Consider the following 47,053-nt stretch of genomic DNA (forward strand, 5'->3'; position numbering starts at 1 on the left):
TGTTCTGTTCAAACGTCGAAGGGTTCCACCATCCTGATACACCACCTTCTAAACCATCGGCATATCTCAATTGAGATAGTGCGAGTGAGTCTTCAATTAACGTGTCGTAGTTCATCACTAGATAATCGATAGTGCTCGGAATGTTGTCTTTGCCTGGTCGCATTGGTCGATGAATAGCCTGAACAAAACGCTCATGCACAGCAGAATCTACTTCAACATTAATTACGTCAAAAATAGCGAGTTTTATCTCGTTTATCGCTTGCAATAGTTGATCGTTGCTGTATTCAGTATCGCCAATCAATACACTGCTAGCGGTTACACTGCGATTTTCTCGACGAGCTGTAATAGCAAGCCAATCGACTAGCTCGCTTAGGTAGTCTTCAATGTGTGAAGCTGGTTTTGCGCCAGTAAAAGAAGTTTGTATGGCTGTCAATATCTGCTTGGAATCAACGGAAAGCTTGTCACTTTTTAGTGCTCTTTCTGTTAGCTGGTTTGTTAATGGAAGGCCAGCACAAAAACTCGCCCCTGCACCTAACAGAACCGCTTTTGAGTGTGAGAGCAATTCTTCGAGTTTATTTATTGATTCTCTGAACTCCTTTTGTTCAAAAACCGTAGTATCGAATGCCATACTCACTCCTTATAGCTCGCCTTTAAAGGCAGAATCAAGAATTGATGCTTTTAATCTTTTCAAGTCTTCTATTTTCTCTAGAAGGACTTCTTCTGCATCGTGAATTTTACTTTTCAGCGCTTCAATCGTTGATACCAATGACTTCTGCTCTTCCAATGAACACATTGGGATTTCAATTTTGCTTAAACGAGTAAGCGCCAACTTAGGCTGTGCAACTGTCTTGGTCGCTAACCCTGCCTGTGCAGAGAAATCAGAGGTTAATGTAAACAGATACAGGTAGCTTAAATCTAGTTGTTGTTTATCTTTGATAACCAATTTAGCTGCGTTTTCTGTCAAGTTTGCACCATCCAATTCAGGGGGAACAAAACCTGTTTTGCCGATAGTTCCGGCAATACTGATATAAAGGTCGTCCTTGGAAATCACATAGCGTTTGATTTGCTCATGGATTTCTTTCGATATGTACTTGATGCCAGATAAATATATCGTTCCTCTATCGGTAAAATCTGCCACTCGGATATATGGGTGCTCAGTCTCTTCATCACTTAGCTTTTCACCTTTTGGTAAGCGCTTGCCGCCTTTTACCTCAGCTAGCGATTCGATAGTCACTCGGTCAGTGACAGCTGTAAACAGGCCATCAAGCGCTGATTGAAGAAGGCTACTCTTCAATATGACGCTTCCTTGCAAATGCTCGATGGCGGTGTCGATGCGGGTGAGCAATGCATCGAGTTTTTCGACGATGCGCTTTTGTTCTTCTATGCTGTCTGGCGTACAGACCAACTCCGCGCTAAGAGAGTTTCTGTTTAGAGTTGGTACAGCAGCACCAGATGCAAATCGAGTTAAATCAAAGCTCTCAAGAAAATACTTTATAAAACGGGGGTAATTTCCATTGAATTTCTGCACATAAAGTGCCGTATTGAGCGGCCAGTAAACACCCTCAACGAAATGAACTTTCCCTATTGTGCCACTTCGGCCGGTTACAACGCCCGGTCCATCAACTTTATATTGATCAATGTAATCGGTTATACCATTGGCACTATATAAAGGGATATTACCTGCTGACCTCGCATGTGTTGGAAGGTCATACCCCCTCTTGAGTACACAAACATCTTTAAATTTTTTCCAGCTCCACCCCTTTGGAGCACTAAATTCAATCTGCCCCATGCTTATTTCTCCGCCAGCAGGTCTTCAATTTCATCTAATAGACCTGATACCAGTTTTTCTTTAGTGCGGATCTGCTTAAGGATATCGCTGGGCGCTAAATGCTCTGCATCTTTCTGCTTGGCTGGGTTTTTGGCGGAAAGATCATAGTCTTCTGTCAGCTTGCTGGCTGCTACTGTCCAGGAGCGGTCTGTGGTTGCCCGGCTGCTGTACAACTCCACAAACTCTTTCAGGTGGTCATCGGTAATGGGTTTGTTTTTGGTGAGTTTTTGTTCTGGTTCACACTCGTAGTACCACACATCACTGGTGCCGCCGCTGCGTTCAAAAAACAGTACGTTGGTTTTAACGCCGGAATAGGGCAAGAACACCCCGGCTGGCAGGCTTAAGATGGTGTGCAGGTTCAAGTTTTCCAGCAGCTCCTGTTTCACCTGTTTAAAGGCGCTGTTGGTTTGGAACAGCACACCTTCTGGCACAACGATGGCTGCTTTGCCACCCGTTTTCAGGGTTTTCATAAAATGCTGTAAAAACAGCAACTCGGTAGCGTTGGCTTTAATCGGAAAATTCTGCTGAATCTGATCCTTCTCTTTCCCGCCAAAGGGTGGATTCGCCAGAATAATGTCGTAACGGTCTTTTTCCTGAATATCACGGATATTCTGGGTCAGAGTATTACCACGGAACAAGTTGGGCGATTCGATGCCATGCAGGATCAGGTTCATCATTCCCATCACATAGGCCAGCGAGGTTTTCTCAAAGCCAAAAAAGGTATCACGCTGAATAAAATTCCACTGTTCGGTGGTCAGTTCGCTTTTTTTCGATTTCAGGTGTTCAAAGGCTTCCACCAGAAAACCACAGGAACCCGCTGCGGCATCATAAATGGTCTGTCCTGCCTGCGGGTCGATGGCTTTGATCATGGCACGCACTACTGGGCGCGGAGTGTAAAATTCACCGGCATAACCACCGGCATCGCCCATGCTCTGCAATAAGCCTTCATAAACCAGCGAGAGTTCAAACATTTCATCACTGGATTGGAAGTTCAGGGTGTCGATAATATCCAGCACTTCGCGCAGGGTATGACCAGAAGCAACCTTGTTATCCAGATACTGGAAAATTGCCCCAATCTTGTAGGTGAAAGATTTAGGATCTGCACCCGTGGCAGCCGCATTGGCAAAGCTTTTCAGATAAGGGAAAAGCTGGTTGTTCACATAGTCGGTTAAATCATCGCCTGTTCTGGCACGGGCAAGATCCAGCTTGCCATCAGCCGTTTTCGGGCAAGCCCAATTTACCCAGCGGTGTTCATCATCCAGTACCGGCTGATAACTTTTACCGGACAACTCCGCTTCATCTTCTTTTTCAGATTCGTAGTCATCCAGAAACTTCAGAAACAACATCCAGGAGGTTTGCTCGGTGTAGTGCATGGCACCACTGATGCCATCGTCGCGGCGCAGAATATCGGTAATGCGGTCAATTTTTTGCTGTAATGACATAATTAGTTTTCGTTTTTTAACTGGTTGATCAACGGTACTTTCAACTTAAGGCCAGCTTAATTCGGAACGCAACGCGTTACGAATCATATAGATTTGCAGTTTGATCATAAGCACGGCTTCCTTGGATTCAGCAATACAGCTGCTGCTGAAGTTGTTTGAAGGCAGTCAGCAGGTGAACTGGCTTACCACCGAAGGCCATGGAGGCATCTTTGGTAGTGCCAAGACCGGATAGCTCAATCAACGCTGGCAGGCGCTCACGCGCCAGCTCAGTCACACCGGTTTGCTCATATCGCTTGAGTACAAAGTGCAGGAATTGCTGGGCTTTTTCCTGCTGGTACTGATCGAAAAAGGCAGCATTTGCGCGTACCTGATCCGCACGGCTTTTGCGGGTTGCCATGGGCTGTTCAAACGCCAGAAACGCCAGCAGGTCAAACAGATCACAGTCTTCCGCCTCAAACATGTGGCGCAATGCGGCAAGCTGCTCTTTGTCAAAACCTGCTTGCATCAATTTGTTCAGCAAGGCTTCGCGCTCGTCAGGGTCTGACCAGATCTGGCGCAGCTCATCAACTGACTTAAACAAGCCGGGTAACTGCGTGATCAAGCGTTCAATAAACTCTTGTACGGTCAGGGGTCTGCCCTTCTCATCAATGTAACGGGTTTCTACATCAATGACTTTTAGCTCACGGTTTTTACCCAGCCTGACTCTTAACCGAGGTTTTGGTGGTTCTACAGATGGATCTGTGAGTGGTGATGATTCTTCCGATTCAAAAGCTGGAGGTTCAGGTTCACCTGTGTTGCCCGGTTCACCCAGTTCGCCGAGGTTATCTGTGACAGGTTCAGGCGCTTCCGGCTCGCCATCCCAGTCTTTGTCATAAAATTTGTTAGTGGCACCACGAAAATCAATGATTGTGAAGTAGTCCTTACCATCAAAAACCCGTGTACCGCGCCCCACAATTTGTTTGAACTCCACCATGGAGCCAACGGTTCGATCCAGTACCACGTTACGCACGTTGCGAGCATCAACACCTGTCGTCAGCATCTGGGAAGAAGTGATGATGGTCGGAATGTCCTTATCGTTATCCTGAAATTTTTCAAGCAGTTCACGCCCCACCTTGCCTTCATCACTGGTAACACGCACACAATAGTGAGGATCTTGCACTTTTTTGTGCTTGTTAATCATGTCGCGCATGGTCAGGGCGTGATTCTGGTTTTCACAGAAGACGATGGTTTTATCCAGCGGGTTGATATGATCAAGCAGGGTTCTGGCAACCAGCTCCGTGCGCTGATCCACAATGATTTTTTTGTCGTAATCTTCAACCTTGTAGATGTCCTGTGCTGACTCCCCTTCGATCACCAGATCATCACTGGTCAGCACCAGTTCATCCAGATTGGTACGTACTCGCTTCACCCTGTAAGGGGTTAAGAAACCATCGTTAATGCCGTCCTTCAGTGAATACTCATAGGCAGGCTGACCAAAATACTCATAGGTATCCACGTTATCCGTGCGCTTGGGTGTGGCGGTTAAACCCAGATGCACTGCATTGCTGAAGTGATCGAGAATGGCACGCCAGGAGCCTGCTTCATTGGCTGCGCCCCGATGACATTCATCAATCAAAACCAGATCAAAAAAATCGCTGGGGTAGGCTTTGTAATAACCATCGATATTTTCCCGCTCGGCAATGGCCTGGTAGATGGCGAAGAAAATATGGGCATTAGTGGGCACTAGGCCGTTGCGCTTACGGACTTCTTTACCATTGATTTTGATCAGATCTTTTTCATAGGGATTGAAGGTATTGATGGCCTGATCCGCCAGAATGTTACGGTCGGCCAGAAATAGAATACGCGGCCTGCGTGATCCGGGTTTATCGAGGTTCCAGCGAGCCTGAAAGACTTTGTGGACGATCTGAAATGCGATAAAGGTTTTACCGGTGCCGGTCGCCAGTGTCAGCAGAATTCTGGATTTGCCTTGACCAATGGCATCGGTGGCAGCATGGACTGCCAATTCCTGGTAATAACGCGGTTGCATCGCCCCTTCCAGATGGAAGGGGATGTTTCTTAGCTCCTGACTAAGATCTGTGATCTCACCGGCATAGCGTTTTTCCAGCTCAGCAGGTGTTGGGTAGAACTCAATGTAATCGCCCTTGCCTGTTTCCAGATCAAACTCATAGGTTTGTTTGCCGTTGCTGGAATAAACAAATCGCACGCGAAGTTTCTTCGCATAGTCGATGGCTTGTTGCAGACCTTTGGTGGGGTGCTCTGATTCTTTTTTGGCTTCAACAACCGCCAGATAGCGGTTGTCTTTATGGAGCAGGTAATCAACAAAACAGCGGCGACCGCGAACACCTGCCGCCATTTTTCGACCATCAGTAAAGTAATGCTCGCGAATGATGTTGCATGATTGCCAATAAGCTGCTTTAAGAGCTGGATCTATGTAATTAGCGCGGGTATCAGCTTCTGAGGTCACTGGCCTGATTCCTTGTTCTGTTCCTTGCATCCTGAATATGCATCTTTACTGCAAGGAAGCTTACCATACCTGGCCAGCCTGTGAACCTCAGTGCTTTTCTCTGTCACTCACACCGTCAGATGCTGTTTGATCAAGCCATCACTCAGCTCTGCAATTTCCCCTTCTGCCAGGTTCTGGCCGCGGTCCATGATGACAAAGCGGTCTGCAAATTTCCGGGCGAAGGGGAGTTTCTGTTCCACCAGCAGGACGGTGAGTTGTTCTTCGCTGATGAGTTTGCGGATAACTTCTCCGATCTGTTGCACGATGTTGGGCTGGATGCCTTCACCGGGTTCATCAAGGATCAGCAAACGCGGTTCCAGCACCAGCGCACGGCCAATGGCCAGCTGTTGTTGCTGACCACCGGAGAGGTCACCACCGCGGCGGTGACGCATGTCCTTGAGCACCGGAAAGAGTTCGTAGATTTTTTCAGGGATCTTTTTCAGGCCATCACCACGGGCAGCCAGGCCGGTGCGCAGGTTTTCTTCCACGGTCAAAAGCGGAAAGATCTGGCGGCCCTGGGGCACAAATCCAATCCCCAGACGGGAGCGATCTTCCAGGCGTTTGCGGGTCAGGTCGATGCCATCATCATAACTCAGGCTGCCATCACGGATCGGCACTTCACCCATGATGGTTTTCATCAGGGTGGTTTTTCCGACACCATTGCGCCCCATCACGCAGGTGCACTGGCCTTTGGGTGCAGTCAGTGACAGGTTGCGCAGGGTGTGGCTCTGGCCGTAATACTGGTTGAGTCCGTTGATGGTCAACATCAGGCTTCTTCTCCAAGATAAACTTCAATCACTCGCGGATCAGACGACACCTGATCCATGCTGCCTTCGGCCAGTACACTGCCCTGATGCAAGACCGTCACCTTGCGGGCAATCGAGCGTACAAACCCCATGTCGTGTTCCACCACCACCACTGATTGCTGACCGGCCAATCCGGTGAGCAGTTCGGCAGTGCGTTCCATTTCCTGTTCTGTCATGCCGGCCACCGGTTCATCCACCAGCAGCAGGCGTGGTTTCTGCATCAGCAGCATGCCGATTTCCAGCCACTGTTTCTGCCCGTGAGACAGAATGCCAGCCGGTTGCCGGTGCAGGTTTTTCAGACCGATCAGTAGCAGCACTTCATCAATGCGATCCTGAATCTCACCGGTCATGCGTTCAGTCAGGGTCGGCAGGATGCTTTTGTTGGTGGCACGCGCCAGTTCCAGGTTCTGAAACACCGTCAGGGCTTCAAACACCGTGGGTTTCTGGAACTTGCGTCCGATGCCCAGACTGGCAATGTCCGGTTCATTCATCTGCAACAGGTTGTGGCGGCTGCCGAACCAGACCGAGCCTTCATCCGGGCGGGTCTTGCCGGTGATGATGTCCATCATGGTGGTTTTGCCTGCTCCGTTGGGGCCGATGATGCAGCGCAGTTCACCGTCATCAATGGTCAGGTTCAGCTTGTTGATGGCCCGGAAGCCATCAAAGCTGACACTCACATCTTCCAGATACAGGATCGGGCCGTGGCGCACGTCCACCGGGGACTGCTGCGGCACCATGAAATCAAACACCCGCTCCCGGTCTACCAGTTGTTTGAAGAAGTTCATACCGGCAGCTCCTGTTGATCATCCTGCGGTTTGTCCTTCACCCTGCGGCGGCGCTCATTCAAGTTGTGCATCAGTCCGGCAATGCCTCTGGGCAGCAGCACGGTGACCAGAACAAACATCGCACCCAGTGCAAACAGCCAGGCATCGGGCATCACCCCGGTGAACCAGGTCTTGGCATAGTTGACCAGCAGCGCGCCGATCACCGCACCGTAGAGGGTGGCACGTCCACCCAGGGCTACCCAGATCACGATTTCGATGGAAAACAGTGGTGAGAACTCGCCGGGATTGATGATGCCCACCTGCGGCACATACAGGGCACCGGCCACACCGGCCAGCATGGCGGAAACCACAAACACCGATAACTGCACCCGCTCAACCCGATAACCCAGAAAGCGGGTACGGGCTTCGGCGTCACGGCAGGCCACACACACCCGCCCCAGCTTGCTGGTGACAATGGCGCGACAGATCAGATAGCCGATGGCCAGCGCCAGCCCGGTGACCAGGAACAACACCAGACGCGTGGTGTCGGTGCGCAGATCAAAACCCAGCATATCGCGGAAATCGGTCAGGCCGTTGTTGCCACCAAAACCCATTTCATTGCGGAAGAAGGCCAGCATCAGGGCAAAGGTCAGCGCCTGGGTCATGATCGACAGGTACACCCCGGTGACCCGTGAACGAAAGGCCAGGTAACCGAAGGCAAAAGCCAGCAGGCCAGGCACCAGCAACACCATCAGTGCCGCAAACCAGAAGGAGTCAAAACCCAGCCAGTACCAGGGCAAGGCATCCCAGTTCAGGAACACCATAAAATCCGGCAATTCCGGGTGTCCATACACCCCCCGATCACCGATCTGACGCATCAGGTACATACCCATGGCATAACCACCCAGCGCAAAAAAGGCACCGTGCCCGAGGCTGAGGATACCGAGATACCCCCAGACCAAATCCACTGCCACCGCCAACAGGGCGTAACTGAGGTATTTGCCCAGCAGGTTAACGGTATAGGCCGAAACATGCAGCGGATGATCGGCAGGCACCACCAGGTGCAGCAGGGTGACCAGGCTCATGGCCAGCAGCAGCACACCCAGAAAGATGCGTGTTGAACGTTCATACAGAGGTTGGGTCAGCCACATAAATCAGTCTCCGGCAGCACGGCCCTTCTGCGGGAAGAGTCCACGCGGGCGTTTCTGGATGAACAGGATGATGAATACCAGCACCAGGATCTTGGCCAGCACAGCCCCGGCCCAGGGTTCCAGAATCTGGTTGATGACGCCCAGCGACATGCCGGCCACCAGGGTGCCCCAGAGGTTACCGACACCACCAAACACCACCACCATGAAGGAATCAATGATGTAGGCCTGGCCCAGGTTGGGGCCCACGTTGGTCAGTTGTGACAGCGCCACACCGGCCAGTCCGGCCACACCGGAACCCAGACCGAAGGTGAGCATGTCGACACGAGTGGCACGAATGCCCATGGAGCGCGCCATGTTGCGGTTCTGGGTGACTGCACGCACTTCCAGCCCCAGCCGGGTGCGGCGCAGAATATAGATCAGTGCAGCAAACACCAGCAGTGCAAAGGCCATGATGTAAAGACGGTTGAGGGTCAATGACAGAGCATCATTGATGGCAATGGAGCCACTCATCCATTCCGGTGTCACCACGGTGCGGTTGAGGGGAGAAATCACCGTGCGCACCAGTTGTTGCAGAATCAGGCTGATACCAAAGGTTGCCAGCAGGGTTTCCAGCGGGCGGCCTTTCAGGAACTGGATCACACCACGTTCGATGGCAATGCCGGTGAGTCCGGCCACCATGAATCCAGCCGGAATCGACAGCAGCAGCGCCAGCCCCGGTTGTCCCGGCAGCAGTTGTTGCATGGCCCAGGTGGTGTAGGCACCCAGCATGATCAGTTCACCATGTGCCATGTTGATCACCCCCATCACCCCGAAGGTGATGGCCAGGCCGATGGCAGCCAGTACCAGCACACTGCCCATCGACAACCCGAAATACAGGGTTTCCGCTGCGCGGTTGAGTTTGAGTTTCTGTTCAATGCCCAGCAGTGCCTGACGAGCCGCTTCACTCAGTTGGGCATCGTCACTGCTCTGCGCTCGTGTTAATGCCACGCGGGCACGACTGTGCAGGCTGCCAGACAGCTGTTCCACTGCTGCCAGTTCACCCTGCTCAACACGATAAATGGCCAGTGCCAATGACAGGCGCTGGTGAACCCGGCGATCAGTTTCTTCGTCCAGAAAATCCGGCAGCACTGCCGCCAGGGTGGCATCCACCTCACCAATCAGGCGCTCGGCAGAAGCACGGCGCAGGTTGAGATCGGATGAATAGAGGTCAATCAATGCCAGTGCGCTGCGCAGTTGATTGCGCAGCGGGTTGTTGATGCTGATGCGGCTCAGATCACGACGATTGATGGCTCCAAGTGCTTCACCACTCAGGGCATCACTGACCAGCAGATCGCGTCCACTGGTGCCTTCCACCAGTACAAAACGGCCGCTGCGCTCACGCTGCAGGTTACCTTCCAGCAAGGCCGACAGCCAGTTGCGGGCACGCGGATCGTCACTGGTCACGATCAGGCGAATGGCTTCAGCCTTGTCCTGAAAAGAGGCCACATCCAGTGTCTGCAACAGGTACAGGCCGGTGTCATCTGATTCAGCAGTGGCTGATGGCAGGTCTTCGGCCTGGGCCAGCGGTAGCCAGAGCAGCAACAGCAGCATGAGCAGCAGGGGCATGGTTATTCCTTTGTCATGGATATGACGGTTCAGGCCGGAGCGGTCAGTCCGCAAGCTGCGCGGACCACCACTCCTGCTGTGTTGATTGATTACTGACCCAGTGCCGCGCGGGCTTCAGCCGCAGCATTACTGCCACCACAACGCTTGGTTTTGGTGTTGAAGTTGCCGCAGTTGACCGGGGCACGCCAGTCAGAAATCAGGTCACGGGAACCCGGCAGGTAGTCGGACCAGGCATCACCCGGTACAGTACTGGGCGTCTGCCAGACCACTTCAAACTGACCATCAGCCTGAATTTCACCGATCAGTACCGGTTTGGTGATGTGGTGATTGGGCAGCATTTCCGCCACACCACCGGTCAAGTTGGGCACCTGCAGGCCATGAATGGCAGTGCGCACCGCATCAACGTTGGTGGTACCGGCTTTTTCAACGGCTTTCACCCAGAGGTTGAAGCCAATGAAGTGGGCTTCCATCGGGTCGTTGGTAACCGCATTGGCATCACCTTTAAACGCCTGCCAGGCATCAATGAAGGCATGGTTGGCATCGTTATCCACGCTCATGAAGTAGTTCCATGCCGCCAGGTGGCCGACCAGGGGGGCAGTATCCAGACCGGAGAGCTCCTGCTCACCCACGGAGAAGGCGATGACCGGGATGTCACCGGCATCAATGCCCTGGTTACCCAGTTCACGGTAGAAGGGTACGTTGGCATCACCGTTGATGGTGGAAACCACTGCAGTCTTCTTGCCCTGGCTGCCGAAGCGACGGATTTCAGCCACAATGTTCTGCCAGTCGGAATGACCAAAGGGGGTGTAGTTGATCATGATGTCGCTGGCGGCCACACCGTGTACGTCCTTCAGGTAGGCTTCCAGAATGCGGTTGGTGGTACGCGGATACACATAGTCGGTTCCGGCCAGTACCCAGCGCTCCACACCCAGTTCATTCTTCAGGTAATCCACCGCGGGAATGGCTTGCTGGTTCGGCGCTGCACCGGTGTAGAAGACGTTTTTAGAGGACTCTTCACCTTCGTACTGCACCGGGTAAAACAGCAGGCCGTTCAGCTCTTCAAACACCGGCAACACCGCCTTGCGGGACACTGAAGTCCAGTTGCCGAACACCACATCCACACGGTGTTGCGCCAGCAGCTCACGAGCGCGCTCGGCAAATAACGGCCAGTTGGAAGCAGGGTCAACCACCACAGCTTCCAGCGGACGACCCAGCAGGCCACCTTTGGCGTTCTGTTCGGCCACCAGCATTTCAATGGTGTCTTTTAAAACGGATTCACTGATGGCCATGGTGCCAGACAGGGAATGCAGTACACCTACCTTGATCGGTTGCTGGGCGGTGGCACTGAGACTGGTCATGCCCAGCAGCACACCGACACCGGCGGCCAGGGCGAAGCTTTTGCTGCCTGACTTGATTTTTTTAAGAATCTGCATCGTTTTAACTCCAAATTCAGCTGTTTTTGAGAGGTTCCGGCGATTCACTGTCACTGGCTTCCTGGTGCCTGGCTCTTGCTTCCTGCAACATGTGTATTGTTATTTTTCTGACTTCATCCCGGCTGACGGCAATGTGAGCTGTCATCAACCTCTGGGCATGATCGATACGGCGATGCTCGATGGCTTCGAGAATCGCACCGTGTTCTTCGTAGGTGGCGGCAATGCGGTATCCCTTGGTGAAATCCAGCCGCCGGATGATGTGGATGCGTTCACTGATGTCACGATGGATACGTGCCATCTCGCGGTTGCCTGCGGCCTCCACAATGCAGGAATGAAACTCCCGGTCCTGCTCGCTGAGGGTGATGTCACCAACCCGCTGTGCTTCCGGCACCAACCAGAAATCCCGCAGCTCCTGCAACAGCGGCGGTGTTTCCGTCATGTTGCAAAGGCGTTCAATGGCAGCGGTTTCCAGCAGGATACGAACATCGTAAAGTTCCTCAAACACTTTGAAATCAAAGGGTTTGATCTGCCAGCCACTGCGAAAATGCACCTCCACATAGTGTTCCCGCCGCAAGCGGTATAGGGCTTCACGCACCGGTGTGCGACTGGCCTCAAAGCGCTCGGCAATCTCCGCTTCACTGAAATAATCCCCCGGCAGCAACTGAAAGTTGAAAATCATTTCCTTGATCTGGCCATAGATGCGATCAGCCAGATTTTCACGTCGCTGGTTTTTCGGGTTCTTGTTCAGGAAGTTGGCCGGACTCATGCGCTGACCTCTTCGGTGGCATCTTCCTTCGCAATGATCGCCAGCAGCTCACCGGCTCGCACTGCCTTGCCGGGTGTGCAGCTGAAGCCTTCCAGCAGACCCGCCACCGGTGCCTTGATCGCCACTTCCATTTTCATGGCTTCCAGCACCAGCAGGGTGTCACCGGCTTCCACTTCAGTGCCGGGTTCCACCAGCAGCTTCCAGACGTTACCGGCAATTTCCGCCGTCACCGGGGTTTTACTGGCATCCAGCCCTTCACCTGTATCCGGTGTTTCCGCCTGAGTGATGGCCGGAGGTGCTATGTCCTCGGCACTCCAGCGGCTGATTTCTTCACTGAAAGCCTGCTGCTGTCGGCTCTGGAAGGCACTGATGCTGTCGGCCTGATCTTCGAGGAATTGCTGGTACTGCTCGACATCAAACACTTCCTGCTCAATGCGGCACTGGAAACGTCCGTGGCGAAAATCTTCCCGCAGGACGTCCAGCTCCTCCTCGGTGACCGGGTAAAAACACACCTGATCAAAGAAGCGCAACAGCCAGGGAGCATCAGGCGCAAACTGACGGTTTTTCAACCAGGTATTCCAGATCGGCAGGGTGCGCCCCACCAGCTGATAACCACCGGGGGAGTCCATGCCGTAGATGCACATGTACATGCCACCGATGCCCACGGTACCTTCAGCGGTATGGGTACGGGCCGGGTTGTACTTGGAGCTGAGCAGGCGATGGCGCGGGTCCACCGGCACTGCACAGGGCGCACCCAGATATACATCCCCCAGCCCCAGCACCAGATAACGGGCGCTGTAGAGGGTTTCCTGCACCTGCTCACGGCTGACACCATTGATGCGGCTGATGAAATCCACGTTGTTCGGCAACCAGGGTGCCTGATCCCGCACGGTTTCACGGTAGCGCTGCACGGCATCCAGGGTGGCTGAGTCTTCAAAGGCCATCGGCAGGTGCAAAACACGGGTGGGCATTTTCACTTGGGACGGGTCGACCAGGGTGTCTTCCAGTTGCAGCAAGCGCTGCAGCAGTTCTTGCTGGTGCAGTTGCTGGCCGTCATAACGAATCTGCAGGGAACGCACACCCGGTGCCAGTTCCAGCACACCGGGAATGGCACGGTCTTTCAGGGCATTCATCAGCAGGTGCACACGAATGCGCGTGGTCAGATCCAGCAGGTTCTCGCCGTATTCCATCAGGATGTAACCATCACCGGCCTGACGATAAACCACCTGCGGACGCTCGTCAGTGGCGGGCAGCGTGGCCAGCACACAGGGTGAAGCCGCAGCAGCACTGGCATTAAAAGTGGCTGCATCCGTTTTTTCGGCAATCAGGCTGGCATCCAGAGGCGGTAATGCACGCAAGGCGGATGGCAGGGGTTGCAGGATGTTGATGGCCTGATCCCAGGCTTGTTCCAGCGCCACTGCCGCATCAAAGGTCATCGGCACAAAACGGATGGTGTCACCGGGTTTCACCTGCCCCACCTTCCAGAGTTCGGCACGGGCAATGGTGACCGGACAGACAAAACCACCCAGACTGGGGCCATCCTTCATCAGAATCACCGGGCTGTCGCCGGTGAAGTTCACCGCACCGATGGCGTATTCACAATCGTGGACATTGGAAGGGTGCAGACCGGCTTCCCCGCCATCGGTTCTGGCCCATTCCAGCACCGGACCCACCAGACGCACACCCAGTCGGTTGGCGTTGTAATGCACTTCCCAGTCGGTGGCAAAAAAGGTTTCAAAAGAGGCCTGAGTGAAAAAGTCCGGTGCACCGTGCGGGCCGACCAGCACACCAATCTGCCACTGCTGACCGTAAGCAGGAACCAACTCTGCCGGTGCCTGTGCCGGGGCGGCAAGATCGGTGGTTTCCGGCAGCAGTTCCAGCAGGTCACCGGCACGCAAGGTGCGGCCGCAGAAACCACCGAACTGACCCAGTGCAAAGGTGGAACGACTGCCCAGATACACCGGTACATCCAGACCACCCCGAATCGCCAGATAGGCCCGGCAGCCGCTTTTAGCCTGCCCCAGATTCAGCACCTGACCGGCTTTCACGGCCACCGCCTGCCAGCCCGGCAAGGGCTGATCATCCAGGGTGGCGGACTCACAGGCACCGGTGACAGCGATCACCGTATCAATATTGAATTTCAGGGTCGGGCCGATCAGGGTGGCTTCAATGCCAGCTGCATCTGCGAGGTTACCCACCAGGCGGTTGGCCAGTGCAAATGCCTTGTCATCCATCGGACCGGACGGTGGCACACCGATGTCCCAGTAACCCAGACGACCCGGCAGATCCTGCACACTGGTGTAGGTGCCGGGCACCAGCACTTCCACACTGCGACTGGTGTAACTGAAATGATCCAGCGCTCGGGTAGACACCTGCCCTGCTGCAAAGCCCTGATCCGCCAGCACCGCCCGCAGATATTCCAGATTGGTGGGAATACCATAAAAGCGGGTTGCTGCCAGTGCAGCCCGCAGGCGACTGAGGGCTTCCGCACGATCCTCACCATAAGCAATGATCTTGGCAATCATCGGGTCAAAACCGGAGGAGACTTCACTGCCGTTTTCAACACAACCATCCACCCGGATGCCCGGCAAGTCATCAGGTAAAATGACTTCACTCAGGCTACCGGGGCTGGGCTGAAAGTTTTTCAAGGGGTTTTCGGCATACACCCGCACTTCCATGGCAGCACCCTGCGGGGTGATGTTGCGCAACGGCGCCAGGTCTGCCTGACCGGCTGCCACCGCCAACATCTGTTCGATCAGATCCAGCCCGGTGACACATTCAGTGACCGGGTGTTCCACCTGCAGACGGGTGTTCACTTCCAGAAAATAAAAAGCATCCTTGTCGGCATCGTAGATGAACTCCACGGTACCGGCACTGCGATAATTCACGCTGCGACCCAGGCTTTCGGCAGCTTCAATCAGCGCCTTGCGGGTGGCTGCAGGCAGATGCGGTGCCGGGGTTTCTTCCACCACCTTCTGATGACGGCGCTGCAGGGAGCAGTCCCGTTCACCCAGCGCCACCACTTCACCCAGGCCATCCCCCAGCAGTTGCACTTCCACATGGCGGGCATGGTCAATGCAGTGCTCCAGAAACACACTGCCATCATTAAAATACTGCTGCCCAAGGCGAACCACCCGGTCATAGGCTTCACGCAGTTCATCGGCCGTGTTGCAGCGGGTCATGCCGATGCCACCACCGCCTGCAGTGCTTTTTAACATCACCGGGTAACTGATGCGCTCGGCCTCTTCCAGTGCCTGCTCCAGGCTCTGCAGCAGGTCACTGCCCGGTGTCAGCGGCACACCAGCGGCTTCAGCCAGGGCACGTGCACGGTGCTTCAGGCCAAAGTCCCGGATCTGGCTGGCTGTGGGACCAATGAAGGTGATGCCTTCGATGTCACAGCGCTCGGCAAACTCGGCACTTTCCGACAGAAAACCATAACCGGGGTAAATGGCCTCGGCACCGGTGTTTTTTGCTGCCGCCAGAATCTTGTCCATGTCCAGATAGGTTTCATCGGCCCGATGACCGGCCAGTGAAACCGCCACATCGGCTTCCCGCACATGCACGGCATTGCGATCATCCTCGGCATACACAGCCACACTGCGAATACCCAGACGCTTGAGGGTACGGATCGCGCGGCAGGCAATTTCGCCACGATTGGCAATCAGCACGGTGGAGAAATAGCGGTGGCTTGTTGCATTCATGCGGGAGTCTCCTGAGATTTTTTCAGATCGGCGATGTAAGCGCGCCAGCCGCCGAAGTGAGTGATGTCTTTTGCACTGCCCAGTGCCAGGGGCTCACAGATGAATCCCTTGACGCTGCGTCCGTCTTGCAGCAACAGATTGCCAATGCCCAGGGGTTCAGGAATTTCCGCCACAAAGGCACCAAAGTTCGCCAGCGGCACATCCCAGAGTTCCACCAGAATGGATGCCCCCTTCTCAGCCACCCGCGCCAATCCCGGTTTCGGCGGTGTGGTGTTGGCCAGGGCATAAAGGCGGTATTCAGGCGCGGTCTCGGTGGCTTCCACAAAGGCGGCATGGCGGGTGGTGAGCTGAAAATTCAATGGCATGCCACGCAGGTGGGCACCCACCACGGCAACCCTGACAGCACCGGGAGCCACAGGTTTGCTGGTCACGTCTGAAGGCTTGAAGGCCTGATCGGTGGCACCCAGCGGCAGCGCCAGATGCTGCTGCCAGCGACGACCGAAATCAGCCAACGCAAAATCCTGCCAGGCATTGGCAATCAAGGTGATGCCGGATGGCAGACCATCACTGCGAAAAGGTGCTGGCAGCGCCAGCGCGGAAAGATCGGCCAGATTGGTGAAGTTGGTGTAGGTGCCAAACTGAGAGTTGTAAAGAATCGGCTCCTGCTGCATTTCCGCCAGGGTGCGAATGGTCGGTGAGGTCGGCACCACCAACGCATCCACCTGCTGCAATTGCTGCTGAATGCAGCGGGCCAGCTCCTGCCTGCGGTATTCAGCGGCAAAGGCATCCAGTGCCGTGTATTCACCACCCTTGCTGACAATGGCATGAACTGTCGGGTCCATGGCTTCTGGCTGCTGCACCAACGCCCCAACTGCGTGAGTTCGCTCGGCCACCCAGGGCCCCTGATACAACAAGGCTGCCAATTCACTGAAAGGCGTAAAATCGATTTCCACCAGCTCGGCCAGTTGTGCCAGTTCACTGCGTGCCTGCTCAAAAGCGGCCTGCATGGCGGTATCACCAAAAAACTCCAGTTGCGCCGGAATCGCCAGACGCGGACGCTCCGGCATGCCCACGGCGGCAGACTGAGGGCTGCGGCGGGAAAAGGCGTCATCCAGATCCTGCTCGGCACCAAGGATTTGCGATACCTGCACGGCATCATCCACCGTCAGGGCAAACACCGAAACACAGTCCAGCGAGCGGCAGGCAGGCACCACACCCTTGTTGGAAAACCAGCCCCGCGTGGGCTTTAATCCAACAAGGTTATTAAAACCGGCAGGTACCCGACCGGAACCGGCAGTATCGGTACCCAGTGCAAAAGGCACCAATCCTCGCGCCACCACTGAAGCAGAACCCGAACTGGAGCCACCGGAGACATAACTCGAATCAAAGGAGTTGGGCACGGCGCCATAGGGTGAACGAGTGCCCACCAGACCGGTGGCAAACTGATCCAGGTTGGTCTTGCCGATCAACACCGCACCGGCAGCCTTCAGGCAAGCCACCACCCTGGCATCCTCGGCAGCGGTATAGCTGAACGCCGGACAGGCTGCGGTAGTTGGCCAGCCTGCGGCATCAATATTGTCCTTGATGGCAAAGGGCACACCCAGCAAAGGCAGGTTTTCACCAGCCGCCTTGCGCGCTTCAAGCGCCTGCCACTGGCTTTTCAGGCCAGCCGCATCAACACGAAAAATCCAGGCCACATCAGCCGACTGACTTGCTGCTGCATCCAGTGCAGCCAGCAGCGCCAGCAAACGCTCCAGTCCCTGCCCCTGCTGCTGGGCAAGCTGCCAGTCGGCCAGTGTCCAGCCAGTTGTTTCGGGTTTGATCTGCATCGGTCATCACCTTGTGCGCTAACTTGTATACAAGAAAGAGCACAAGCGATGCCATCCAGACATTAGTTGTTTTAATTCAACTGGATAAGATAAAATAGGGTGTTTCAATCTGGACAAAAGCCTGACAGAGTGCACCAACAAGGCACAACAAGTGCTTGCATGCACCAGAGAAGAAAAAAAAGAACAGAGAAGAGAAGAAAAAAAGAGATCGCAGATCAGTTGGAAGGTTTGGCAGCAGCCAGATAATCCTGTGCTTCAAAAACCTCGGCCAGGATTGACTGTTCGATGTAGCTGCGCTGGGCCGCTTTTGCCGGCACCCTGACCACCAGATGCACTTCATCCGGCTCCGGAAACTGCAGGCTGACGCGAGGTTCCACCGTAGGAACTTCCAACCCGCGCTGGCTGGCAACCCGGTTCATGTGACGACGCACGTTTTCCAGGTAGGGGGCACAGTGTTTCTGTGCCGATTCCAGCAGCTGCTGCTGGGCTTCCCGCCAATGGTCCTTGCGCATGAAGGGCACGGTGAACACGTGCAGCACATAGTCATGAGTGAAACTTTCATTGATGACCGGTTCGGAAACAAACAGTGCGTTGGGCAACACAATCATGCGCCCGGTACGCTGATGAGTGAGTTTGCCCGGCCCAACCTCCAGAATGGTGGTGACCAACAAATTCTGGTCAATCACATCACCCCGAAAATCCTTGATCTGGATGCGGTCACCAATGTCAAAAGAGCGGGCACCGGTTTTCAGCAGGCCACCGGTGACACACAGGATCAGCTCCTTGGTGGCCACCACAAAAGCTACTGCAATAGCCACCACTGACAAGGCCAGGGTGCGCAGCTCTTCACCCCAGATCATGAACAGCCCCAGCAGGGTCAGCAACAGCAAACCATTGCGGGACTGCACCAGCCATTTGCGCCGCAGCTCCGTGGACTCCACACTGCGCCGGATCAGGCGAGCGCCAATTGCTCGCAATACCAGCATCGCCACCAGCAACACCAGGGTACTGAGCAACAGGCGAATCAGTTCTGATGAAATGGAGAACTGACCGATGAATTCCAGCAGGGGTTCAGGCATGGTGATCAGGCCCCTCTGTTTATCTATTCGTTGAATAAAACATTATAGCCCAGTCTCCGGCACCCCTTGCGGCAACAAACACCTTGCCCCCATCAACCCGCCAGACTGTAAAACAAGGGCAGCAGGATGGCCGTCACTGCTCCGGTCAGACTCATGGCCAGTGCTGCAAAAGCAGCGGTTTCTTCACCTTCTTCCAGCGCCACGGCCGTTCCGGCGGCATGGGCATTTAACCCCAGGGTGAAACCGCGTGCCGCTGGCAGGTCAATGCCTGCCAGTTTCAGCAGGCCGGGAGCCATCACCGCACCAGCCACACCCGTGATCATTACAAACACGGCTGCCAGCGCCGGTGAACCACCCAGATCTTCAGCCAGCAGAATGGCAATCGGCGAAGTGACCGACTTGGGTGCCAGGGATGCCAGCAGGGCTTCATCCGCCCCCAGCAACCAGGCCAGACCCAGTGTCAGCAGAACGGTGGTGAAACCACCTATCAACAAGGCTGCCAGCAACGGCCAGAAATAGTCGCGGATGCGGCGCAAGTGGGTATACAGCGGCACCGCCAAAGCCACGGTGGCCGGTCCCAGAAACAACCAGACCAGTGCGGCTGATTCATTGTAGGTGGCATAGTCCACTTCCAGCAGCAGCAACACCCCCACCACCAGCAGTGTGCCAATCAATACCGGCTGAGCCAGCATTGAGCGGGTACGCCGGTTCAACTCCATGGCCAGTTGATAACTGGCCAGTGTCACCAGCAGACCGAACAATGGGTGCTGGATACTGGTCTGAATCATCGTGCTGATCATTCACTGACCCTCCTGCGACGCACCAGCCCTTGCAGCACCCAGGCTGTCAGCGGAATGCTGATCAGCAGTGCACCAATCAGTGACACACTGATCGCCAACAGATGAGAGGTCACCACTTGCCACTGCGACAGAATACCCACCGCCGGCGGAATCAGCATCAGCGGCAGGTATTTCAGCAACTGGGTGCTGGTCACCTTCAAAGGCTCCGGCACACGGCGCAGCAGCAACAGGGTCATCAATAACAACAGCATACCTATCACCGGGCCGGGCAACTTGACCCCGGCAACGGCAATCAGTGTTCCCAGTAACTGGAACACCACCAGTATCAAAAGTCCGAGCATTACTTTTCCTGTTCAGGCAGATGGGGATGACAAGCGTGATATAAAGGTTGTCCGCTTGATCAACACACTGGAATCAGTGGTGAATTGTACCAGCAATGAACGTGGGGCTGCGGCTGAATCCTCACCACAGATCCGGTAGGCCACCCAATCCCCGCGATTGTCCAGTTGCAACTGCTGCGGGCCATACAAAGACAACTCAGATGGCTCCAACAACACAACAGCCACTTGCTGCTGTGCCGGATTAAAACTTTCAACCTTGATGTGGTAAAAGTTGCACAACCGGCCATCTGACAGAACACGGAACAACTCACCCCGGTCCCGCCTGATCTCAGCCGTCAGTTCTTTCTTGCCGTAAAAACCATAACTGGCCGCTGAAACAGCCACCAGGCAGATCAGCAGGTAACCCATCAGGCGGGGACGCCAGAAATGATCAGCTTCACCTTGCAATTGCAGCTCCGAAGCAAAACGGATCAGGCCAGTGGGCTGTCCAGTTTTGTGCATCACCTGATCACAGGCATCAATGCAGGCACCACAGTCAATGCAGGCGGCCTGCATGCCGTTGCGAATATCAATGCCTGTCGGACAGACCTGCACACACAGCGTGCAATCAATGCAGGCATCAGCCGCAGGGTTTGGATGTTCACTGCTGCGCCGTGGTTCGCCACGAAACCGGTCATAACTGACCTTGCGGGTGGCATCATCCATCATCACCCCCTGAAAACGGGAGTAAGGACAAGCATGCAGACAGATCTGCTCACGCACCAGACCGGCATTCAGATAGGTCAACAGAGTCATGCAAAGCAGCCAGATCAACAGTGCCGGCGTCGCCTGCATGCTGATCAGTTGTGGCAACATTTCACGGATGGGAATGAAATAACCGGTGAAGGTCAGCCCGGTGACAGCAGCCAGCAACAACCACAACAGGTGTTTGCTGACCCTGCGGAATAAACGTGAACCCTGCAATGGCTGCCCTTCACTTCTGGCACGCTGGGCGGCCCGCCCTTCAGTCCAGTGTTCAATGCGCAGAAACAGCCAGGTCCAGATACTCTGCGGACAGGCAAAACCACACCAGACCCGTCCCCAGGCCATTGCCAGGGTGAATAGCAAAGCTGCCCCGGCAATCATCAGCGCCGTCATGATGTGGAAATCCTGCCAGGCAAAGTGGCTGCCGAACAGTATCAGTCGCCGTTGCTCGAAATCGAACAGCAACCAGGGCAAACCATCCACCTGCACCCACACCATCCCGAAAAAAGCCAGCAACAAAGGCCAGCTGATCAGTCGCCGCAAGTTCTGGAAATGCCCTTCAGTCAGACGGACGTGGATTTTTGTGGCTCCGCTTTGCGCCTTATTTCTCATGCTGAACACCTGTAACAATGAACTTACAGGCAGCTTAGAGACTGGCCCTCGATAGAGACAGGCACAAAAAAATAAATAACAATAGGCACAGATGAGACCATAAGGCTTAACCATGTCAACTGATCATGCCTATCAGCGTTTACAATACCTGCTACTGCAAGAACTGGATCAGCAACGCTGGAAGCCGGGGCAACGTCTGCCTTCCATCCGCCAGTTGTGCCAGCAGCACGGCCTGTCAAAGGCCACCGTACTCCATGCCCTGCAGCGTCTTGAAGCCAGCGGCAGAATCGAGGCCAGATCACGCTCCGGTTATTTTGTTCGCCAAAACACTCCGGCAGAGCTCACCCCTCTGCCACTGCGTCAGGCTCAGCCACCCACTCCGGCACCGGTTAATGTCAGCGAACTGCTGGCCGATATCATGCAGCGGGGAGCAGCCTTTGACCTGCTGCCCCGTGAACTTCAACAGCAACAATCAATCCCCGGCATCCAGATCCTGAATCGTTCCATTGGTCGCGCACTGCGCCAGCAACAGGGTGTGACTCACCTGCACTATGATGAACCCGCCGGTTACTGGCCACTGCGCCAGCAACTGGCACTGAGGTATCAGAATGACGGATGTGCACTGACCGCCGAAGACCTCTGCATCACCTCCGGCTGCCAGCATGCCTTGTTTCTGGCCCTGAAAGCCTGTTGCAACAAGGGTGATCTGGTGGCGGTGGAGTCACCCGGCTTTTATGGTGTGCTGCAGCTGCTGGAACAGCTGGAGCTGCGCGTACTGGAAATTCCGGCTTCACCCGTCACTGGCATGGATCTGGAGTGGTTGGAAAAAGCAGCCAGGCAATGGCCAATTCGTGCCTGTGTGGTGACACCTGCTTTTGCCACCCCGACCGGTTCGCTGATGCCGGTTGAACAGCAGAAAAAACTGCTGCAACTGGCAGAACAGATGGATTTCACACTGATAGAGGATGACATCTACCGGGAGCTGGGGTTTTACAGCCGACCTTCCCCACTGAAAGCACTGGATCAGCAGGGTCGAGTCATTCTCTGTGGTTCCTTCTCAAAAACCCTGTCCAGAGACCTGCGACTGGGCTGGATTCATGCCGGGCGCTGGCAATCCCAGGTGGTTCGGCTCAAACTGGTGACACAACTGGCCAGCAGCCGTTTTGTTCAGCAAGGCCTGGCGGCTTATCTGGAAGATGGCCACTATGACCGACACCTGCGCCAACGCTGCATTACTCTGCAACAGCAAAGCGAACAACTGATGCAGGAGCTGGAAACACTATGGCCACAAGGCCTTCATTTCAGTAGGCCACAGGGTGGCTTATGCCTCTGGGCAGAATGGCAGCAACCACTGGATAGCTTGCAGCTCTATCACCAGGCCTTGCAAGCAAGCTTGGTGATTACACCGGGACCACTGTTTTCTGCCAGCGGCCAATTTGGGCAGGCACTGCGCCTGAGCTTCACTCAACCCTGCACCGGCAAGCGTTATCAGGCATTGCAAGACCTCAGGAAACTGATCAATGAATTATCTGGCACACCTGCATCTGGGCGGTTCGCGTCCACAACAACTGCTCGGCAGTCTGTACGGGGATTTTGTGAAGGGTCCGCTGAAAGGAGATTATCCGGCGGAGCTGGAAGCAGCCATCCAACTGCACCGCAGGATTGATGCCTGGACGGATCAACACCCTCAACCCGGCAAGGCACGCGGTCGCTTTCAGCCGGAGCTGCGCCGTTATTCAGGCATCGTGCTGGATGTGTTTTTTGATCACTGCCTGGCGGCGCACTGGCAGGATTATGCCGACGAGCCTCTGATGCAGTTCACGCAACGGGTTTATCAGGTGTTGCAGGATCAGGCAGACCTGCCGGGGCGGTTGCAGCAGATGGCCCCTTATCTGATTGAAGATGACTGGCTGGGCAGTTACCGGGAGTTTGCCGTACTGCGCCAGGTGTTGCATGGCATGTCCCGGCGGATGCGCTGTCCGCAACTGGAGGCCGTTTTCTGGCCCCAGTTACAACAGCATTATGGTGAACTGCTGCAGGACTTTCGGACCTTTTACCCGCAGTTGCAGCAGTTTGTCCGGCAGCAAATTTGATTACAGCACTTTTTCCAGACGTTCACACAGGAGTTGCAGTGCTCGCACCCGGGCATAACGCTTGTCATTGCCCTCAATGATGTCCCAGGGGGCATGCCGGGTGCTGGTGCGCTCCACCATGTCTGCAATGGCCATGGCATAGTCATCCCAGCGCTCACGGTTGCGGTAATCCTCATCGGTGATCTTGTGTTGCTTGTAGCTGATCTGCTCCCTGGCCTTGAAACGGGCCAGCTGTTCATCCTTGTCGATGTGCAGCCAGTATTTCATCAACACAATGCCATGCTCGGTGAGCTCTTCCTCAAACTCATTGATTTCCTGATAAGCACGAATCCACTCATCCTCGCGGGCATAACCTTCAATGCGCTCCACCAGCACCCGGCCATACCAGGTCCTGTCAAAGATGGTGAAATGCCCACCCCGCTGCAAATGACGCCAGAAGCGCCAGAGGTAATGACGGGCTTTTTCTTCATCGGTGGGTGCCGCCACCGGAATGACCCGGTAATGGCGTGCATCCAGGGCATGGATAATCCGGCGAATCATGCCGCCTTTACCGGCCGCATCCCAACCTTCCAGCGCCATCACGGTGCTGATTTTGTTCTTGTGGGCCTTGCGGGCCAGTTCACTCAGGTGGGCCTGATAATGAGTCAGTTGCTCCAGGTATTCTTTTTTCCCCAGGGACTTTTCCAGATCAACAAAGTCCAGCAGGGTGGTTTTGTCGACTGCCTTGCTGCTCCAGTCCATTCCCGGTGATACCAGTACCCTGGGGTCTGTGTCCATGCGCTTGCGGATCATGTCACGCAACAGGCGCCCGACGGTCAGGCTGCGGTAGTTGGCGTCATAACCTTCAACAATGATCCAGGGAGCCTGGCCGGTACTGGTCTGGGTCAGGGTGATTTCAGCCACTTCTCGGAAGCTGTCATAGACCTTGATGTTATCAATGTTTTTCTGCGTGACTCGCCAGGCTGTTTTGGGATCGGCTGCCAGGGATTTAATGCGCTCTTTGTAGTGTTTTTTGCCCAGATGCAGCCACAACTTGATCAGCAGCACACCATCATCCACCAGCATTTTTTCGAGGATATTGATGCGAGATAAATAGGCTTCCAGATCGTGGTCAGCAATCTTGCCTTCCACCTTTTGAGTAATGGGGTCGCTGTACCAGGAACTGAAATGGATACCAATCTTGCCTTTGGGTGGCAGTGCCCGCCAGTAGCGCCAGAAGTGTGGACGCTCTTTTTCTTCATCAGTGGGTGCATCAAAAGCGGTGGTTTCCAAGTGGCGAGGGTCCATCCATTCATGCAACTGGTTGACCATTTCACCCTTGCCAGCCCCATCCACGCCAGAAATCAGCACCAGTACCGGGAAATTGCACCCCAGCAGCTCCTGCTGAATCTGCAGTAACTCAGCACGCAAGTCTGGCAACTCTTTCTTGTAAATGTCTTTATCGAGTGTTCTGCCCAGTTCTGCTGCTTCAAACATCATTCTTCTCCCTGCTGTTTTTCACTCAAGACTAACAGGAAAAGGACAAAAAAAAACAGCCCGCAAGAGACTGTTTCAATAAAGCCTGTCGAAAATCAAAGGTTATTCAGGCATCAACTGACCAGATGCAAATGCAGCAGGTCCACTCCTTCTTGTGCTGGACCACCCAGCAACTGCTCAGGATAAGCGTTTAATGTACCGAGTGTACCCACCACCCGCTCCTTGCCTTCACCCCAGCTTTCAATTTCAAAGCCGAACCGCCGCCAGAAGTTACGACGCGCCGCCAGAGGCTCAAAAGTCACGGATTGAGGTGCCTTCAGGCGACCGGATAAAACGGCGTATTCAGGTAATACATTGCCCAGCGTTTCCAGCAGGGTATTAACCAGAAAGGTTGAAACACCCTGCCCGGAAAAAGGATTGGGAGTCTGGCTATCCAGTAATGGCTGAGTACCGGTCAGATCTTCTATACGTATCTGCTCATCGCCACTCAAACGGGTGCTTAAACGAGCACGGTGCACCTGACCCTCCACCTTGGCCGCAAATACCAGATGCAGTTGATCTCTGACAATTTCGGTATAAAGCCCGGCACTGCCGGTGGGAACAGCAACTGGCTGGCGAATGCCTTCCAGCAATTGCAGCATGCGCAGATAATTATCTTTCAAGGAAGCGGCCTCCCTGCTGTGGTTAATGGGCAGAAGTTACTCCATCAGGCCATCGCTTACTGTAATAAATGTTGGCGCTATGTAAAAAAACCATAAAGTTGCAATGCCATGAACTGCACCAGCAGCAGCAACAACACATAACCTGCATTCCAGCGGGTGAAGGCATAAGAGGGCAAACCATATCGCCCTTGCATGGCCAGATGAGTACCTGACAAGGGTGACAGGGTAACCCCCAGCGCCCAGGTCATTAAAAATACCAGGGCCAGAAGGTTGGGATCACTCACCCAGGGCGCAAACAAGCCACCGGCAATGGCAATACTGATGACCGGATGCACACCCAGCCCGGAAACCCCCACCAGCACCAGTAACAACAACCAGGCTTGCCAGGGACCAAAATGCGCCAGCTGCAGCGAAAAGTCAGCAGCCTGAAGTGCTGATCCCACTCCGGCAGCCAGCACCCCGGCTGCCAGAAACAGCAGCGTTTCACCAGACATGGTCGGCAAGGTGTGTTCAATGTGCTGCTGTAAACGCAGCCAACCCTTACGCCGATAACGCCAGGCAAGTAACACCAGGGTGAATACCAGAGATAACAGCGAGACCAGCGTTAAAACCGGTACTGCCTCCCAGAGGCTGTGAGCTGTCAGTACACTGATCGCCAGTAACAGTGGTAACAGCAGGGCTTTCCAGTGCATCGGGTAGGCCGGTGTCTGTGCGGCTTCAGGCTGCTGCAATAACCACCAGCCCGCCAGCAGCAGACCTACAGCAGCCAATGCCAGGCCCACAGGCATCAAGGTCCAGAGACTGGCTCCGGGCGCGCTGATCAACACCACCCCCATGGCTGCAAAAAAGGGTGACCAGTGGGCAGCCAAAGTAAAACCACGGGAAATCACCAACGCCTGCAAGGGTGTCAGTTGCTGGCGAGCGGACAGACGATCAGCCATGATGATCATCGCCGAGAAGTTAATCACCGCACCAAAAGCATGCACACCCAGCAGGGTTTTCCACAGCGCCTTACGTCCCACCGGCAAGGCTTCTTTTGCCGCCAGATCAGTCACTGCCACCAGGCGCAGAAAACTGACCGACACCAGCATGCTCAACAGCCCCTGATTAGCCTCCAGAGCCTGCCACCACCAACGCACACCGGTGGCATGCCACTGCCCCCAGAGCAAACCCGCCAGCCCGATCAGCAACATCACCAGCACCTGAATCTTTTGCAGCCGCGTCAGACGCCAGAACAAACGTGTTGCTGCCAGCCAGGCAAAACAACCGGCAAGTGCGGCCAGGGCCGTCAAACCAAAACTGGCTGTCAGCGCCAGGATGACCATCAACAGCAGGCTGTAACCCGTCAGCCGATCAGCAGGTTTCATGACTGGCCATCACCTGCCGAGGATGCCCTTGCAGGTGGACGCCACAACAGCAGCACACTTAACACCAGCGCCAACAAAGCAGCCACCTGAAATGCACCGGTTAATCCAACACGCAGCTCCACCGGTGCCACCAGCAGGGGAGAAAGAAACTGTCCGGTGAAAAACACCGAAGCAAAACCACCCATCACCCGACCCCGAAATGCTTCCGGTGCCAGTTGCAATAACCAGTGATTACCAGCCGGAAACGTCATGCCCGCACCAAAACCACTGACCATCACTGCCAAGAGCATCAGGCTGTACCAGGGCACCAGTGACGCCAACAGGTAACCTGTCGCAAATAACAAAAATGCCAGGGCATAAATACGGGCATGAGAAAGGTGATTCTTGAAGCCACCAAACAGGTAACCGGCCAGAGCCCCGGCCAGGGTGCTGGATGAAATCACCCAGGCGGTCTGCAGGCTACTGGCATCAAATCGTTGCACCAATAAAAAAGGCATTTGTGCCGGCAGCATGTAAAACAGGCTCATGGCCGCAAAACCCAGGGCATAAACCGGCAACACCTGCCGCCAGGGAAAAGCGGGAGGATTCATTGAGTCAGTCAAAGGGTCAGACAAGGTCTTGCGCGCCGGTTCACGCAAATAGAGCCAGGCCAGCAACCACACCAGCAGCCCAGCCAGATAAACCATAAAAGCTGCTCGCCAGCTGATCAGTGCCAGGCCACCGCCCAGATTGATGTAAATCACGCCACCCAGCGCCATGAAGCTGCCTTGCAAGCCCATAAAACGTTGCCGTGCCTGACCGGTGAAATAATCACCGATCAGCGTAGTGGCAATCCCCATGATGCCAGCCACACCAATACCCAGCAGTGCACGAGTCAGCAACATCCAGCCCAGCGTATCCACCAGACCACCGGCAGCACCGGCCAGGGCATAAATCAGCAGGCAGGTTTTTAATACCGGCAAACGCCCGTAACGATCCGCCAGCCAACCCATCAAAGGAGAGAAGAGTGCAATGAACAGGGCTGGCAGCGTGATGATGAGTTTGACCCAGACATCCGGCCAGTCCGAAAAGTGACGACCGATATCGGGTAACACAGGAGTGATCAAGGCACCAGCCATCACCGTCATGCTGCTGGCTGATAACAGTACCACCTTGATCTGTATTGAAGTGCCGGACACAATGCGGCTCCATTGAAAGGCTCTGGTTCAGCAGCCTCTTAGCCTGATGGCAGCTCCTGCTGCTGCAATTGCCTGAGCAGGTGAGCAGACAAACCCTGACGGGCTTCAGTGGCAGCACGCATGATGGCAAAGGAAAAGCCTGCTGCATCCGCATTGCCATGACTTTTCACCAGGCAGCCCCGTAACCCGAGAAAACTGCCGCCATTATAACGCACCGGGTCCATCTGCTGTTTTAACTGCTTCAGCACCGGGCGAGCCATCAAGCCCACCAGGCGACTGTAAATGCTTTTTTCAAACAACCCCTGAATCTGGCCGGATAAAAAACGCGCCAGGCCTTCACTGGTTTTCAGGGCAATGTTGCCAACAAATCCGTCACACACCACCAGATCCAGATCACCGGCAAAAATCTCGTCGCCTTCCACATAACCGGCATAGTTCACTGCCGGATGTTCATCGATCAGGTGTGCAGCCAGTTTGACCAGGGTATTACCCTTGATCGCTTCATGCCCCACATTCAGCAAACCCACTCTGGGGCTGGCCTGACCTTCCACCACCCGGATCATTTCCGAGCCCATCAGGGCAAACTGCAACAGGTGTTCAGCGTTGCATTCAACATTGGCACCCAGATCCATCAGGTAACTGCGTCCCTTGCGGGTAGGGATGGCAGTACAAATTGCAGGGCGCTCAATGCCCGGCAACATGCCTAAATAGTGGCGACCAATCAGCATCAAGGCACCGGTATTACCCCCGCTGACACCTGCCTGACACTGGCCATCAGCAACCAGTTGCACAGTGCGATGCATGGAGGAATGTTTGCGATTGCGTAATGCTGAAGCCGGTGACTCATCCATACCAATCACCTCGTCACTGCCCAGCAAGGCAATACGAGAGGCAAAAACACTGCTGAGATGATGCTGGGAAAGAAGGGTTTGAAGCAGGGATTTGTCGCCAACCAGAGTGACGGTCAGGAGAGGGTCCTGCGTCAGGGCCAGAAGGGTTCCAGCCACATTAGTGCGGGGACCGGAGTCCCCGCCCATGGCGTCAATGGCCAGGTTGATCTGCACAGTGATACCCGGTGCAGATCAGCTGTTATTCTTCGCCTTTGTCGATCACTTTGCGGCCACGGTAAAAACCTTCCGCGGTCACGTGGTGACGACGATGCACTTCACCAGTGGTGGCATCAACGGACAGTGCCGGCGCGCTCAGGGCATCGTGGGAACGACGCATGTCACGCTTGGAGCGGGTTTTACGATTCTGTTGAACAGCCATGATTTACTCCCAGGTTTACAAAGCCAAACTTAAAACATTCACTGCCCGGATTTCAGCGATTTCTTCAAATCAGCCAGAGCACTGAACGGGTTGTGTTTCTCGACCGGCGCCTGTGTCTCTTCAGGTGCCTGCCCGGTGATCTGCTCCGGCATGCTGCATGCTTCGGGTGGATGGTAGGCCACCAGCGGCAAAGCCAGGATCAGTTCATCTTCTATGGCAGGCAGAAGATCAAGCGCCTCGTTTTCTATGAACACCGGTTCATGGGTACGCGGCAGGTTGCTGGCAGCTTCTTCAGTGGTGACCAGTCCCCACATGAATTCACTGTCCAGACTTTCCTGAACCGGCCCCAGACAACGCTGGCATTCCAGGGTGACGTCACCCTTCAGGCGTCCCTCGACCTGCAACAGGCGCTGGGGACCGTAGCTGAAACGCAGTTCAAAATGAATGCTGCCTTCCGCATCGACCAGCATTTCCTGTGCCCGTTTCATGTCCTGCAGGGAGAGATCAAAAACCGCTTCCCGTTCAGCTGCACAAAACTTGTAGGGGTCCAGAGGGTAACGCAGGTATTCGTTTGCCATAAAATTCAAGCGCGCAATAATAGAGGGACAAGCGCTGACTGTCAAAGGCACAATGCGGTTTCCATGCAAAATGCACAATAAAAAGTCAGCAAAGGTGGGTATTCTATGCCTTCATCCTACACAAGTCATCCACAGCATCATCCACAGGCACCACAAAACAGCAAAAAAGGAGTGTGCATGCAGACCCTGGTACTGGCCTCAGGCTCAAAATACCGTCGTGAACTACTACAAAAACTGGGTCTGGCATTTGTCACCGCCAGCCCTGACGTGGATGAAACCCCGTTAGCCGGTGAGCAACCGGAAGCCCTGGCCGCACGCTTGGCCGAAAGCAAGGCCCGGGCACTGACAGCAGCCTTTCCAGACAGCCTGATCATCGGCTCAGACCAGGTTTGTTGTTATAACAACCAGATTCTTGGCAAAAGCGGCAACCGGGAGATGGCGATTAAACAACTGACCCTGCTGAACGGTCATCAGGTTGATTTCATGACCGGCCTTTGCCTGCTGAACACCCGCAGTGGTCAGGCACAGATTCTGGTTGATCGCTTCCGGGTGCATTTTCGCGAACTGACTCCAGATCAGATCCACTACTATGTGGATACTGAACAACCTTTTGACTGCGCAGGCAGCTTTAAATCAGAAGGACTGGGGATCACCCTGTTCAAAAAACTGGAAGGTGATGACCCCAACAGCCTGATTGGCCTGCCATTGATTCGCTTGAGCGAACTGTTGCGGGCAGAAGGCCTGGACGTTCTGGCCCCGCAACAGCACAGCTGATCAGTATAAGGCGCGGCCGGTGATCAGAAACGCGGCGCGGCCAGCTCCATTGCTGCAGCCTTGATGGCTGTGCCCAGTCGGCGCTCCAATCGCTCCCAGGGGCTGGGTTCAGGAGTGTAGTTGATACTGCGCTCCACACCCAGTCGGGCTTGCAGGGTAAACAGTGAGCCAAGCTCATCCACCAACCCCTGTTCCAGCGCCAGCTCGCCATTCCAGACCAGCCCGGAAAAAATCTGCGGATTGTTGGCCAGGCGCTCTCCCCGCCCCTCTTTTACCCGTGCAATGAACTGCTGATGCGTGGAGTCCAGCACCTGCTGCCAGAAAGCACGCTGCTGGGCATCCATATCAGAAAAAGGATCCATGAATGCCTTGTTGTCACCGGCAGTGAACACACGGCGCTCAATACCCAGCCGCTCAATGGCCTCTTTGAACCCAAAACCACCGGAAACCACACCGATTGAACCCACCAGACTGGAGCGATCAGCCACAATGGTATCTGCAGCCACCGCCACATAATAACCACCAGACGCACCCAGCTCCTCAATCACTGCATAAACCGGCAATTGTGGATGCCGTTCACGCAGCTCACGAATGCCCTCATAAATCTGCCCGGCCTGCACCGGACTGCCACCAGGACTGTTGATACGCAATACCACCGCCCTGGCACCATCGGCATTAAAAGCACGACGAGCACCCTGCAATACCCGCTCAGCACTGGCGCGCCCTTCACTATCCAGCGCACCGCGAACATCCACTACAGCCAGATGAGGAGCACCAGGCGCCTCATCCTTGCTTAAAGACATCAGTTCACGACCGGAGCCAAACACCACCAATACAATCACCAGGGTGATCAGGCCGCGCAGCACACCACCAATCATGCGACCACGCCGGGCACGTCGCTGTTCCAGCAATACCTCTTTTGCCCAGGCTTGCATCCACTGCTCAGGTGCACCTGTCTTGTCCTTGTTTGTGATCGCTTTATCAGCAACCACTCCGGCCTCTTCAGAAAGCGGCTCAGCCTTGCTGGTCCAGGGGTCTTTATCACTCATGTAAGCGCTACCTTAATTAAAATAGGTTCTATCTACCTGCCTGCTGCTCAATCTGCCTTACGTTCAACCTGCCTGCTGCTCAACCTGTTTCCAACTGGTATCTGCATTTGCTTCAACCTGCACCGGTTCACCAGTCATCGGATCATTAAAAACCAATCGACGGGCATGCAAAAACATGCGTGAGATGCCTGTTTTGCGAAAACGTTCATTGGTGGCTTCATCACCATATTTAGGGTCGCCCAATAACGGAAAACCGGCAAAACGGGCATGCACACGAATCTGATGAGTGCGTCCGGTCACCGGCTCAGCTTCAATCAGAGTCAGATTACCCGCTCGCTTCAACACCCGAAAACGAGTCAGTGAACGCTTCCCCTCACCCTCTGCGGCTATCCGCATCAAACGTTCACCGGAAGGTGATGAAGCGCGGTCAATCGGGGCATTCACCTCACGCAGCTCCACCGGCCACTGGCCTATAACCCAGGCCTGGTAGAACTTGCCCATTTTCTTGCCACGCAACTGGTCCTGCAGAATGTTCAGTGCCTTACGGGATTTGGCCAGCAAAATGCAGCCAGAGGTATCCTTGTCCAGCCGGTGCACCAGCTCCAGAAAATCCAGTTCCGGGCGCACCTGCCGCAAGGCTTCAATCAACCCAACCCGTACACCACTGCCACCATGCACCGCCAATCCAGCCGGTTTATTCAGCACCAGCACTGCATCATTCTCAAAACAGACGGCTTCGCCCAGCAGCAGCTCCCGCAAACTATTACCTACAGGTGTATCTGCAGCCTTTTCGGTTAAGCGGATCGGAGGAACCCGAACCTGATCACCGGCCTGCAAGCGGGTATCCGCCTTGGCGCGCTTTTTATTCACTCGCACCTCACCCTTGCGAATGATGCGATAAACCAGGGTTTTCGGTGCGCCCTTTAACTGGGTGATCAAAAAGTTATCGAGCCGCTGCCCATCAGCACCGGCAGTGACATCCAGATAACGCACAGACAGAGCATCCGTGGCAGCAGCAGTTGACATAAACATTGACCCGGCAAGACAGGAAGATGCAGCACAAAGTGTGCAGAGTATAACAAGGCATACACACTTTTTGTGGCATTGCTCACAGGAAGGCCTGCTGCTATCATGTCGTGGCGCGGAAAAGGGTCGTCCCCTCATGAAGCGCCTGCACCCATAGTAGTCATTGGTGGGCAACACGCAGGCCAGCGCAAACAGAATTGAAACAAAGAATTTACGCAAACGACGTCTGATGGCTTACATCAGGCAAATAAAAAACCGCGGCCCAGGCACGCGAGTTGTGAACTTTTATTTTTACCTTGTGCAAGACAACCCGGCCCTTCCGGCCTGCCACTGAAAAATCCATTTACCGGCTCAAACCATCCTGAGCGTTTCAGTCAACCGGAAAGCCAGGCATAACATCAGGTCAGGTGCCCCTTTGCCCCTGCCTGTTTTTGTTGTGTCGGCACAAAGAAACATAACGTAGACAACCCGCCATGTCTGGGCTGCCAGAACATACGGAAGCCCCATGAAACGCATGCTTATCAATGCCACCCAGCCAGAAGAGCGTCGGGTCGCACTTGTTGATGGTCAACGCCTCTACGATCTTGATATCGAATCCGGTTCCAGAGAATCCAAAAAAGCCAACATTTACCGTGGACGCATCACCCGCGTTGAACCCAGCCTTGAAGCCGCCTTTGTTGATTATGGTGCTGAGCGCCATGGCTTTCTGCCGCTGAAAGAAATCGGTCGTGAATACCATGCCAAAAACTCTGGTGAAGGCCGTGGCAACATCCGCGACCTGATCAAGGAAGGCACGGAAGTGATTGTTCAGGTGGATAAAGAAGAGCGTGGCAACAAGGGTGCCGCTCTGACCACCTACATCAGCCTTGCCGGGCGCTATCTGGTACTGATGCCAAACAACGCCCGTGCCGGTGGCATTTCCCGCCGCATTGAAGGTGATGAGCGTGCCGCTCTGAAAGACGCCATGAACGGCCTGAATGTACCCAGCCAGATGGGTGTGATTGTTCGCACCGCAGGCATTGGCCGCTCCAGCGAAGAACTGCAGTGGGACATGGATTACCTGGTCAAGATCTGGGAATCCATCAACACCGCAGCTACCCAGAAGCCTGCCCCCTTCCTGATTTACCGCGAATCCAACGTCATCATTCGCGCCATGCGCGACTACCTGCGTCAGGACATCGGCGAAGTACTGATTGACAATCAGGAAGTTTTTGAGCAGGCACAAGGGTTTATCCAGCAGGTGATGCCTTCTTACCAGAACCGCATCAAGCTCTACAAGGATGATGTACCCCTCTTCTCTCGCTTCCAGATTGAAAGCCAGATTGAGACCGCCTTCCAGCGCGAAGTGAAACTGCCTTCCGGCGGCTCGATAGTGATCGACCACACAGAAGCCCTGGTATCCATTGATATCAACTCGGCGCGTGCCACTCGTGGCGGTGACATCGAAGAAACCGCATTACAAACCAACCTGGAAGCAGCTGATGAAGTTGCCCGCCAGCTGCGCCTGCGTGATATCGGCGGCCTGGTGGTGATTGATTTCATCGACATGAGCCCGGTGAAAAACCAGCGCGAAGTTGAAAATCGCATGCGTGATGCCCTCAAGGTGGATCGTGCACGCGTACAGATCGGTCGCATCTCCCGCTTCGGCCTGCTGGAAATGTCCCGTCAGCGCCTGCGTCCCTCCCTGGGCGAAACCAGCGGTGTGGTTTGCCCTCGCTGTGAAGGCCAGGGCACCATTCGTGACGTTAAATCCCTGGGCCTGTCGATCCTGCGTCTGATCGAAGAAGAGGCCATGAAGGACAATACCGCTCAGATCCGTGCCATTCTGCCGGTCAGCGTATCCACCTTCCTGCTGAACGAAAAACGTTCCGCCCTGCACGAAATCGAAAAACGCCAGCAGGTTGAAGTGCTGGTCATCCCCAACCCGGAAATGCACACACCCCACTATGATGTCACGCGTGTGCGCGTGGATGACCTGGACGAAGAAGACACCCCTGCCAGTTATGAACTGGACATTTCTGCCACCAACGACAAAGAGCCTACCGGCAGTGCAGAAAAAGTCACCGGCTTTGCGGAAGCTGCAGTACAGAACATCATCCCCAACGCTCCAGCACCGGCTGACGTTGAAAAACCCCGTTCTGAACCCGCTGCAAGCAAAACAGCCGCACCAGAAGCCAGCAATAGCCAGCCAGGCCTGGTCAGTCGCTTTTTTAAAGCACTGGGCAAACTGTTGGGTGGCAACGAAACATCAGCCAACGAAACACTGACCAAACCTGAACGTAATAACAATCGCAATGAAGGCAATCGCGACCGTAACAACCGCAATCGCAACCGCCGTGATCGTGACAGCAGCGGACGCGAGCGCAACAACCGCCGTGATCGCAACGAAAACAGCCGCGACCGCAATGAAAACCGTAGCGATGGCTCCAGCGAAAGCCGTGGCAACAACCGCCGTAATAATCGCCGTGATGAAACAGCGACCAGCGATGTTTCACGCCCTGAAAAGCAGGCCAGTGTAAATCCTGCTGTTGAAACAGTGGCTGACAACACTCCACCAAAACCGGCACGCACCAATCCTCGCAATCGTCGCCGCAACAAGGCCATGACGGGCGACGCAGCAACACCGCCGGATTTTGAACAGCTGAAAGACAAGCTGCTGCCTGCTGATACTGCAGAAATAGCAGTGACTGAAGCAAGCAGTGTGGAAGCAGCAGCAACGCAAGAAGCAGCTGCCAGCACTGCCAATAGTGTAGAGCAAGCACCGGAAGCCACCCCTGCCGTTGAGCCTGCTGAACAGCCACAAGCTCAAGTGGTGGCCGATGACACTGCCGCTGAAACAAGCACCACGCAGGAAACTCCAGCAGAAGATGCTGGTGAGCGCGCACAGCGTCGTGGCCGTGGTCGTGGACGTCAGGGCGAGCGCAGCCGCAAGTCTGAAGCCAGCAACCAGGACAATACTGCCGATACAACTGAGTCTTCAGAAGCAACACTAACCACTGAAGAAGCTGCAACAGCGCAACCAGTTGAATCGCAGGCTGAAAGCACCAACACAGAAGTGCAGCCCTTTGCTGAAACAGCTTCAATAGCTGCAGAAGCTACACTCACAGAAGACGCAACTCCGGAAGCTGCTGCTGCAGTGGTTGAAGCTGTTGCGACTCCGACTGAGTCGACTCAGGAAACAGTGGCAGCACCTGCATCCAGCGAAGCTCAAGCTGAACAGCAGCCACAGACCACTGAAACTGAACAACCAGCAGCCCAGGAAGCCAGCAACCTCTTCCCACACCTGCCTGGTTATCAGCCACTGCCCGGCCGCGCCCCCAATGATCCACGCGAAGTGCGTCGCCGTAAAAAGATGGAAGAGGAACTGGCCAAAACTGAAGCTGACAAGGGCCAGGCGTCCCCTGAAAACAACTGATTCTCCCACCAGGAGAATCCTCCTGCCTCCGGCAACAAAAAACCCGCTCAAAAGGCGGGTTTTTTGTGTAGCTTCAAGCCATCACCTGGGTAACAGTTCTGCCTTGAGTACATCAGTGATTTTCAGCTTCACATAACTACCTGGTGCGGCTTCAATCACCGGCAATTTACCCTGCTGAGGATCACGAGCAGCAACCATTGATGCCGGATCAGCATGCTTGCTCTCAGTCACCCACTGCTGCCAGTGGGGCCACCAGGAACCTTCATGTTTCTCTGCACCAGCAAACCAGGCATCAGGGGTATCAGCCAGCTTGTCATTGGTCCAGTAACCATACTTGACCTTATTGGGCGGATTCACCACCCCGGCAATATGGCCAGAACCGGACAATACAAACTTCACCGAACCAGAATGCACCTGTGCACCCTTGTAGGTGGATTTCCACTGGGCAATGTGATCCTGAATGGTGGACACAAAATATGCCGGTGTCTTGATCTTGCTCAGATCGATTTTCACACCGTCAACCTCAATGCCACCCGGCTGAATCAGTTTGTTCTGCTGGTACATGTTGCGCAGGTAGAACTTGTGCATGGCTGCCGGCATGTTGGTACCGTCAGTGTTCCAGTAGAGCAGGTCAAAAGCGGCCGGACGCTCACCCTTCAGATAGTTGTTGATGAAGAAGGACCAGAACAGGTCATTTTCACGCAGCAGGTTAAAGCTGAAGGCCATCGCGCGACCATCCAGGTAACCGGTACGATCCAATTGCTTTTCAATGCCACGCAAGCTTGCTTCATTGATGAAGACACTGATCTCACCCGGCTCGGAGAAGTCCTGCAGGGTAGCCATGTAGGTTACCGACTTGACCCGTTTTTCCTGCTTTTTGGCCGTCAGGTACGCCAGGGTTGAGGAAGTCAGTGTGCCACCAATGCAGTAAGAGATGATATTCACATCCGGCTCACCGGTTTGTTCCTTGATGGCATCCATGGCCGCAATCGGGCCTTCTTTCATGTACTCACCCCAACCATAATCACGCATGGAAGGGCCTGGGTTAGCCCAGGAAATGATGAATACGGTGTGACCCTGATCCGTCAGCCACTTCACCAGCGAATTGCTTTCACGCAGATCCAGGATGTAGTACTTGTTGATCCACGGCGGTACAACCAACAGCGGTGTCTTGAACTGCTTTTCAGTGGTCGGTTTATACTGGATCAGCTGAATCAGCTTGTTCTGGAAAACCACTTCACCCGGTGTGGTGGCAACGTTTTCACCCAGCTTGAAGGCTGACACGTCGGTCATGGTGACATTGAGGCCTTCAGCACTTTCTTTCAGGTCACGTGCCAGTTGCTCCATACCCTTCAACAGGTTCTGACCACGGGTGGCCAAAGTACGGCGCATGACTTCCGGGTTGGTGAAGATGGAGTTGGAGGGTGACATGGCATTCACCAACTGGCGGGTATAAAAATCCACCTGTTGACGAGTATGCTCACTCAATCCTTCAACACCATGCACGATATTAAGCAAACAACGCGCATAAAGCAGGTAGGACTGCTTGATGAAGTTATAAACCAGATTATCAGTCCACTCCGGATCGCTGAAACGACGATCATCACGAGCAGGCTCAATGACAGCTTCTACGTCCTGCTCACCCAGGAGTTCGCGCGCCGTATTTTGCCAGAGCTGAATCTGCCCCTGCATCAGGCTCATCTGCTCATCAAACAACACCATCGGGTTGGCAGCCAGTTGCTCACCCAGCTTCTGAAAGTTATCACCCATGTCCGCAAAAATGGACGTAGAGGAGTCACTCACCCCACCTTCATTACGGCTGATCAGCTGTTCAATGACCGCTTGATAACGCTCATTTGCCTTGGTCATCCAATCAAACATTTCAGCTGGATCAAACAATACCTGTTCCTGCTGTTTTTCACTGGTCTGGTCAGTCATGCACCATCTCCCCTGAACGCACAAACAAAGAAGGGGCTGTTAAGCCCCTTCTTTCCATTTTACTGCCTTGATCAAGCCCGGGGCTTTTACCTGGCTTTATTACTTGGCAGCAGCGCCAGCAGCAGGCTTGGCAGCCGGTTTGGCAGCTGCTTTGGTTTCTTCAGAAGCCTTGTTAAAAGCCTGAGCGCGAGACTCTTCCAGAATCTTCTCAACTTCGGCTTTAAATTCCATGCTCATGTCAGCCATGGTTTTGGCATCTTCCAGAATCTTCTTGCTCAGAGTGCTCATCAGCTCAGCCTGAGAAGCGCTGTAGTCACGCACGGTGTCAGCGTCTTTAACTTCAGTGGCCTGCTTCATCTGGGACAGACCCATGTGGCTGTAAGCCTTCAGGGCTTCCAGTTGGAAGTCAGTCATTTTTTCCATGTTTTCAACCAGCAGCGCGTTGATTTTGCGCAGCGGGTTAACCATGTTTTTGGTTTGCTCGGCAAAAGCGTTCATCATTTTGTCTTGCATGGCTTTATCTTGAATCATGGTGTCTCTCCAATTCCAGTTGCTGGGTCGTTTTAGGGGATTAACCCTATATTGAATTGAGCACCAGTCATCTGATGCCCGAAACCGGTAAAAAAACTTTTTAATTCCTGCTTCTTTCCTGAAGCTTGTCTTGTTGTTGTTTCAATTCGGTGGCGCATCCAAAAATTTTAGATGATCAACAGAAGATTTCCACTCATCGATTCGAGCCACCACTCTGACCGTAACCGGCCAGAATATCCATCATCAGTTTCTGATAACTGTTCACGGACTCAAAGCTCTGGGAAATAAAAGGTTTAAACAGGGAAAGGGCATCATAGCCTTCAACCCCGGCCTCCATCTGTTCCTTGATTTTGTTCATCAGCTCTTCCTGAAAGGGCTGCACATCCGGCAGTCCCATGGCCTGGCGGAACTCTTCCGGGGTCATGTCCAGCTCGATATTGACTTTCACGTGCGGCCTCCGGCGTAATTCCGTGAATTGTCTTGAGATCATTTAACCAGTATGTCATTCATAACGCAACTGCGAAAAGAGCAACACTTTCCTGCAAATGATCGATTCAGTAAAAAACACCTTACGACATCAATTACCAGCAAAATAACCTAAACACAAAGGCCAGCTTTAATGGAAAGTCTGGTCTTTGTTTAAAAAAAATTAAAATGCACTAGCCGGTATGACCGGTGTTCCAGGATCAACACCCGCATTCTGTCCACGATGCCGCAACAGGTGATCCATCAACACAATCGCCAACATCGCTTCTGCAATTGGTGTTGCACGAATGCCGACACAGGGATCATGGCGTCCGGTGGTGATCACCTCACAGGCCTCCCCTTGCAGGTTCACGCTTTTTCCCGGCAACCTCAGACTGGAAGTGGGTTTAAGTGCCATGCTGACGCGAATCGCCTGACCACTGGAGATCCCCCCCAGCACACCACCGGCATGATTGCTGAGAAAACCTTCCGGCGTGATTTCATCCCGGTGCTCACTGCCCTTCTGTTCGATACAGGCAAAACCAGCACCAATTTCGACACCTTTAACAGCGTTGATAGACATCATAGCGTGGGCGATATCTGCATCCAACCGATCAAAAATCGGCTCACCCAGACCTGGCGGCACACCTTCCGCAACCACTTCGATGCGGGCACCAATGGAGTCGCCCTCCTTGCGCAGTGCATCCATGTAGGCTTCCATTTCCGGTACCTTGTCTGGATCAGGACAGAAAAAAGGATTCTGCTCCACACTCTCCCAGATCAGCTTTTCTGCCTTGATCGGGCCCAGTTGAGACAGGTAACCACGAATCAGAATACCGTGGGTTTCTTGCAGGTATTTTTTGGCAATGGCACCAGCGGCTACACGCATGGCTGTTTCACGGGCCGAGCTGCGACCACCGCCACGATAATCACGAATACCGTATTTCTGCTGGTAGGTGTAGTCAGCGTGAGCCGGCCGGAACTGTTCACTGATCTTGCCGTAGTCTTTTGAACGCTGATCAGTGTTTTCGATCAGCAGACCGATGGGTGTACCGGTGGTGCGACCTTCAAAAACACCAGACAGAATACGCACTTGATCCGGCTCACGACGCTGAGTGGTGTGGCGGCTGGTGCCCGGTTTGCGACGATCCAGATCCAGCTGCAGATCAGCCTCACTCAAGGCCATTCCCGGTGGGCAACCATCAACAATGGCACCCAGTGCCAGACCATGACTTTCACCAAAGGTGGTGACTGTAAAAAGTTTTCCAAAAGTATTTCCAGACATGCAGGGTTACCCACTTAAAAAAACATTGCTCGCTTAGTTGCAAGCTGCATCAAAATCCGATTGAAACTCATCCAGCTGATCAGCCGTCAACACAAATACACCACGGGCATCAGATTCAAACTCAACCCATAAAAAAGGCACCTGTGGGAACTGGGCTTCCAAATGCGTCTGGCTATTCCCGACCTCAACCACCAACAGACCACCATCCGTCAGATGGCGACGTGCCTGCGACAGGATCACTCGCACCAGCTCCAGCCCATCATCACCAGCCGCCAGCGCCAGTTCAGGCTCCTGATGGTACTCTTCAGGCATGTTGGCCAGATCATCCACATCAACATAGGGTGGATTACTGACAATCAGATCGAACTGCTCACCTTTCAAGTTGGCAAACAGGTCCGAGGGTACTGCAGCAACCCGGTCTGCCAGATGATGGCGGCTGATGTTTTCACGAGCTACATCCAGGGCATCTTCTGACACATCACTGAGCACCACATGTGCCGTTGGGAAGGCATAAGCGCAGGCAATACCAATACAGCCACTGCCCGTACACAGATCCAGAATGCGGGCCGGTGGATGGTCTTCATCAAACCAGGGGGAAAAGCAGTCCTGAATCAGTTCGGCAATTGGGGAACGAGGAATCAGCACCCGTGCATCCACTTTAAAACACAGACCGGCAAACCAACTCTCACCCAACAGGTAAGGCAGAGGCGTGCGCTGCTCACAGCGGCGACGAATCAATTCCAGCAGTTTTTCCCGCTCCAACTGGGTCAATCGAGCATCCAGCAAACGCTCATCGGTATCCCAGGGCAGGTGCAGGCTTCCTAACACCAGATGCAGGGCTTCATCCCAGGCATTATCGGTGCCATGACCATAATAAAGGTGGTGACGATTAAAGTTGCTTAAAGCCCAGCGTACAAAATCACGCAGGGTTTGCAACTCCTGTACCAACGAAGTGGTGGACTGTTGACTGGAGGGACTCATGGCGGCGCATTTTCCTGATTCAGCGTGTTAACATCTGGTGGAGTTTAGCATAAGGAGCAGTCAGTGAGTTCCGAGAGTGATCAGCCCGATGACCTGGAGATGTTCAGGGCATTAATGAAAGGTGTGCGCCCTGTTCAACAAAACCGCGCCGACCCAGGCAAACCTCGCAAAAAGTCAGATGCGAGCCTGCAGCTACGGCGTGAGGCTGCTGGTAATGAGCCCGTGGGTCTAACTGGTGTCGGGCTTTCTGACGGCAAGGTGCAACCCGTGAACCCTTCTGACTCATTGGAGTTTCACTTGCCAGACTTACCGCTGCGCACCCTGCAACAATTAAAAAAGGGTCAGTTGGAATGGCAGGAAGGGCTGGATTTGCATGGTTACACCATCGAAGCCGCCAGAGCAGCACTGAGTGACTTCATCAGGGATGGTCGAGCACGGGGTTATCGCTGTCTGTTACTGGTGCACGGCAAATCCTGGAACCGCGAAGACGAGGTACCCAGCATCAAATCCCATGTTAATGCCTGGCTTCGGCAGATGCCGGATGTTTTAGCCTTCTGCTCTGCACTGCCCACCGATGGGGGCACAGGTGCTGTTTATATCCTGCTGCGCACCCGCTCTACCCCAAAGGATCAGTAACCAGCAGAACCGGTCACCAGACCCCGAGGTGTTTCGCCTCGCTGCAAGCGGTGTAAATTATCCAGCACCTGGGTAATGGCTGGCTCCGGCAGGGTTGCTGCTGCCACATGAGGGGTTAACACCACTTTGGGATGCCCCCAGAAGGGATGATCAGCAGGCAAAGGCTCCTGATGAAACACATCCAGCACTGCAAGGCGCAAATGGCCGTTATCCAATAGCTGCAGCAGATCTTCATCCACCACCTGCACACCGCGTGCAACATTCACCAGTACAGCACCTTGCGGCAATAAACCCAGGCAATCCGCATTCAACATGCCCTGAGTGGCAGGAGTATTGGGCAGCAGACTGATCAACACATCAGAGGTTTGCAGCAGCTGTTTAAACCCCTCATCACCGGTTAACACCCTGACGCCAGGTAAATCCAGTGAACTGCGCTTCCAACCAGTCACCGGATAACCCAGACCAGCCAGTTGCCTGGCCACCTGCTGCCCCAGTGCGCCCAGCCCCAGCACTCCCAATCGCATTTCAGTGACTGAGCGAGCCGTCTGTTCTTGCCATTGTTGCTGCAGCTGCTGCTGCTGATAACGATCAAAATCCCGCTGCACCGTCAAGACGGCCCAGAGGATGTACTCCACCATTTGTTGTGCCATGCCAGCATCCAACAAACGCATCAAGGGCACAGTTTCAGGCAAATCACTACGACGCATGAAAGCATCAACACCTGCACCCAGCGCAAAAACAGCCTCCAGTTTCGGAAAACGAGCAAACAAACCTTCTGGTGGATTCCAGGCCGCCACCCAGCGTACCTCGGCATGATCAAACTCATCATTTGCAGTCACCACCCGTAGATCAGGACGCTGCTGCTGAAATGCCTCCAACCAACGCGGCAAGTCATTATCCAGGTGCAGGTAAAGCATCAGTTTCTCCAGCCAGTGAATTTACATCTTCACTGGCACCCTAGCGGATCCTGGCAAAAAAATCCAAATTCCAGCCGACTCCACCCCACCGGTTAACTTTATGGCTACATTATGTTAACTTCAGTTAAAAATTCCTGCAGAGCGACCCCATCACATGAAACTCAAGGATCTACGCCAGTTTGAACAATTCTCGCAACTGACCGATGAACAACTGATCCTGTTGAAACCCCAGTTGAAATCACGCCGTTGCCAGCAAGCCGGCGAACAGATCATGCCATTGGGCTTTGCTTCAGATGTGGAGTTTTTCTTGCTGGAAGGCAGCCTGTTACTGCGGGCAGAAGATGGTAAACAGAAAGAAATTCGCGCAGGCTCACCAGAAGCACGCCTGAGCATTGCTCGTTTGCGCCCCAGCATGTATGAAGTGGTCAGCGCTTCACCAGCATTGCTGGTTGTCATTTCCGGCAGTCTGCTCAGTGAGGCAGTACAAACTTCCGGGCAAACCTTTGCAGTCAGCAGCCACACTTCTTCACTGGCTAAAAGCTTCTACCAGCGCCTCCAGGCAGCGGTGGCAGATCGCAGCTTTCAGCTACCCAGCTTGCCCAGCGTAGCCTTGAAAGTCCGCGAAATCCTGCAGCAGGAAGAACCGGAAATCCGTGATCTGGAAAACATCATCAGCAAGGATCCGTCCATCACCGCCAAACTGGTGGCTGCCGCCAACAGCCCCATGTACCATCGAGGCATCAACTGCAAGACCTGTGGTGAAGCCATCAAACGGCTGGGACTGGACACCACTTCACAACTGGTGATGCTGTTTTCACTGCGTCAGCTGTTTAAAGCCAATCACCCCTGGGTGAAACAACGCATGATCCGAACCTGGTCTCAGGGCGTCAGGGTTGCAGCCATAACACAGTTATTAACCCTGCATCATGCTCACCTGTCTGCCGATCAGGCACTGCTGATCGGACTCATCCACAACCTGGGTGAGTTGGCAATCCTGAAGTACATCGATCAGGAAAAGGAGTTTGATGAAAACAAAATGGATGGACTGCTTGAAGAATTGATGACTGATGCGGGCGTCTTGCTGCTGAGCAGCTGGAATTTTGATCCGGAAGTGATCAACATCATTCGTCAGCAGAATGACTGGCAAGCAGAAGCTTCAGAGGAAAAAGTCGGTCTGGGGGATTTATTGAAAGTTGGACGGTTGCACAGCATGATCGGCACACCGGACCAATACCGTTTCCCCAGACTGGATGAAGTACCAGCTTTCAGGAAACTTGCTGACCAGGGCCTGACTCCCGAGTTCAGCCTGACACTGATCGAAGATGCCGCCGACCAGGTCGCAGAAGTTCAGGCCATGTTTGGCATCTGAGGCATTACTCGCGAAAGCAGACCTCAACCACAAAGTCGCCGCTTTCCACATGAAAGGGTAACAAGATCTTCGGGCCATAAACACTGTGCAGGATCTTGTGCCCTTCACCAACAAAGGTCACTGGCTGAGACAGGTAAAAGTCAAAACCCTTCTCCGACAGGATTTTCTTGGCACCACCCGATACCATGTTGGTGATTTCACCCACCAGATCGCGCACGGTATCATCAATTTTTGTCGGGCGTTCACCCAGCATGCGCTCCACCAGATCCAGTGCCACCGGCTCTGAAAAGCTGATGGCCAGAGAACCAGCTGTCTGTTCCCCCATCAGATCAATAAACCCGGTCACCGCGCCACGGGCAATATTGTCTTCTTTCAATACCGGCTTGCCGACCTGTGGCTGCATCTGACACATGGTCCGCAGTACGTTCATCATGGCATGAAGAAAGGGATTGATGAAGTCCGCCCGCATAAAACCTGCCTTTGAAATCCAGTGTTAAAAATGGAAGCTTACCGCAAAGAAAAAACAAAAGGGAGTCATCTTGAAAAAAAGCCTTCCAGGCTTTAGAAAGACGACTCAAAGTTTACGTTTACGTTAACTTCCTCTGGTGCTATTTTATAACTGATGAACTGCCGGGAATCAGGCACCAACAAAGCCCATAACAAAACCTATAACAAACCAGAAGTCTATGGAGGCACCATGACCCAGCCCCTCTGGCAGCCCACTGCCGCCGCCATCGAATCCAGCCCCTTGCGTGCCTTCATGCAGCGGGTGAATGAGCGTTATCAGCAATCCCTGAGCCACTACGAAGACCTGCACCAGTGGAGTGTAGTCAACCCGGAGGAATTCTGGGAAATGATGTGGGAATTCGGTGAAGTGGTGGCCGCTGAACAGGGCAGTCGTGTGCTGGAAAATGCTGACCGGATGCCCGGTGCCCGCTGGTTTCCGGAAGCCCGGCTGAACTTTGCGGAAAACCTGCTGCGTTTCCGGGATGATCGCACTGCGGTGGTTTCCCTGCGTGAAGATGGCCAGCGGGTGTCACTGACCTTTGCCCAGCTGCATGACCAGGTGGCCCAGATCGCGCTGGCACTGGAACAGGCCGGGGTGGTTCCGGGTGATCGGGTGGCGGGGTTTGTGCCCAACTGCCACTATGCCCTGATGGCGATGCTGGCCACAGCCAGTCTGGGTGCCATCTGGTCATCCTGCTCACCGGATTTTGGTTTTAACGGTGTGCTGGATCGTTTTGGTCAGATCCAGCCCAAAGTGTTGTTTGCCACCGATGGTTATCTTTACAACGGCAAACGCATCAACAGCCTGCCGCGAGTGGCGGAAATCGCTGACGCACTGGATGGACTGGAACAAGTAGTGGTGTTTCCATTTCTGGAGACTCATCCGGATATCAGCAGCATCCAAAAGGCCGTGTTGTGGGATGACTTTCGTATCCCTGATGCCAGAGAAATTGATTTTGCCGAACTGCCTTTTGATCACCCGCTGTACATCATGTATTCCTCCGGCACCACCGGAGTCCCCAAGTGTATTGTGCATTCTGCCGGTGGCACGCTGTTACAGCATTTAAAAGAACACCAGTTACACACCAGCCTGACACGCGACGACACGCTGTTTTATTACACGACATGTGGCTGGATGATGTGGAATTGGCTGGTGTCTGGGCTGGCGGTGGGTGCCACACTGGTGTTGTTTGATGGCTCTCCTTTTGCTCCAGAACCCAAAACCCTGTGGGACATGGCCGAACGTGAAGGTGTGACAGTCTTTGGCACCAGCGCCAAGTACATCGCCGCTTGTGAAAAAGCCGGTTTAAAGCCGGGCCAGACCCATCACCTGCCCAAACTCCGAGCCATCCTCTCCACCGGTTCACCCCTGTCACATGAATCCTTTGATTATGTTTATCGGGACATCAAACCCGATCTGCTGCTGGCTTCCATCTCCGGTGGCACCGACATCATCTCCTGTTTTGCACTGGGTTGCCCGACCCGCCCGGTGTATCGCGGTCAGTTGCAGTGCCGGGGACTGGGCATGGATGTGCAGGTGTACAACGAGCAGGGCCAGCCGGTGGTGGGTGAAAAGGGTGAACTGGTGTGTGTTCAACCCTTCCCCTCCATGCCGATTGGTTTCTGGAACGACCCGGATGGCAGCCGTTACCGCGCCGCCTACTTCGAGCGTTTTGACAACATCTGGGCACATGGTGATTACGCCGAAATCACCCCGGAAGACGGCATGATCATCCATGGTCGTTCCGATGCGGTGCTGAATCCCGGTGGCGTGCGTATTGGCACTGCCGAAATCTACCGTCAGGTGGAAAAGGTGGAAGCGGTGCTGGAAGCCCTGTGCATTGGTCAGGACTGGAAAGACGATGTGCGGGTGGTGTTGTTTGTGCGCATGAAAGAAGGCTTCACGCTGGATGAAGGCCTGAAAAAACGCATCCGAGAAACCATCAAGGCCGAAACCACGCCGCGCCATGTGCCCAGCAAAATCATTCAGGTGGCGGACATTCCCCGCACCCTGTCCGGCAAGATCGTGGAACTGGCCGTGCGTGAAGTGGTGCACGGCCGCCCGGTGAAAAACCAGGATGCCCTGGCCAACCCCGAAACCCTGCAGCTGTTTGCCAACCTGCCGGAGCTGCA

General features: G+C 54.2%; 39 protein-coding genes (1 of these 39 cut by a window edge). 7 read left to right on the forward strand and 32 right to left on the reverse strand.

Annotated features, from left to right (window positions below; genetic code table 11):
- The 16 genes from BT114_RS08595 to ccoG form a co-directional block, all read right to left on the reverse strand.
- Nucleotides 1-628: the 5' portion of an SIR2 family protein gene (locus tag BT114_RS08595; protein WP_072325960.1), read on the reverse strand. The gene continues 515 nt to the left of window position 1, outside the view; only the first 628 of its 1,143 coding nucleotides appear in the window; its start codon is at nucleotides 626-628; the stop codon falls past the left edge of the window.
- A gap of 9 nt (nucleotides 629-637) precedes the next feature.
- Nucleotides 638-1,789, reverse strand: coding sequence for a restriction endonuclease subunit S (locus BT114_RS15055; RefSeq protein ID WP_072325961.1), 1,152 nt, complete (start codon nucleotides 1,787-1,789; stop codon nucleotides 638-640).
- A 2-nt stretch (nucleotides 1,790-1,791) separates the two neighbouring features.
- Nucleotides 1,792-3,270, reverse strand: a complete 1,479-nt coding sequence (locus BT114_RS08605) for a type I restriction-modification system subunit M (protein ID WP_072325962.1) — start codon at nucleotides 3,268-3,270, stop codon at nucleotides 1,792-1,794.
- Between the two features lie 127 nt (nucleotides 3,271-3,397).
- On the reverse strand, nucleotides 3,398-5,734 hold the full coding sequence (hsdR, locus tag BT114_RS08610) for an EcoAI/FtnUII family type I restriction enzme subunit R (RefSeq protein ID WP_072325963.1): 2,337 nt from the start codon (nucleotides 5,732-5,734) through the stop codon (nucleotides 3,398-3,400).
- Between the two features lie 107 nt (nucleotides 5,735-5,841).
- Nucleotides 5,842-6,540: an urea ABC transporter ATP-binding subunit UrtE gene (urtE, locus tag BT114_RS08615; protein WP_072325964.1), complete on the reverse strand. Its 699-nt coding sequence runs from the start codon at nucleotides 6,538-6,540 to the stop codon at nucleotides 5,842-5,844.
- On the reverse strand, nucleotides 6,540-7,364 hold the full coding sequence (gene urtD / locus BT114_RS08620; protein WP_072325965.1) for an urea ABC transporter ATP-binding protein UrtD: 825 nt from the start codon (nucleotides 7,362-7,364) through the stop codon (nucleotides 6,540-6,542). Before urtD ends, urtE begins: the two co-directional genes overlap by 1 nt.
- Nucleotides 7,361-8,494 carry an urea ABC transporter permease subunit UrtC gene (urtC, locus tag BT114_RS08625; protein WP_072325966.1) on the reverse strand — a complete coding sequence of 378 codons (1,134 nt, stop codon included), beginning with the start codon at nucleotides 8,492-8,494 and terminating at the stop codon, nucleotides 7,361-7,363. The genes urtD and urtC overlap by 4 nt, the downstream gene beginning before the upstream one ends.
- Before the next feature lie 3 nt (nucleotides 8,495-8,497).
- Entirely contained in the window at nucleotides 8,498-10,099 is a 1,602-nt protein-coding gene (gene urtB, locus BT114_RS08630; protein WP_072325967.1) for an urea ABC transporter permease subunit UrtB, read from the reverse strand.
- Between the two features lie 89 nt (nucleotides 10,100-10,188).
- On the reverse strand, nucleotides 10,189-11,457 hold the full coding sequence (gene urtA / locus BT114_RS08635; RefSeq protein ID WP_245770414.1) for an urea ABC transporter substrate-binding protein: 1,269 nt from the start codon (nucleotides 11,455-11,457) through the stop codon (nucleotides 10,189-10,191).
- A gap of 91 nt (nucleotides 11,458-11,548) precedes the next feature.
- Nucleotides 11,549-12,298 (reverse strand): GntR family transcriptional regulator, encoded by a 750-nt coding sequence (locus BT114_RS08640; protein ID WP_072325969.1) that lies wholly within the window; start codon nucleotides 12,296-12,298, stop codon nucleotides 11,549-11,551.
- Nucleotides 12,295-15,999, reverse strand: coding sequence for an urea carboxylase (gene uca, locus BT114_RS08645; protein ID WP_072325972.1), 3,705 nt, complete (start codon nucleotides 15,997-15,999; stop codon nucleotides 12,295-12,297). The genes BT114_RS08640 and uca overlap by 4 nt, the downstream gene beginning before the upstream one ends.
- Nucleotides 15,996-17,828: an allophanate hydrolase gene (atzF, locus tag BT114_RS08650; RefSeq protein ID WP_072325974.1), complete on the reverse strand. Its 1,833-nt coding sequence runs from the start codon at nucleotides 17,826-17,828 to the stop codon at nucleotides 15,996-15,998. The genes uca and atzF overlap by 4 nt, the downstream gene beginning before the upstream one ends.
- A gap of 215 nt (nucleotides 17,829-18,043) precedes the next feature.
- Complete coding sequence (locus tag BT114_RS08655; RefSeq protein ID WP_072325976.1) at nucleotides 18,044-18,907, reverse strand: mechanosensitive ion channel domain-containing protein; 864 nt, start codon at nucleotides 18,905-18,907, stop codon at nucleotides 18,044-18,046.
- Nucleotides 18,908-18,999: 92 nt separating this feature from the next.
- Nucleotides 19,000-19,707 (reverse strand): LrgB family protein, encoded by a 708-nt coding sequence (locus BT114_RS08660; RefSeq protein ID WP_072325977.1) that lies wholly within the window; start codon nucleotides 19,705-19,707, stop codon nucleotides 19,000-19,002.
- A complete protein-coding gene (locus BT114_RS08665; protein WP_072325978.1) occupies nucleotides 19,704-20,048 on the reverse strand; it encodes a CidA/LrgA family protein in 345 nt (114 codons plus the stop codon). Before BT114_RS08665 ends, BT114_RS08660 begins: the two co-directional genes overlap by 4 nt.
- A gap of 12 nt (nucleotides 20,049-20,060) precedes the next feature.
- Nucleotides 20,061-21,404 (reverse strand): cytochrome c oxidase accessory protein CcoG, encoded by a 1,344-nt coding sequence (gene ccoG / locus BT114_RS08670; RefSeq protein ID WP_072325979.1) that lies wholly within the window; start codon nucleotides 21,402-21,404, stop codon nucleotides 20,061-20,063.
- Between the two features lie 112 nt (nucleotides 21,405-21,516).
- Here ccoG and BT114_RS08675 point away from each other — a divergent pair, with 112 nt between their 5' ends.
- Both BT114_RS08675 and BT114_RS08680 read left to right on the forward strand, forming a co-directional pair.
- Complete coding sequence (locus BT114_RS08675; RefSeq protein WP_072325980.1) at nucleotides 21,517-23,070, forward strand: aminotransferase-like domain-containing protein; 1,554 nt, start codon at nucleotides 21,517-21,519, stop codon at nucleotides 23,068-23,070.
- On the forward strand, nucleotides 22,985-23,497 hold the full coding sequence (locus tag BT114_RS08680; protein WP_425434783.1) for an acyl carrier protein phosphodiesterase: 513 nt from the start codon (nucleotides 22,985-22,987) through the stop codon (nucleotides 23,495-23,497). The genes BT114_RS08675 and BT114_RS08680 overlap by 86 nt, the downstream gene beginning before the upstream one ends.
- Here BT114_RS08680 and pap read toward each other — a convergent pair whose 3' ends face one another.
- From pap to BT114_RS08715, 7 genes are all read right to left on the reverse strand, one after another.
- On the reverse strand, nucleotides 23,498-24,976 hold the full coding sequence (pap, locus tag BT114_RS08685) for a polyphosphate:AMP phosphotransferase (RefSeq protein WP_218163484.1): 1,479 nt from the start codon (nucleotides 24,974-24,976) through the stop codon (nucleotides 23,498-23,500).
- A 110-nt stretch (nucleotides 24,977-25,086) separates the two neighbouring features.
- Nucleotides 25,087-25,635 carry a hypothetical protein gene (locus tag BT114_RS08690; protein ID WP_072325983.1) on the reverse strand — a complete coding sequence of 183 codons (549 nt, stop codon included), beginning with the start codon at nucleotides 25,633-25,635 and terminating at the stop codon, nucleotides 25,087-25,089.
- Nucleotides 25,636-25,712: 77 nt separating this feature from the next.
- Nucleotides 25,713-27,002, reverse strand: coding sequence for a hypothetical protein (locus BT114_RS08695; protein ID WP_072325984.1), 1,290 nt, complete (start codon nucleotides 27,000-27,002; stop codon nucleotides 25,713-25,715).
- Nucleotides 26,999-28,180: an MFS transporter gene (locus BT114_RS08700; protein ID WP_084662060.1), complete on the reverse strand. Its 1,182-nt coding sequence runs from the start codon at nucleotides 28,178-28,180 to the stop codon at nucleotides 26,999-27,001. The genes BT114_RS08695 and BT114_RS08700 overlap by 4 nt, the downstream gene beginning before the upstream one ends.
- A 38-nt stretch (nucleotides 28,181-28,218) precedes the next feature.
- A complete protein-coding gene (plsX, locus tag BT114_RS08705; RefSeq protein WP_245770413.1) occupies nucleotides 28,219-29,244 on the reverse strand; it encodes a phosphate acyltransferase PlsX in 1,026 nt (341 codons plus the stop codon).
- A gap of 25 nt (nucleotides 29,245-29,269) precedes the next feature.
- A complete protein-coding gene (rpmF, locus tag BT114_RS08710) occupies nucleotides 29,270-29,449 on the reverse strand; it encodes a 50S ribosomal protein L32 (RefSeq protein WP_072325987.1) in 180 nt (59 codons plus the stop codon).
- Nucleotides 29,450-29,487: 38 nt separating this feature from the next.
- Nucleotides 29,488-30,027: a YceD family protein gene (locus tag BT114_RS08715; RefSeq protein WP_084662062.1), complete on the reverse strand. Its 540-nt coding sequence runs from the start codon at nucleotides 30,025-30,027 to the stop codon at nucleotides 29,488-29,490.
- Between the two features lie 177 nt (nucleotides 30,028-30,204).
- Between BT114_RS08715 and BT114_RS08720 the strand changes: the two genes are divergently transcribed.
- The gene (locus BT114_RS08720; RefSeq protein WP_072325989.1) at nucleotides 30,205-30,801 is read left to right on the forward strand and encodes a Maf family protein; all 597 of its coding nucleotides are present in this window, start codon (nucleotides 30,205-30,207) and stop codon (nucleotides 30,799-30,801) included.
- 23 nt (nucleotides 30,802-30,824) lie between these two features.
- On the opposite strand, the gene BT114_RS08725 is transcribed toward BT114_RS08720, so the two are convergent.
- Nucleotides 30,825-31,850 carry a S49 family peptidase gene (locus BT114_RS08725; protein ID WP_072325991.1) on the reverse strand — a complete coding sequence of 342 codons (1,026 nt, stop codon included), beginning with the start codon at nucleotides 31,848-31,850 and terminating at the stop codon, nucleotides 30,825-30,827.
- Nucleotides 31,851-31,913: 63 nt separating this feature from the next.
- The gene (locus BT114_RS08730) at nucleotides 31,914-32,876 is read right to left on the reverse strand and encodes an RluA family pseudouridine synthase (protein ID WP_072325993.1); all 963 of its coding nucleotides are present in this window, start codon (nucleotides 32,874-32,876) and stop codon (nucleotides 31,914-31,916) included.
- Between the two features lie 505 nt (nucleotides 32,877-33,381).
- Here BT114_RS08730 and rne point away from each other — a divergent pair.
- Entirely contained in the window at nucleotides 33,382-36,291 is a 2,910-nt protein-coding gene (gene rne / locus BT114_RS08735) for a ribonuclease E (protein ID WP_143142798.1), read from the forward strand.
- Nucleotides 36,292-36,372: 81 nt separating this feature from the next.
- Here rne and BT114_RS08740 read toward each other — a convergent pair whose 3' ends face one another.
- The 5 genes from BT114_RS08740 to prmB all read right to left on the reverse strand — a co-directional run bounded on the left by BT114_RS08740 (nucleotide 36,373) and on the right by prmB (nucleotide 41,491).
- Nucleotides 36,373-38,229, reverse strand: coding sequence for a PHA/PHB synthase family protein (locus BT114_RS08740; protein ID WP_143142799.1), 1,857 nt, complete (start codon nucleotides 38,227-38,229; stop codon nucleotides 36,373-36,375).
- A gap of 99 nt (nucleotides 38,230-38,328) precedes the next feature.
- Complete coding sequence (locus tag BT114_RS08745; RefSeq protein WP_084662064.1) at nucleotides 38,329-38,760, reverse strand: phasin family protein; 432 nt, start codon at nucleotides 38,758-38,760, stop codon at nucleotides 38,329-38,331.
- Between the two features lie 193 nt (nucleotides 38,761-38,953).
- Nucleotides 38,954-39,208: a DUF6489 family protein gene (locus BT114_RS08750; RefSeq protein WP_072325994.1), complete on the reverse strand. Its 255-nt coding sequence runs from the start codon at nucleotides 39,206-39,208 to the stop codon at nucleotides 38,954-38,956.
- A gap of 201 nt (nucleotides 39,209-39,409) precedes the next feature.
- Nucleotides 39,410-40,510, reverse strand: coding sequence for a chorismate synthase (gene aroC / locus BT114_RS08755; RefSeq protein WP_072325996.1), 1,101 nt, complete (start codon nucleotides 40,508-40,510; stop codon nucleotides 39,410-39,412).
- Nucleotides 40,511-40,543: 33 nt separating this feature from the next.
- Nucleotides 40,544-41,491, reverse strand: a complete 948-nt coding sequence (gene prmB, locus BT114_RS08760) for a 50S ribosomal protein L3 N(5)-glutamine methyltransferase (RefSeq protein ID WP_072325998.1) — start codon at nucleotides 41,489-41,491, stop codon at nucleotides 40,544-40,546.
- Nucleotides 41,492-41,554: 63 nt separating this feature from the next.
- Between prmB and BT114_RS08765 the strand changes: the two genes are divergently transcribed.
- Nucleotides 41,555-42,127, forward strand: coding sequence for a Smr/MutS family protein (locus BT114_RS08765; protein ID WP_342715786.1), 573 nt, complete (start codon nucleotides 41,555-41,557; stop codon nucleotides 42,125-42,127).
- Here BT114_RS08765 and BT114_RS08770 read toward each other — a convergent pair.
- Nucleotides 42,121-43,044, reverse strand: coding sequence for a 2-hydroxyacid dehydrogenase (locus BT114_RS08770; protein ID WP_072326000.1), 924 nt, complete (start codon nucleotides 43,042-43,044; stop codon nucleotides 42,121-42,123). The two genes, BT114_RS08765 and BT114_RS08770, sit on opposite strands and share 7 nt — an antisense overlap.
- Before the next feature lie 154 nt (nucleotides 43,045-43,198).
- Between BT114_RS08770 and BT114_RS08775 the strand changes: the two genes are divergently transcribed.
- Complete coding sequence (locus tag BT114_RS08775; protein ID WP_072326001.1) at nucleotides 43,199-44,413, forward strand: HDOD domain-containing protein; 1,215 nt, start codon at nucleotides 43,199-43,201, stop codon at nucleotides 44,411-44,413.
- Nucleotides 44,414-44,417: 4 nt separating this feature from the next.
- On the opposite strand, the gene BT114_RS08780 is transcribed toward BT114_RS08775, so the two are convergent.
- Entirely contained in the window at nucleotides 44,418-44,882 is a 465-nt protein-coding gene (locus tag BT114_RS08780) for a chemotaxis protein CheX (protein WP_072326003.1), read from the reverse strand.
- 228 nt (nucleotides 44,883-45,110) lie between these two features.
- Between BT114_RS08780 and BT114_RS08785 the strand changes: the two genes are divergently transcribed.
- The coding region (locus tag BT114_RS08785) for an acetoacetate--CoA ligase (RefSeq protein ID WP_072326041.1) at nucleotides 45,111-47,053 on the forward strand (1,943 nt) is incomplete at its 3' end.

Origin of the sequence: Marinospirillum alkaliphilum DSM 21637 (genome assembly GCF_900119735.1) — a bacterium.
Classification (GTDB): Bacteria; Pseudomonadota; Gammaproteobacteria; order Pseudomonadales; family Halomonadaceae; genus Marinospirillum; species Marinospirillum alkaliphilum.

Bases quoted from the DNA above. Each gene is read 5' to 3' on its own strand.
- BT114_RS08720 (WP_072325989.1), top strand. From the start codon at position 30,205: ATGCAGACCCTGGTACTGGCCTCAGGCTCAAAATACCGTCGTGAACTA.
- BT114_RS08665 (WP_072325978.1), bottom strand. From the start codon at position 20,048: ATGCTCGGACTTTTGATACTGGTGGTGTTCCAGTTACTGGGAACACTG.
- urtE (WP_072325964.1), bottom strand. From the start codon at position 6,540: ATGTTGACCATCAACGGACTCAACCAGTATTACGGCCAGAGCCACACC.
- BT114_RS08605 (WP_072325962.1), bottom strand. From the start codon at position 3,270: ATGTCATTACAGCAAAAAATTGACCGCATTACCGATATTCTGCGCCGC.
- urtD (WP_072325965.1), bottom strand. From the start codon at position 7,364: ATGAACTTCTTCAAACAACTGGTAGACCGGGAGCGGGTGTTTGATTTC.
- BT114_RS08715 (WP_084662062.1), bottom strand. From the start codon at position 30,027: ATGGCAAACGAATACCTGCGTTACCCTCTGGACCCCTACAAGTTTTGT.
- BT114_RS08695 (WP_072325984.1), bottom strand. From the start codon at position 27,002: ATGAAACCTGCTGATCGGCTGACGGGTTACAGCCTGCTGTTGATGGTC.
- urtA (WP_245770414.1), bottom strand. From the start codon at position 11,457: ATGACCAGTCTCAGTGCCACCGCCCAGCAACCGATCAAGGTAGGTGTA.
- pap (WP_218163484.1), bottom strand. From the start codon at position 24,976: ATGATGTTTGAAGCAGCAGAACTGGGCAGAACACTCGATAAAGACATT.
- prmB (WP_072325998.1), bottom strand. From the start codon at position 41,491: ATGAGTCCCTCCAGTCAACAGTCCACCACTTCGTTGGTACAGGAGTTG.
- BT114_RS08780 (WP_072326003.1), bottom strand. From the start codon at position 44,882: ATGCGGGCGGACTTCATCAATCCCTTTCTTCATGCCATGATGAACGTA.
- urtC (WP_072325966.1), bottom strand. From the start codon at position 8,494: ATGTGGCTGACCCAACCTCTGTATGAACGTTCAACACGCATCTTTCTG.
- aroC (WP_072325996.1), bottom strand. From the start codon at position 40,510: ATGTCTGGAAATACTTTTGGAAAACTTTTTACAGTCACCACCTTTGGT.
- BT114_RS08730 (WP_072325993.1), bottom strand. From the start codon at position 32,876: ATGTCAACTGCTGCTGCCACGGATGCTCTGTCTGTGCGTTATCTGGAT.
- BT114_RS08740 (WP_143142799.1), bottom strand. From the start codon at position 38,229: ATGACTGACCAGACCAGTGAAAAACAGCAGGAACAGGTATTGTTTGAT.
- BT114_RS08660 (WP_072325977.1), bottom strand. From the start codon at position 19,707: ATGATCAGCACGATGATTCAGACCAGTATCCAGCACCCATTGTTCGGT.
- BT114_RS08640 (WP_072325969.1), bottom strand. From the start codon at position 12,298: ATGAGTCCGGCCAACTTCCTGAACAAGAACCCGAAAAACCAGCGACGT.
- BT114_RS08745 (WP_084662064.1), bottom strand. From the start codon at position 38,760: ATGATTCAAGATAAAGCCATGCAAGACAAAATGATGAACGCTTTTGCC.
- BT114_RS08725 (WP_072325991.1), bottom strand. From the start codon at position 31,850: ATGAGTGATAAAGACCCCTGGACCAGCAAGGCTGAGCCGCTTTCTGAA.
- BT114_RS08675 (WP_072325980.1), top strand. From the start codon at position 21,517: ATGTCAACTGATCATGCCTATCAGCGTTTACAATACCTGCTACTGCAA.
- uca (WP_072325972.1), bottom strand. From the start codon at position 15,999: ATGAATGCAACAAGCCACCGCTATTTCTCCACCGTGCTGATTGCCAAT.
- urtB (WP_072325967.1), bottom strand. From the start codon at position 10,099: ATGCCCCTGCTGCTCATGCTGCTGTTGCTGCTCTGGCTACCGCTGGCC.
- BT114_RS08770 (WP_072326000.1), bottom strand. From the start codon at position 43,044: ATGCTTTACCTGCACCTGGATAATGACTTGCCGCGTTGGTTGGAGGCA.
- BT114_RS08655 (WP_072325976.1), bottom strand. From the start codon at position 18,907: ATGCCTGAACCCCTGCTGGAATTCATCGGTCAGTTCTCCATTTCATCA.
- BT114_RS08775 (WP_072326001.1), top strand. From the start codon at position 43,199: ATGAAACTCAAGGATCTACGCCAGTTTGAACAATTCTCGCAACTGACC.
- rne (WP_143142798.1), top strand. From the start codon at position 33,382: ATGAAACGCATGCTTATCAATGCCACCCAGCCAGAAGAGCGTCGGGTC.
- BT114_RS15055 (WP_072325961.1), bottom strand. From the start codon at position 1,789: ATGGGGCAGATTGAATTTAGTGCTCCAAAGGGGTGGAGCTGGAAAAAA.
- rpmF (WP_072325987.1), bottom strand. From the start codon at position 29,449: ATGGCTGTTCAACAGAATCGTAAAACCCGCTCCAAGCGTGACATGCGT.
- atzF (WP_072325974.1), bottom strand. From the start codon at position 17,828: ATGCAGATCAAACCCGAAACAACTGGCTGGACACTGGCCGACTGGCAG.
- ccoG (WP_072325979.1), bottom strand. From the start codon at position 21,404: ATGAGAAATAAGGCGCAAAGCGGAGCCACAAAAATCCACGTCCGTCTG.